General features: G+C 47.3%; 55 protein-coding genes (1 of these 55 only partly in view). 47 read left to right on the top strand and 8 right to left on the bottom strand.

Features of this window, described 5'->3' with window-relative positions:
* The first annotated feature begins 323 nt into the window (after positions 1-323).
* The 7 genes from hisS (at position 324) to KGF65_RS00280 (ending at position 8583) form a co-directional block, all read left to right on the top strand.
* The gene (hisS, locus tag KGF65_RS00250; protein ID WP_105920019.1) at positions 324-1604 is read left to right on the top strand and encodes a histidine--tRNA ligase; all 1281 of its coding nucleotides are present in this window, start codon (positions 324-326) and stop codon (positions 1602-1604) included.
* A gap of 46 nt (positions 1605-1650) precedes the next feature.
* On the top strand, positions 1651-3456 hold the full coding sequence (gene aspS / locus KGF65_RS00255) for an aspartate--tRNA ligase (RefSeq protein ID WP_105924280.1): 1806 nt from the start codon (positions 1651-1653) through the stop codon (positions 3454-3456).
* 83 nt (positions 3457-3539) lie between these two features.
* Entirely contained in the window at positions 3540-4070 is a 531-nt protein-coding gene (gene msrA / locus KGF65_RS00260) for a peptide-methionine (S)-S-oxide reductase MsrA (protein WP_101873392.1), read from the top strand.
* A 206-nt stretch (positions 4071-4276) separates the two neighbouring features.
* Positions 4277-5152 carry a YitT family protein gene (locus KGF65_RS00265; protein ID WP_216748022.1) on the top strand — a complete coding sequence of 292 codons (876 nt, stop codon included), beginning with the start codon at positions 4277-4279 and terminating at the stop codon, positions 5150-5152.
* Between the two features lie 469 nt (positions 5153-5621).
* Positions 5622-6776, top strand: a complete 1155-nt coding sequence (locus tag KGF65_RS00270; RefSeq protein WP_101873393.1) for a CDP-glycerol glycerophosphotransferase family protein — start codon at positions 5622-5624, stop codon at positions 6774-6776.
* 123 nt (positions 6777-6899) lie between these two features.
* A complete protein-coding gene (locus tag KGF65_RS00275) occupies positions 6900-7796 on the top strand; it encodes a deoxyribonuclease IV (RefSeq protein ID WP_101873394.1) in 897 nt (298 codons plus the stop codon).
* Between the two features lie 67 nt (positions 7797-7863).
* Positions 7864-8583: an SDR family oxidoreductase gene (locus KGF65_RS00280; RefSeq protein ID WP_101873395.1), complete on the top strand. Its 720-nt coding sequence runs from the start codon at positions 7864-7866 to the stop codon at positions 8581-8583.
* An 80-nt stretch (positions 8584-8663) separates the two neighbouring features.
* On the opposite strand, the gene KGF65_RS00285 is transcribed toward KGF65_RS00280, so the two are convergent.
* On the bottom strand, positions 8664-9482 hold the full coding sequence (locus tag KGF65_RS00285; RefSeq protein WP_050338523.1) for a pyruvate, water dikinase regulatory protein: 819 nt from the start codon (positions 9480-9482) through the stop codon (positions 8664-8666).
* Positions 9483-9715: 233 nt separating this feature from the next.
* Between KGF65_RS00285 and rpsU the strand changes: the two genes are divergently transcribed.
* From rpsU to KGF65_RS00365, 16 genes are all read left to right on the top strand, one after another.
* Complete coding sequence (gene rpsU, locus KGF65_RS00290; protein WP_003638914.1) at positions 9716-9904, top strand: 30S ribosomal protein S21; 189 nt, start codon at positions 9716-9718, stop codon at positions 9902-9904.
* A gap of 39 nt (positions 9905-9943) precedes the next feature.
* Positions 9944-10387, top strand: a complete 444-nt coding sequence (locus tag KGF65_RS00295; protein ID WP_003638913.1) for a GatB/YqeY domain-containing protein — start codon at positions 9944-9946, stop codon at positions 10385-10387.
* 418 nt (positions 10388-10805) lie between these two features.
* A complete protein-coding gene (locus KGF65_RS00300) occupies positions 10806-10979 on the top strand; it encodes a hypothetical protein (protein ID WP_158296984.1) in 174 nt (57 codons plus the stop codon).
* A 722-nt stretch (positions 10980-11701) separates the two neighbouring features.
* Positions 11702-12679 carry a PhoH family protein gene (locus KGF65_RS00305; RefSeq protein ID WP_033619327.1) on the top strand — a complete coding sequence of 326 codons (978 nt, stop codon included), beginning with the start codon at positions 11702-11704 and terminating at the stop codon, positions 12677-12679.
* Between the two features lie 9 nt (positions 12680-12688).
* Positions 12689-13168, top strand: a complete 480-nt coding sequence (gene ybeY / locus KGF65_RS00310; RefSeq protein ID WP_003638911.1) for an rRNA maturation RNase YbeY — start codon at positions 12689-12691, stop codon at positions 13166-13168.
* Positions 13152-13568: a diacylglycerol kinase family protein gene (locus tag KGF65_RS00315; protein WP_088771183.1), complete on the top strand. Its 417-nt coding sequence runs from the start codon at positions 13152-13154 to the stop codon at positions 13566-13568. Before ybeY ends, KGF65_RS00315 begins: the two co-directional genes overlap by 17 nt.
* Before the next feature lie 41 nt (positions 13569-13609).
* Positions 13610-14518 carry a GTPase Era gene (era, locus tag KGF65_RS00320; RefSeq protein ID WP_003638909.1) on the top strand — a complete coding sequence of 303 codons (909 nt, stop codon included), beginning with the start codon at positions 13610-13612 and terminating at the stop codon, positions 14516-14518.
* A 17-nt stretch (positions 14519-14535) separates the two neighbouring features.
* A complete protein-coding gene (recO, locus tag KGF65_RS00325) occupies positions 14536-15324 on the top strand; it encodes a DNA repair protein RecO (protein WP_050338527.1) in 789 nt (262 codons plus the stop codon).
* 321 nt (positions 15325-15645) lie between these two features.
* Positions 15646-16545, top strand: coding sequence for a glycine--tRNA ligase subunit alpha (gene glyQ, locus KGF65_RS00330; RefSeq protein ID WP_050338529.1), 900 nt, complete (start codon positions 15646-15648; stop codon positions 16543-16545).
* Positions 16545-18629, top strand: coding sequence for a glycine--tRNA ligase subunit beta (gene glyS / locus KGF65_RS00335; protein WP_216748021.1), 2085 nt, complete (start codon positions 16545-16547; stop codon positions 18627-18629). Before glyQ ends, glyS begins: the two co-directional genes overlap by 1 nt.
* 856 nt (positions 18630-19485) lie before the next feature.
* Positions 19486-21366: a DNA primase gene (gene dnaG / locus KGF65_RS00340; protein WP_101873398.1), complete on the top strand. Its 1881-nt coding sequence runs from the start codon at positions 19486-19488 to the stop codon at positions 21364-21366.
* Positions 21367-21445: 79 nt separating this feature from the next.
* Positions 21446-22552 (top strand): RNA polymerase sigma factor RpoD, encoded by a 1107-nt coding sequence (gene rpoD, locus KGF65_RS00345; protein ID WP_003638904.1) that lies wholly within the window; start codon positions 21446-21448, stop codon positions 22550-22552.
* Between the two features lie 349 nt (positions 22553-22901).
* Entirely contained in the window at positions 22902-23279 is a 378-nt protein-coding gene (locus KGF65_RS00350) for a GntR family transcriptional regulator (RefSeq protein ID WP_088771186.1), read from the top strand.
* Positions 23276-24169, top strand: coding sequence for an ABC transporter ATP-binding protein (locus tag KGF65_RS00355; protein ID WP_088771187.1), 894 nt, complete (start codon positions 23276-23278; stop codon positions 24167-24169). The genes KGF65_RS00350 and KGF65_RS00355 overlap by 4 nt, the downstream gene beginning before the upstream one ends.
* Entirely contained in the window at positions 24170-25240 is a 1071-nt protein-coding gene (locus tag KGF65_RS00360; protein WP_101873399.1) for an ABC transporter permease, read from the top strand.
* Complete coding sequence (locus tag KGF65_RS00365) at positions 25237-26295, top strand: ABC transporter permease (RefSeq protein ID WP_101873400.1); 1059 nt, start codon at positions 25237-25239, stop codon at positions 26293-26295. Before KGF65_RS00360 ends, KGF65_RS00365 begins: the two co-directional genes overlap by 4 nt.
* Before the next feature lie 977 nt (positions 26296-27272).
* Here the strand turns inward: KGF65_RS00365 and KGF65_RS00370 are convergent.
* Positions 27273-27947 carry a YitT family protein gene (locus KGF65_RS00370; RefSeq protein ID WP_216748020.1) on the bottom strand — a complete coding sequence of 225 codons (675 nt, stop codon included), beginning with the start codon at positions 27945-27947 and terminating at the stop codon, positions 27273-27275.
* 120 nt (positions 27948-28067) lie between these two features.
* Positions 28068-28391 carry a MarR family winged helix-turn-helix transcriptional regulator gene (locus KGF65_RS00375; RefSeq protein ID WP_231122354.1) on the bottom strand — a complete coding sequence of 108 codons (324 nt, stop codon included), beginning with the start codon at positions 28389-28391 and terminating at the stop codon, positions 28068-28070.
* 301 nt (positions 28392-28692) lie between these two features.
* Here KGF65_RS00375 and KGF65_RS00380 point away from each other — a divergent pair, with 301 nt between their 5' ends.
* The 13 genes from KGF65_RS00380 (at position 28693) to KGF65_RS00440 (ending at position 42282) form a co-directional block, all read left to right on the top strand.
* A complete protein-coding gene (locus KGF65_RS00380; protein WP_101874310.1) occupies positions 28693-29580 on the top strand; it encodes an ABC transporter ATP-binding protein in 888 nt (295 codons plus the stop codon).
* Positions 29577-30341, top strand: a complete 765-nt coding sequence (locus KGF65_RS00385; protein WP_216748019.1) for an ABC transporter permease — start codon at positions 29577-29579, stop codon at positions 30339-30341. Before KGF65_RS00380 ends, KGF65_RS00385 begins: the two co-directional genes overlap by 4 nt.
* The gene (locus KGF65_RS00390; protein ID WP_101873404.1) at positions 30322-31443 is read left to right on the top strand and encodes a sensor histidine kinase; all 1122 of its coding nucleotides are present in this window, start codon (positions 30322-30324) and stop codon (positions 31441-31443) included. Before KGF65_RS00385 ends, KGF65_RS00390 begins: the two co-directional genes overlap by 20 nt.
* A complete protein-coding gene (locus KGF65_RS00395; RefSeq protein ID WP_050338537.1) occupies positions 31440-32045 on the top strand; it encodes a response regulator transcription factor in 606 nt (201 codons plus the stop codon). Before KGF65_RS00390 ends, KGF65_RS00395 begins: the two co-directional genes overlap by 4 nt.
* Before the next feature lie 151 nt (positions 32046-32196).
* Positions 32197-33603, top strand: a complete 1407-nt coding sequence (locus KGF65_RS00400; protein ID WP_216748018.1) for an FAD-dependent oxidoreductase — start codon at positions 32197-32199, stop codon at positions 33601-33603.
* Between the two features lie 534 nt (positions 33604-34137).
* The gene (locus KGF65_RS00405; RefSeq protein ID WP_216748017.1) at positions 34138-34851 is read left to right on the top strand and encodes a MurR/RpiR family transcriptional regulator; all 714 of its coding nucleotides are present in this window, start codon (positions 34138-34140) and stop codon (positions 34849-34851) included.
* A gap of 74 nt (positions 34852-34925) precedes the next feature.
* Complete coding sequence (locus KGF65_RS00410) at positions 34926-35531, top strand: sugar O-acetyltransferase (protein ID WP_050338547.1); 606 nt, start codon at positions 34926-34928, stop codon at positions 35529-35531.
* A complete protein-coding gene (locus tag KGF65_RS00415; RefSeq protein ID WP_101873410.1) occupies positions 35524-36159 on the top strand; it encodes an HAD family hydrolase in 636 nt (211 codons plus the stop codon). The genes KGF65_RS00410 and KGF65_RS00415 overlap by 8 nt, the downstream gene beginning before the upstream one ends.
* Before the next feature lie 317 nt (positions 36160-36476).
* On the top strand, positions 36477-37028 hold the full coding sequence (locus KGF65_RS00420; RefSeq protein ID WP_216748016.1) for a cyclophilin-like fold protein: 552 nt from the start codon (positions 36477-36479) through the stop codon (positions 37026-37028).
* Positions 37025-37915, top strand: a complete 891-nt coding sequence (locus tag KGF65_RS00425) for a S9 family peptidase (protein ID WP_216748015.1) — start codon at positions 37025-37027, stop codon at positions 37913-37915. Before KGF65_RS00420 ends, KGF65_RS00425 begins: the two co-directional genes overlap by 4 nt.
* Positions 37916-37996: 81 nt before the next feature.
* On the top strand, positions 37997-38965 hold the full coding sequence (locus KGF65_RS00430) for an alpha/beta hydrolase (RefSeq protein WP_225083193.1): 969 nt from the start codon (positions 37997-37999) through the stop codon (positions 38963-38965).
* Positions 38966-39288: 323 nt separating this feature from the next.
* Positions 39289-39927, top strand: a complete 639-nt coding sequence (locus tag KGF65_RS00435; protein ID WP_225083192.1) for an NAD(P)H-binding protein — start codon at positions 39289-39291, stop codon at positions 39925-39927.
* A 471-nt stretch (positions 39928-40398) separates the two neighbouring features.
* Positions 40399-42282, top strand: a complete 1884-nt coding sequence (locus tag KGF65_RS00440; RefSeq protein ID WP_216748014.1) for a subtype A tannase — start codon at positions 40399-40401, stop codon at positions 42280-42282.
* Positions 42283-42485: 203 nt separating this feature from the next.
* Here KGF65_RS00440 and KGF65_RS00445 read toward each other — a convergent pair whose 3' ends face one another.
* Entirely contained in the window at positions 42486-42932 is a 447-nt protein-coding gene (locus KGF65_RS00445) for a MarR family winged helix-turn-helix transcriptional regulator (protein WP_056952280.1), read from the bottom strand.
* A gap of 165 nt (positions 42933-43097) precedes the next feature.
* Here KGF65_RS00445 and KGF65_RS00450 point away from each other — a divergent pair, with 165 nt between their 5' ends.
* Positions 43098-44498 (top strand): DHA2 family efflux MFS transporter permease subunit, encoded by a 1401-nt coding sequence (locus KGF65_RS00450; protein WP_216746458.1) that lies wholly within the window; start codon positions 43098-43100, stop codon positions 44496-44498.
* A 202-nt stretch (positions 44499-44700) separates the two neighbouring features.
* Here the strand turns inward: KGF65_RS00450 and KGF65_RS00455 are convergent, their stop codons facing one another.
* On the bottom strand, positions 44701-45075 hold the full coding sequence (locus tag KGF65_RS00455) for a helix-turn-helix domain-containing protein (RefSeq protein ID WP_216748013.1): 375 nt from the start codon (positions 45073-45075) through the stop codon (positions 44701-44703).
* Positions 45076-45269: 194 nt separating this feature from the next.
* On the opposite strand from KGF65_RS00455, the gene KGF65_RS00460 reads away from it, so the two are divergent.
* The 6 genes from KGF65_RS00460 to KGF65_RS00485 all read left to right on the top strand — a co-directional run bounded on the left by KGF65_RS00460 (position 45270) and on the right by KGF65_RS00485 (position 52303).
* Positions 45270-46220 carry an ABC transporter ATP-binding protein gene (locus KGF65_RS00460; RefSeq protein ID WP_101873415.1) on the top strand — a complete coding sequence of 317 codons (951 nt, stop codon included), beginning with the start codon at positions 45270-45272 and terminating at the stop codon, positions 46218-46220.
* Positions 46217-47737 carry an ABC transporter permease/substrate-binding protein gene (locus tag KGF65_RS00465; protein WP_213472256.1) on the top strand — a complete coding sequence of 507 codons (1521 nt, stop codon included), beginning with the start codon at positions 46217-46219 and terminating at the stop codon, positions 47735-47737. Before KGF65_RS00460 ends, KGF65_RS00465 begins: the two co-directional genes overlap by 4 nt.
* A 35-nt stretch (positions 47738-47772) precedes the next feature.
* Positions 47773-48750: a zinc-binding alcohol dehydrogenase family protein gene (locus tag KGF65_RS00470; RefSeq protein ID WP_101873417.1), complete on the top strand. Its 978-nt coding sequence runs from the start codon at positions 47773-47775 to the stop codon at positions 48748-48750.
* Between the two features lie 695 nt (positions 48751-49445).
* Entirely contained in the window at positions 49446-50183 is a 738-nt protein-coding gene (locus KGF65_RS00475) for an SDR family oxidoreductase (protein WP_191982634.1), read from the top strand.
* 94 nt (positions 50184-50277) lie between these two features.
* Positions 50278-50973 (top strand): matrixin family metalloprotease, encoded by a 696-nt coding sequence (locus KGF65_RS00480; protein ID WP_101873419.1) that lies wholly within the window; start codon positions 50278-50280, stop codon positions 50971-50973.
* Positions 50974-52120: 1147 nt separating this feature from the next.
* Positions 52121-52303 carry a hypothetical protein gene (locus KGF65_RS00485; RefSeq protein WP_101873420.1) on the top strand — a complete coding sequence of 61 codons (183 nt, stop codon included), beginning with the start codon at positions 52121-52123 and terminating at the stop codon, positions 52301-52303.
* 154 nt (positions 52304-52457) lie between these two features.
* On the opposite strand, the gene KGF65_RS00490 is transcribed toward KGF65_RS00485, so the two are convergent.
* From KGF65_RS00490 to KGF65_RS00495, 3 genes are all read right to left on the bottom strand, one after another.
* Positions 52458-53576 (bottom strand): acyltransferase family protein, encoded by a 1119-nt coding sequence (locus KGF65_RS00490; RefSeq protein ID WP_101873421.1) that lies wholly within the window; start codon positions 53574-53576, stop codon positions 52458-52460.
* A gap of 138 nt (positions 53577-53714) precedes the next feature.
* Entirely contained in the window at positions 53715-53975 is a 261-nt protein-coding gene (locus KGF65_RS16900) for a hypothetical protein (RefSeq protein WP_225083187.1), read from the bottom strand.
* 6 nt (positions 53976-53981) lie between these two features.
* Positions 53982-54584: a LysR family transcriptional regulator gene (locus tag KGF65_RS00495; protein ID WP_225083186.1), complete on the bottom strand. Its 603-nt coding sequence runs from the start codon at positions 54582-54584 to the stop codon at positions 53982-53984.
* Positions 54585-54707: 123 nt separating this feature from the next.
* Between KGF65_RS00495 and KGF65_RS00500 the strand changes: the two genes are divergently transcribed.
* The 4 genes in view from KGF65_RS00500 to mdcD are tightly spaced (at most 52 nt apart) and all read left to right on the top strand, a layout consistent with a single transcriptional unit that may run on beyond the window.
* Positions 54708-55625, top strand: a complete 918-nt coding sequence (locus KGF65_RS00500; protein WP_225368231.1) for an ACP S-malonyltransferase — start codon at positions 54708-54710, stop codon at positions 55623-55625.
* Positions 55626-57269 (top strand): malonate decarboxylase subunit alpha, encoded by a 1644-nt coding sequence (mdcA, locus tag KGF65_RS00505; RefSeq protein ID WP_105924266.1) that lies wholly within the window; start codon positions 55626-55628, stop codon positions 57267-57269.
* Between the two features lie 52 nt (positions 57270-57321).
* On the top strand, positions 57322-57621 hold the full coding sequence (locus tag KGF65_RS00510) for a malonate decarboxylase subunit delta (RefSeq protein WP_050338565.1): 300 nt from the start codon (positions 57322-57324) through the stop codon (positions 57619-57621).
* Positions 57611-57671: the start of a biotin-independent malonate decarboxylase subunit beta gene (mdcD, locus tag KGF65_RS00515; RefSeq protein ID WP_216748012.1), read on the top strand. The gene runs 1616 nt beyond the window's last position; 61 of the gene's 1677 nt are visible here — the first part of the coding sequence; its start codon is at positions 57611-57613; the stop codon falls past the right edge of the window. Before KGF65_RS00510 ends, mdcD begins: the two co-directional genes overlap by 11 nt.

The raw sequence follows: 57671 nt of genomic DNA on the forward strand, positions 1-57671 counted from the left end.
AGCACGCGACGAAAACTTGGCAGAAATTTAACGAGAGTCGTTGACTTTTAAGCGAATTTCGTGTAACTTTAACCATATATTAATCAATCGACCGCAGAGAAAGTAAGAGCATTGTGCCACACTTTAACCAGAGACCGGTAGTGCTGAGAATTCCGGATAGTGAGCAATGAGGAGACGCTTTTGAGGTGAACGGCAGCGTTCCGCCTGTGATTACAGACGTTATCAATTAGTACTCAATAAAGGTGGTACCGCGCAATTGCGCCCTTGGTAAATAATCAAGGGCGCTTTTTTTGTCGATTGCAATCAAAGGGAGGAACCAATTAATGAGATATCAACGGCCTAAAGGCACCGCCGACATTTTGCCTGGCGATAGTGAAAAATGGCAATACGTTGAAGCAACGGCCCGCGCCGTCTTCAAAACTTATCAGTTTAAAGAAATTCGCACACCAATGTTTGAAAACTTTGAAGTCTTCTCACGTTCAGCTGGCGACACATCAGATATCGTAACTAAGGAAATGTATGATTTTCACGATAAGGGTGATCGGCACATTACGTTACGGCCAGAAGGTACGGCCGGCGTGGTCCGTGCATTTGTCGAAAACAAATTATATGGGCCACAAGTTTTAAAACCTTATAAAGTCTATTATATGGGACCAATGTTCCGCTATGAACGGCCACAATCTGGTCGGTTACGTGAATTCCATCAACTCGGGGTCGAAGCCTTTGGGAGTGAAAGCGCCGCGCTAGACGTTGAAGTAATCGCAATGGGATTCAACTTGCTCAAGAAGTTTGGCCTCAACGACTTAAAATTAGTTATCAATACGCTGGGAGACCAACAGACGCGTGATGACTACCGCCAAGCACTGATCGATTACTTGGAACCACACTTTGACGAATTGAGTGATGATTCTAAGGAACGGCTCCACAAGAATCCATTGCGGGTACTGGATAGTAAGGCACCAGAAGATCAACAGTTCGTGGCCGATGCGCCATCGATCCTAGATTATTTAACGCCTGAAGCTCAGGAGCACTTTGATCAGACCAAGACGTACTTGGATGCGCTCGACATTCCATACGAAATTGACGCAACGATGGTCCGCGGGTTGGATTATTACAACCACACGATTTTTGAAATCATGACGCATTCCGAAGCACTCGGCAAAGGTTACACGACGATTTGTGCTGGTGGCCGGTACAACGGGTTAGTCAAGGAACTCGGTGGCCCTGAAGTCTCAGGTGTTGGCTTTGGTTTGGGTGTCGAACGCCTGTTAGTGTTGATGGACGCCGAAAACATTGAAGTCCCAACTGATGACCAACTTGATGTTTACGTCGTTGGTATCGGCGACGAAGCTAGCGCGACGACTTTGAAACTCGTTCAGGCGTTACGGGCCGCTGGCTACAAGGCTGAACGGGATTACTTGGACCGCAAGCCAAAAGCACAGTTTAAGAGTGCTGACCGCTTGAATGCCCGTTACACGATGACGGTTGGTGAAGCTGAATTAGCCGAACAAGCCGTTAATTTAAAGGCGATGGCAACTGGTGATGAGACAAAGGTTGCAATGGCCGATATTTATCAAGATGCTCACCAAGTTTTAGATAAGTAATAAGGGACGGCAAGTTTGCCGAAAGAGAAGAAGGAGGAAGCATGTTATGAAACGTACCACATATGCAGGCCTTATTAATGAAGATTATTTAGGCCAAACGGTCACCTTACAAGGTTGGGTCCAAAAGCGGCGTGACCTTGGTAATCTGATTTTTATTGATTTACGGGACCGTGAAGGCATTGTTCAATTAGTGTTCAGTCAGGAATTCTCAGCGGATGCATTAGCAGTTGCTGATGAATTACGGGGCGAATACGTGATCGAAGTCCAAGGAACGGTGGTTAATCGGGACGCCAAAGCTGTGACTGACCGGATGAAATCAGGTAAGGTGGAAGTTGAAGTCCACGACGCTAAGATTTTAAACAAGGCCAAGACACCGCCATTTTATATTCAAGATGACATCAATGTGTCGGATGAATTACGGTTGAAATATCGCTACTTAGACTTACGCCGGCCTGAAATGCAACGGAGCTTGAAGATTCGTAATGGCATTACCCAAGCGGTGCACAGTTACTTTGATGCCAATGGCTTTTACGACATTGAAACGCCATTCTTGACCAAGTCAACACCTGAAGGGGCCCGGGACTACTTAGTGCCATCACGGGTGCACCAAGGCCATTTCTACGCTTTACCACAATCACCCCAGTTATTTAAGCAATTATTGATGGGTGCCGGCTTTGACCGCTACTATCAAATTGCCCGTTGTTTCCGGGACGAAGACTTACGTGGTGACCGCCAACCAGAATTCACCCAGATCGATATGGAAACGTCCTTCTTGAGCGCTGAAGAGATCCAGTCATACACTGAAGGCTTGATCAAACAAGTCATGAAGCAGGTCAAAGGCATCGACATCAAGACGCCATTTACCCGCCTCACTTGGCAAGAAGCCATGGACCGGTTTGGTTCTGAAAAGCCAGACGTGCGGTTCGGTATGGAATTAAAAGACATGAGCACGGCAGTCGCTAAGGCTGGTTTCAAGGTCTTTGATAGCGCACTTGAAAATGGTGGGATGGTCAAGGCGATTGCCGTTCCTGGCGGGGCTGACCATTATTCACGTAAGCAGATCGATGCCTATACGGACTATGTCAAACGCTTTGGCGCAAAGGGCTTAGCCTGGATGAAGGTCACTGACGACGGCTTCAGCGGTCCAGTGGCGAAATTCTTTAAGAATGACGGGGACTTTGAAGCAATCACGACTGCTGCCGGGGCCAAAGCGGGCGACTTGTTGCTATTTGCTGCTGACAGTTTCAAAGTGGTTTCTGACACGCTCGGCTATCTCCGGAAGGCCATCGCCAAGGAACTGGACTTGATTGACGAAAATCAATACGCCTACTTGTGGGTCGTTGACTGGCCATTGTTCGAATATGATGAAGGCATCGAACGTTGGGTTCCAGCCCACCATCCATTCACGATGCCAAATGAAGAAGATGTGCACTACTTGGATGAGGGTGAAGATCCACACCAAGCCCACGCACAATCATATGACATCATTTTAAATGGTTATGAATTAGGTGGCGGTTCGATCCGTATCCATACTCGTGAACTTCAAGAAAAGATGTTCCGGGCATTGGACTTCACGCCAGAACGGGCCAAAGAACAATTTGGCTTCTTGCTAGATGCGCTTGACATGGGCTTCCCACCTCATGGCGGTTTGGCAATCGGCTTAGACCGGTTCGCCATGCTGCTGGCTGGTAAGGATAATATTCGTGAAGTGATCGCGTTCCCTAAGAACTCGAAAGCTTCCGAACCAATGACTAGCGCACCAGCACGAGTTGCTGATCAACAATTGACCGACTTGGATTTGACGATTACGCATCCTGTGACGGATGATGATGACGACGATCCAGTTGAATAATCATGATGGAAAGGACGTTCAGTAATGGACGTTCTTTTTGATTAGTGTTAGATTTATATTAATATTTAGTTGGAGGGATTCTCATGGAAACAGCAATTTTTGCGGGCGGATGTTTTTGGTGCATGGTCCAACCGTTCGATAGTCAGCCCGGCATTGAAAGTGTCGTCTCGGGTTATACCGGCGGACATACGAAAAATCCGACATACGAGCAAGTCAAATCACACACGACTGGGCATACTGAAGCAGTCAAAATTACCTTTGATCCGGAAGTTATCAGTTATGCGGACCTTGTGACCATTTATTGGCATCAAACGGACCCCACGGATGCAATGGGCCAGTTCCAAGACCGTGGTGATAATTATCGGCCAGTCATCTTCGTCAATAGTCCTGAACAGCGCGAAATCGCGGAAGCGTCTAAACGGGCATTACAAGCCAGTGAACGGTTCGATAAGCCAATCGTGACTAGTATTGAAGACGCCCAGCCATTTTATCCGGCTGAAGCTCGTCACCAGCGTTTTTACAAAAACAATCCGGTCGTGTATGCCGAACAAGAAGCTGGCGGCCGCGCTGATTTTATTGCCAAGCAATGGGCGGATGCACCAAAAGTGGATTAGTTACGGACAAAACGGGACTTTTGACGCGCAATGAGGCCCCCAGTCAGTGGACATGATCAGAAGTTGATTTAACGTGCGTCGACCTTGATAATGTGATTTCACTGAGAAACGTGAGACTTCTAGCAGAATACTGCAAAAGGCCGGTCGTCCGCGGTTAGGCGTGTTACAATAACTGAAGCAAAAACGTAAAGGAGCGCACACTATTCATGGATGATTTTCAGCAGTTATCCAAGCATCATCGCGACGTGGTCAAAGCGTCGACGGCTTTTATTTACGCCATTTTAGTTTCAATCGCCATGAACTATTTCTGGACGCCCGGGCATATTTATTCATCAGGGATTACCGGGTTGGCTCAATTAATCAATAGTTTAATGACTAAGTTTCTTCCGATTCAGGTCTCGACCGCGGCATTACTGTTTATCTTGAACGTGCCAATGTTCATTATTGCGTGGCGTTCAATTGGACATAAATTTACGCTATATACGTTCTTAGCCGTTACCTTGTCTAGTATTATGATTAAACTGATTGCCCCAGTTGGCTTAACCCATGACCCGATTATTTGTGCGATTTTCGGGGGTGCGGTCAACGGTTTTGGGACTGGGACGGCGCTCAAAAACGGGATTTCGACCGGTGGGCTAGATATTATTGGAATCGTGTTACGTCGCAAAACTGGGCGTAGCATCGGGACCATCAACATGGCCTTCAACTCGATTATCGTCATCGCGGCAGGCTTTGTTTACGGGTGGCCATACGCGTTCTACTCCGCATTGGGCTTGTTTGTCAACGGCCGCGTCATGGACATGACCTATACTCGTCAACAAAAGATGCAGGTGATGATTATTACCAGTCGACCGAAAACGGTGATCGATAGTGTTCAAAACCGCATTCGTCGCGGGGTGACCATCGTCCATAACGCTGAAGGGGCCTATCAACACGATGATAAGACGATTCTCTTTACGGTTATCACGCGTTATGAAATGGGTGAGCTGAAGGCGGCGATGTCGGAATCTGATCCGCACGCCTTTGTCAGCATTTCCGACACTGTCAAGATTTTGGGGCATTTTTACGAGCCAAAACCATAGTCATGGGTATCAACACGACTTATCAGCTATGATGAAGTTAAGCGCCGTGCATTTAGCAGTTATTACGGTCTAAATGCGCGGCTTTTTTATTGTAAATTTTTGTGCCAGCAGCCGGCTATCAATGGTTGTCAGGTGTTCGAACCGGCCCAAAGGACTAGCTTGGAAATAACAATTTGTTATATAATACACACGCATTGTGCTAGTTGTTATTTAGCACGAATCATGTTCAAAGCATGCCAATTTTTTAGTTCAAAGCAGCCAGCTTAGAAATGCTGGAAACAAAGCGAGTTAGCGTAAAACTGCAGTTGTAGGTTCGTCATACAGCGGCTTACAGGTATTCTGGGCAATGGCCGGTGAGGACACAGATTTAAGCTAACCTCCCACGTCTTAAATACTGGTCCTTCACGTGAGCTGCAATATGAATGAAACGTATCGTATGCATTGACATGGCAATGAAGGGAAGACAAGCGTGAAAAAAATAATTTATATTTGGTTAGTGCGGATCGTCTCATGGTTGGCACACTTCAAATCAACGGATCAGGTGATCTATCTGATGAGCTTTGCCGACAATTTAGACTTCATTCGACAGTTGGCTGACCGATTGCCACAGCGGGTGACGGTCTATTATTTACCGGGTGCGCAAGCCGGTGCTAAACAGCTGGCAGCGGAAGGCATCGCAACGCAGCCGTTTCAAGACTCGATCAGCTTTGCCTTGCACGGGGTACCCGTTTTGACCCGGGCAGCCGATATTTATCTGGATAACTACTATGCGTTTACCGCTGGTCTGACTAGACGGCCAAATCAGCGCATGATTCAGCTCTGGCATGCGGCTGGGGCGGTGAAGACCTTTGGGTGGGGCGACCCGCAGACGGTCAAACGTTCGGCTGGCGACCAACGGCGGTTTCAAGCCGTCTATAATCAGATTACCGATTACGTTGTCGGTGCGGACAAGATGGGGCAAGTCTTTGCGGACAGTTACCATGTCCCGATGGCACGGATGCGGGTGCTCGGGTATCCGCGTTCAGACCGTTATCGGCAGTCAAAATGGGTTCAGCAGACGGCTGCGGCTATTTATCAGCGTTACCCAGACTTTAAACACCAAGAAGTCATTTTGTATGCGCCAACTTATCGGGCGGGGGTGCAATTTGCATTGCCAACGGATTTTGACCAATTGCAGTTGCGGGCCAATCAACGGCTGATTATCAAATTGCATCCGCACCTCGCCAGTCAGGAGCGCGACTTGCAAGCCCGCTTTCCTGACCAGGTGACGTTGGTTCCAGAATTTAGTACGGATGAATTGTTGACGGTCGCAAGCACCCTTATTAGTGATTATTCATCGGTCGTTTTTGACTATGCGCTCTTACCAAATTGCCAAAAAATGATTTTTTATGTCTTTGATTGGCAACATTATGAACGAGAAGTCGGCTTACAAGCGGATTTCAAGGAGTGGGCGCCGGGGCCAATGGTGACGACGATGGCCGAGTTGAACCAAGTCTTGGCAGCGCCGGCACAGCCGATGCAGTTGACTAATTTTAACCAATTATGGAACACGCGCAATGACGGGCATGCCGGTGAGCGAACATTGGCTTATTTTTATCCGCAAACTAGGACGCACGAACAGTGAATCGATTTGGGCAATTAAGCGCAGATGCTCCTGCTTGTGGCGGAAAATGTGTATAATGATTGTATATGCGACGTTCAGGTGCAGACCAGTAACGTCAAACTAGCGTAAAGGATGGGACCGAAAATGTTGAGATTAGGGTCACACGTTTCGATGAAGGCACCCGACATGTTACTGGGGTCAGCCAACGAAGCAGTGAGTTATGGGGCCAACACGTTCATGATTTATACGGGTGCACCTCAAAACACCCGGCGTAAGCCGATTGAAGAGTTGAAGATTGACGAGGCACAGCCGGTGATTGCGGCCAATGATTTGCAGCAAATCGTGGTCCACGCGCCGTACATTGTTAATCTCGGTAACACGAAGAAGCCCGGCTATTTTGAATTTGCGACGGAATTTCTCTACCAAGAAATTCAACGGGCCGATGCGGTTGGCGCGACACAACTGACTTTGCATCCCGGAGCCCACATTGGCGCGGGACCGGACGCAGCCATCGCCCAAATCGTTAAGGGACTCAACACCGTGATTCGGCCAGAACAACACGTACAAATTGCGCTGGAAACAATGGCTGGTAAGGGAACCGAGGTTGGTCGGACGTTTGAAGAGTTGGCGCAAATGATCGATGGCGTGACTTATAATGAAAAATTATCGGTAACGTTTGATACTTGTCACACGAGTGATGCCGGCTATGCCATCAAGGCCGACTTTGACGGTGTCTTGAATGAATTTGATCACGTCATCGGGTTAGACCGGCTGGGCGTGGTCCATCTGAATGATTCCAAAAATCCCCAAGGGGCGCACAAAGACCGCCATACGAATATTGGGATGGGGACGATCGGATTTGATACGCTCAATTATGTCGCTCATCATCCACAACTGGAAGCAGTCAGCAAGATTTTGGAAACACCGTATGTCGGTGAAGATAAGAAACATCAGCTACCGCCGTATAAATATGAAATCGCGATGCTTCGGGCGGGCCAATTTAATGCCCATTTGATTGAAGATATTGAAGCACAACGTTAATTAATCAGAATTGAACGATAATCGATTGCGATTATCGTTTTTATTTTCATTTAGGAGGGAATTAATCATGACACTTAACAAACAACGCGTCTTAATCGTCGGCGGAACGTCTGGGTTTGGATTAGAAATCGCGCGGCAAGCGCTGCAAGCGGGTGCGCAAGTTCATCTGATTGGGCATACAGCTGAGCATGTTCAAGCTGCTTGTACGACGTTGGCAGCACCGGACCGCGTCACGGGAACTGCTTTGGATGCACAGGATCACGACCAATTGACGGCGTTCTTCACTGCACAATCACAGTTTGACCATATCGTTTCCATGCTTGGTGGGGCCATGGGTGGCGGCTTCTTAGATAATTCAGTCGCGGCAATTCGTAAAACGATTGAAGACAAGTTCTTCGCAAATTTACAACTGGCCCAGTTGGCTAGCAAGCACTTGGCGCTGCATGGCAGTCTCATCATGACTTCTGGGGCGGGTGGTCGACCGGATAACGCTTCTGGCGCCATTGTTGGGAATCAGGCCATCAATACGCTGGTGGCTGGGTTAGCCGTTGAGATGGGCCCAGTCCACCGCGTTAACGCCGTGGCACCAACATGGACGCCGACCGGGCTTTGGCGTGGATTATCGGCTGACCAGTTATCGGCTCAGACTGCCGCGGCTAGTCAGGGCAATCCTTTGAAACGGGTGGCCACGCCAGCTGAAGTCGCTTCCGCCTATGTGTATTTGATGCAGAACCAGTTTGTGACGGGCCAAGTCTTACATGTTGATGGTGGCGTCGACTTGCTTTAGCGTGGTGTGCCGCTTAATTGATGGCACGAAAAAACCGTTACCTTCAAATGATGAAGGCAACGGTTTTGTATTAACCAAGTCTAATTTTCACCAGTGCCATCAGTGTTTAGACTTTCAGTAATCAAGGTAGCGGTCTCTTCAATCGACTTGTTGGCAACGTTGATTACGAGGCAACCAATTTTTTTGAAGATTTTATCGGCGTAGTCCAATTCAGCTTTGATTTTATCGGTATTAGAATACATCGTATCGGGATTCAAGCCGTATTGAACCATACGCTGACGTCGAATATCATTTAATTTGTCCGGATCGTTAGTCAATCCGAAAATCTTCTTCGGATCCACTTTCCAGATTTCGTCGGGAATTTGGGCTTGTGGCACGAGTGGTAAGTTGGCAACTTTTAAGTTTCGGTTGGCCAAGTATAATGATAGTGGTGTCTTAGAAGTCCGTGAAACCCCTAACAAGACCACGTCGGCTTCCAGAAAGCCACTCGGATTCTTACCATCATCATAGGTCACGGCAAATTCAATCGCGTTGATCCGGTCAAAATAATTCGTGTTGAGCGCGTGGACCGTCCCAGGATGATTTGACGGCTGAACGTGTGTGATTTGTGAGAACGTGTCTAGCGCGGGCGTGATGACGTCATAGTAAGGCAAGTCATGTGCTTCGCAGTAGTGGTTAACGACTTGGCTCAAGCGCCGGTCCACGAAGGTGTGAAAGATAGCTGCATGTTCCTTGAGTGCTTGGGCGAGTACCGTTTGTAGTAGCGAGTCGGTCCGGACGAATGGGAAACGTTGATAACGAATTTCATAGTCTGAAAATTGGGCCGCTGCGGCGAGTGCCACGTTGTGCGCCGTCTCACCGATGGAATCTGATAAAATAAAGACTTTAATTGCTGACATATGATAACCTCATTTCGGTTCAATAATAACCTTAGTGTAGCATAGCACGTCAGTCTTGAAAACGATTTACTGTCCGGAGTATCGAGGCTGCTTCCGGATTTATTTTAAGGAAATTGTAAACTTTGGTTGACGGCCTTTTTCAATTTATGTATAATTTACTAGAACAGTTGCGTTATGTGTAAGTATGCATAATTTAACGGTTACTTTTTGAGCTCGGAGGGAGGGAATTTAACATGGCAAAAACAGTCGTTCGTAAAAACGAATCTCTTGATGATGCTCTTCGTCGCTTTAAACGTACCGTTTCAAAAAGTGGTACTTTACAAGAATACCGCAAACGGGAATTCTACGAGAAACCAAGTGTGAAGAAGAAGTTAAAATCTGAAGCAGCACGTAAGCGTAAGAACCGTCGTCGTTTCAAGTAATTAGTAGTTTACTAATTCACCCAACGAGGAGGGAAACCAATGAGTTTATTAGATACGCTCAATGGTGATCTGAAAGCTGCGATGAAGGCGCGCGATAAGCAAACCCTCAGCGTTATACGGATGCTTAAGTCAGCGGTAATGAATGAACAAATTAACGCTGGCCATGATTTAACGGCTGATGAAGAAGTGAGCGTGTTATCACGTGAACTGAAGCAACGGCGCGAATCATTAAGTGAATTCGAAAATGCGGGTCGTCAGGATTTAGCTGACGGCGTTAAAGCAGAAATTGCAATTGTTGAGAAGTATATGCCAAAACAATTGTCGGACGAAGAAGTTCAACAGATTGTAGCGGACACTATCAAGCAAGTCGGAGCAACCGGTAAAGGTGACTTCGGTAAGGTGATGGGGGCCGTTATGCCAAAGCTTAAAGGCCAGGCAGATGGCAAGCTGATCAACCAAACAGTTAAATCATTATTGAATTAACGGTTAGCCGGGGATTAATTCCTCGGCTTTTTTGGTGCGCTGAAAATTGTTGCGTTGGTCACTAAAAGGCGGTTTGAACCGTCACAATTTCAGTAACAACGACAACAGTCAGACTGTTGATAGCAGTATGTTTGAAGGCGTCCATTCTGTACGCGTTGTGCTAGTTGTTATTTAGTATTATAGATGATTAAAGCATGACAAGTTGGCGTCCTGTTCGTCAGCCGAGACGCGCCATATTCCGACCTCCGGGGCTGGCTGACAACGCTGGAACAGGGCGGACATCGATTTGAACTCACGCAGAGAACCACTGCGCAATTTCAAATACGAGTCTTCTTCTAGCTCGGGAACCCCACCCGGACAAGAAGAATTTCGCCCTTGAGCATTGTCAGCCAGCCCCTACAGTCGGGAACCCGCTCGAATGGCGGATGAACAGCCACCTATCTGGGTGCAATTGGTCACTGTATGTTTAGTGACTGGGACTTCAGGCAAAGCTTTAATCGGTATCGTTGATGCTTTATGGCATTTGAGTACTGAGAAGATTCCCGGAATATTATTCATTAATCTCAATACCACTAATTTCAACGGTAACTAACATTGAATTCAGTCTATAAAATGGCCGTCATTTAGAATTCAAAGTTTTGAAGTATCAGGCAACTAGAGAAGATGCTGACAAGTTCAGTGGTGTTGCTTGTCTGATACTATGATTAAGAAAGTTTAGCAATCATTAGACACCAGTCTGACAGTTCAATATCAAAATCCCCGTGGACCAAGGAACCAACGCCTAATCCAACAAGAAATCGGATCCGCATATGTACGCCTTTTGAATACTGTCCCGGCTGGAAGGTATTCTGGACAAGGCCCAGTGGTGAAATTTCACTTAGCAAGCGTCTTGTGCTTGGTTAGTGAAAGACCAGTATTTAAGACGTGGTTTGTCGGCTTAAATCTGTGTCCACCACGTTCCGGCCATTGCCCAGAATACCTGGAAGCCGGTGTAGGACGCGCCTACCACTGCATGTTTACGCGAACTCGCCTTGTTTTCACCGGTTCTCAGCTGGCAGCACTTGAACTTAAAAAACAGCATGATTTAATCATGATTCATGACAGATTCACTAGCGCAATGCGTCCTCGGTTACCATTCATGTTCGGAAGCGTGTGCCCCGTCGAATCCAATGGACGGTGGCCTTGCGCTGGTAGCAGGTGGGCTTTTATGCTATGATTAACTAACAAATACCTGCCGAAATCAGCGCGGTTATCACGCTAAACGCGGGTGCCATTACCAGCTAATGGTAATTAAATCTGTCAATAAAGGAGTCCATGTTTTTGACCGAAAACTCAAAATATGAACAAAAATTTCTCATTGCTGATCCAGCCCAATCAGTGGCACTGTTAGGACCTGAGGATGCCCACCTTGCATTACTAGAGGACGGGTTGCATGTCCAATTACACGTGTTCGGTGATCAGATGACGATTAGTAGTGATGATGAAGCAGCCGTTCATAACACACAAGCAGTCCTAGATAATTTAACGAGTTTAATTAAACAAGGCATTCAAATCGGTGCGCCGGATGTGATTAGTGCCATCAAGATGGTGAACCGCGGGACCTTAGATTATTTTAAAGACCTCTATTCAGAGACGTTGATTAAAGATAATCGGGGCCGACCGATTCGCGTGAAGAATTTTGGCCAACGGCAGTACGTGCAAGCGGTGGCCAAGAGCGATATCACCTTTGGCATTGGCCCAGCCGGGACCGGGAAGACTTACTTGGCGGTCGTCATGGCCATTGCTGCTTTAAAACGAGGCGACGTTGAGAAGTTGATTTTGACACGGCCAGCTGTTGAAGCGGGTGAAAGTCTGGGATTCTTACCTGGTGATCTGAAAGAAAAGGTCGATCCTTATTTACGGCCAATTTACGATGCGTTGTATGATATTTACGGTGCTGAGCATACCCAACGGTTGATGGATCGCGGTATTATCGAAATTGCACCGCTTGCTTACATGCGGGGGCGGACGCTGGATCATGCGTTTGTTATTTTGGACGAAGCGCAAAATACGACTAATGCGCAAATGAAGATGTTTTTGACCCGCTTAGGATTCGGGGCTAAGATGATCGTCAATGGCGACATTTCTCAAATCGACTTGCCACGTCACACCAAGAGTGGCTTGATTCAAGCTGAGCAAATTTTGAGTGGTATCAGTAATATTTCATTTGTGAAGTTTACGGCGGATGATGTGGTCAGAAATCCAGTCGTCGCTAAAATCATCACCGCATATGATAAGGTGGAACAACGGTAGGGGGCACTTATGGACTTAGAATTATATGATCAAACCTCAGCGGGCGCCCAGCCAGAACAATTACAACTCATTCGTGATTTAATTGATTTGGCCGGCAAAACGTTAAAATTACGGGACGATACGGAAGTTTCCGTGACGCTAATGAATAATGATGACATTCAAAAAATTAATGAACAGTATCGGGGCGTTGACCGCCCGACCGACGTCATTAGTTTTGCAATGCACGACGACGATGATGACGACTTGATCGTGATGGATCCGGAGCTGGCAGCAGAACTGCCGTTAAACCTGGGTGATATCATGATTTCCGTTGATAAGGTCAGTGAACAGGCCGCCTTTTTGCAACATTCCGAAGCCCGTGAATTAGGGTACTTAGTGGTTCACGGCTTTTTGCATTTAAATGGCTACGACCATCTACAGCCAGCGGATGAAACTGAAATGTTCACACTACAACGGCAGATTTTGGATGCTTATGGGCTCGAAAAATAGACCAGACCGGCTTCAGGTTGGGAAAAACCATTCATTTTGGCAATCGTGGTTACATGCTTGGAATGGGCTCAAAACGGTTGTGATTGAAGAACGGAATATGCGGACACACCTAGTATTGGGCGCTGTTGCGCTGATTGCTGGCTGGTGGGTTCACTTGACCGTCAACGAGTGGTTATGGCTGGCGCTCGCCATCTTTTTGGTGATGCTCTGTGAGATCAACAATACGATTGCTGAGAATCTCTCAGATATGATTACAGGCCCAAGGTTTAGTCCGCAAGCGAAAAAAATTAAAGATATCGCGGCTGGCGCAGTTGTCTTTGCGGCTGCGTTTGCCGTGCTCGTCGGTTTGATACTCTTTGCGCCCAAACTTTGGCTGGTGCTCAGTCACTGGCTCGGCTGATTGGGTGTAGCTCCTTCGGCAAATAGTGAAAGGAATTAATTATGGCAGAACAACAAGCATTTCATTCCGGTTTTGTGGCGATTATTGGTCGTCCGAATGTCGGTAAATCAACGTTACTTAACCGGGTCGTGGGCCAAAAGGTCGCAATCATGTCTGATAAGGCCCAAACAACGCGGAATCGGATTCAAGGCATCTACACCACTGCAGACACGCAGATGGTCTTTATTGACACGCCCGGCATTCACAAGCCACACAGTCGCTTAGGCGATTTCATGGTCAAGTCGGCGCTATCAACATTAGGTGAAGTCGACGCCGTGCTCTTCATGATCAACGCGGACGAACGCCGTGGTGCCGGTGATAACTTTATTATTGACCGTTTAAAAAATGTCAAACAGCCAATTTATTTGGTGATTAATAAAATCGACCAAGTCCATCCTGACCACTTACTAGAGATCATGGATCAGTACAAGGATGCGTTGCCGTGGAAAGAAGTTTATCCAATTTCGGCCTTGGAAGGTAACAATGTTGATGAACTGTTAGCGACCCTGAAAAAGCAGTTGCCAGAAGGTCCGCAATACTATCCTTCTGACCAAGTGACGGACCATCCCGAACGCTTCATTATTTCGGAGTTGATTCGTGAAAAAGTCCTAGAATTGACGCGCCAAGAAGTGCCACATTCAACTGCTGTCGTGATTGATTCGATCAAACGGCAGGACGAAGAAAAGATTCACGTTCAAGCGACGATCATTATCGAACGGTCCTCACAAAAAGGCATTATCATCGGTAAAGGTGGTAGCATGCTGAAGAAGATCGGCTCGATGGCGCGCCGTGATATCGAACACTTGCTTGGAGACAAGGTCTACCTTGAATTATGGGTGAAGGTCCAAGAGAATTGGAAGGACCGGCAAGACTTGCTGGCAAGCTACGGCTACCGGCAAGATGACTACTAGAATCGTTAGGTGATCGCATGGCCCAACAGATGGTCACAAATTTTAATGGTATTTTACTTTTTCGACGCGACTACCGCGAACGTGATATGCTCATCAAGTTTTTGACGGCCGAATATGGCAAGAAGATGTTCTTCATTCGTGGCGCCCGTCGTCGTGGGTTTAAAATGGCCGCAGAGCTCTTGCCCTTTACCATGGGTGAGTATGTCGGTGACTTGCGTGATCAGGGGCTGTCGTATATTAATAGCGTCAAGCACGTCCAGTATTTTGAGCATATTAGCCAAGATATTGCACTCAACGCTTATGCCACCTATGTCATGAACTTGATTGATGTTGCGTTTCCGGATAATGAACCGGTGGGGCGCTGGTACCAACAATTGACCAGTGCGCTACAATTGATTGACGCAGATGTCGCGCCAGCCTTGGTCGCCAATGTGATTGAAATCCAATTATTGGCGCCATTTGGAGTTGCTCCGGAACTACGCTGGTGCACGGTCTGTGGCCGTACCGACTTACCACTGGATTATTCTGAAAGTTATGGTGGCCTGTTATGTCAACAGCATTGGCATCTGGACCCGCACCGCTTACATGCGAGTGCGGCAGCCATTTTTTACTTGCGGAAGTTCTCGGTATTAGATTTAGCCAAAGTCCATTCAATTAAGGTCAAGCCACGGACGGCGGCAGAGTTGCGCCGAATTTTAGATGAAATTTATCAGAACTCAGTCGGTGTGCGGTTGAAGTCCAAACGTTTCATTGATCAGATGAGCAGTTGGTATCGACCACTCACGCCGCGCAAGAGTGAGGATTGACAAACGCGCAGTCATCGGCTATGATGATGAAGAACTGAATAGTTAAGTGTTGATGAGAGAAGGTTAACGGAATTTGATTTCAGTGAGGCCGTGGTGGTGCGAAACGGCTAATCAAAGACGTTAATTGGCGCTTTCGGAGCTTTAATACCGTATAATTAAGCTGCTGAGGTTACTCAGAAGTAGGGTGGAACCGCGAAACCAATCGTCCCTATGTCGTTATTGTTGACGACAGGGGACTTTTTTTGTGCCATCTTTGGTCGAAAATGGGACCACCATGCGAAGCCATCAGCCGTTCAGTCACTAATTTTTGGGAGGATTATAATGAGCAAAAAGTTATCAGTGCAAGAGATCATCTTGACCTTGCAGAAGTTTTGGTCAGATCAAGGCTGCATGTTAATGCAATCTTACGATACAGAAAAAGGGGCCGGAACGATGAGCCCGTATACGTTCTTACGTGCAATCGGTCCGGAACCATGGAACGCTGCTTACGTGGAACCATCCCGGCGGCCAGCTGATGGTCGTTACGGTGAAAACCCGAACCGTTTGTATCAACATCACCAATTCCAAGTGGTCATGAAGCCTTCACCAGAAAATATTCAGGACTTATATTTACAAAGTCTAGAACAATTGGGCATCAACCCGCTCGAACATGATATTCGTTTCGTGGAAGATAACTGGGAAAACCCATCCATGGGTTGTGCCGGTGTTGGTTGGGAAGTTTGGTTGGACGGAATGGAAATCAGCCAATTCACCTACTTCCAACAAGTCGGTGGCTTAGAAGTGGATCCGGTCACTTCTGAAATCACCTATGGTTTGGAACGGCTTTCTTCTTACATTCAAGACGTCAACTCCGTCTTCGATCTGGAATGGGGCGACGGCGTTAAGTATGGCGATATCTTCTTGGAACCAGAGTTTGAAAATTCCAAGTACGCCTTTGAAGAAAGCAATGAAGATTTATTGTTAATGTTATTTGATGAATATGAAAAGGAAGCCAAGCGCCAAATCAAAAATGGGTTGGTTCATCCAGCGTATGACTACTGTCTCAAGTGTAGCCACACCTTCAATTTGATGGATGCGCGTGGTATGGTTTCAGTGACGGAACGGGCTGGCTACTTGGACCGAATTCGGAACATGGCGAAGTCGATTGCCAAGGAATTTGTGGCGCAACGTGAAAAACGTGGCTTCCCATTATTAAAACACGCACAGGAGGAGACGAAATAATGGCGAAAACTTATTTATTAGAAATCGGTTTGGAAGAAATGCCGGCCCACGTCGTTACACCGAGTGTGTTACAACTTAAGGAACGCATGACCAAGTTTTTGACCGACGCACGGCTTGATTTTGAAGACATCAAAACTTTTTCAACCCCACGGCGCTTGACGGTTCAAGTGTTAGGATTGGCTGATAAGCAGGCGGATGTGAAAAAAGAAGTCCGCGGTCCGGCTAAAAAGATTGCCCAGGATGCAGATGGCAACTGGACCAAAGCTGCGATTGGTTTCTCTAAGGGTCAAGGTGCTTCGACGGACGATATCGTCTTCAAAGATGTTAAAGGCACCCCATATGTCTTCGTTCAAACTTTCAAGGCGGGCAAGACGGCCGCAGAAGTGCTGACTGCAGGCATCAAGGATGTCATCACTAAGATGAACTTCCCAACGATGATGAAGTGGTCGACGTTTAGTTTCAAATACATTCGGCCCATTCGTTGGATCGTCTCATTGTTAGATGATGCGATCGTGCCGGTTGAAATTTTGGATGTCACCGCTGACCGGGTCTCCCGTGGCCATCGTTTCTTGGACCACGACGTTGAAATCGCGACGGCGCTGGATTACGAAGATGACTTAGCGAGCGTACAAGTCATTGCGGATGCTGACAAGCGTAAGGCCAAGATTCGTGAACAAATTGCCGATTTGGCACAAGCCCACGATTGGCAGATCAAAGTTAACGAAGACTTGCTGGAAGAAGTTAACAACTTAGTTGAATTTCCAACGGCCTTCGCCGGTGATTTTGATACCAAGTACTTGACGATTCCAGATGAAGTCTTGATCACGTCAATGCGTGACCACCAACGCTTCTTCTACGTCACGGATGCGGACGATAACTTGTTACCACACTTCGTTTCGGTTCGAAATGGGAACACGGATCACCTTGAAAACGTGGCGTTAGGTAACCAAAAAGTCTTAACGGCGCGGCTGGAAGATGCAGCCTTCTTCTATCATGAAGACCAGCAACACTCGATTCAAGAATACGTGGAACGACTCAAGAAGGTCAGCTTCCATGACAAGATTGGGACGATGTATGAAAAGATGCAACGGGTCATGGTTATTAGTGCCTTCTTAGCTGACCGGTTTGGATTGACTGAAACTGAAAAGAACCAGTTGCATCGTGCTGCCCAGATTTACAAGTTTGACTTAGTGACTGGCATGGTCGGCGAATTCCCTGAATTGCAAGGGGTCATGGGCGATAAGTACGCCGTGCTCAAGGGCGAAGATCCAGTCGTTGGCCAAGCGATTCGCGAACATTACATGCCAATTAGTGCGGATGGCGACTTGCCAAAATCCAAGGTTGGGGCTGTGCTTGCGATTGCCGACAAGGTTGATTCAATTTCAAGTTTCTTCGCTGTTGGTTTAACCCCAAGTGGGTCAAATGATCCGTTTGCATTGCGTCGTCAGGCCTTTGGGATTGTTCGGATCGTTCGTGACCAAGGTTGGGACTTCCCAATTCGTCAAATCGAAACAGCTATTCAAAAAGAATTGGCTGCTAATGATGCGACCTATAATCTGGACTTTGCTAAGCAAACGGCACCGGTCGCTGATTTCTTAACGGACCGGGTCAAGCAATGGTTTAGTAATCACAAGTTGCGTTACGATATTGTGGATACGGTCATTAAGGGTAGTCGCCAAGACATTCGTGAAATGTTCAAGGCAGCTGACGTCTTAAATGCGCATCAAGATGATCCACAATTCAAGGATACGATTGAAGCCTTTACACGGTTGCTACGGATCACGGCTAAGGCGAAGTTGGATGCTGGCGATTTGACGGTCGATCCAAGCTTGTTTGAAAATGACGCGGAACAAAAGTTGTATGATGCCGTTGAAGACTTGAAACAAAAAGTAACTTCAACGATGTCCATGGAGGACCGGTTCACGGCATTAGCCAGCTTACGGCCGCTAATCGTGGATTACTTCGAACAAACGATGGTCATGAGCAAGGACGACCAAGTTCGTGACAATCACTTGAAACAACTCTTGACGATTGCACAAATGGTCAATGTCATGGGTGACTTGAACCAATTAGTTGTGAAATAATCGTTCACGAGGGATAATACTAGGAAGTTGTTGCTGAAAAGTGACGACTTCTTTTTTTAGTCGATTTTAGTGGCATAGTTGTCAGTTTTACGCCATGAAATATGATTAAAACGTGCCATCAGTTGGTTTACTGTTTGTCAGCAAATATTCGTCCTAGTCCGACTTACAGGGCCGGCTGACAACGCTGGAACAGGGCGGACATCGATTTGAACTCACGCAGAAAATCACTGCGCAATTTCAAATACGAGTCTTCTTCTAGCCCGGGAAACCCACAAGGACAAGAAGAACTTCGCCCTTGAGCATTGTCAGCCAGCCCTTCCAGTCGGGAAACCGCTCGAATGGCAGATGAACGACCACCTACTTTGGTGCAATTGACCAACGAGTATTAGGCGACTGGTCCTTTAAGCAACCTTTGAGTAGGCATCGATGATGATTCATGCACTTAAATACGTGAAAATGGTCTAAAGATTATTAACAGCTTCAATAGCAACCGGACTTTTAGTTAGGCGATAGAATAGCTTTCGTTTAGAATTCAAAGCTTTGTAATCTCAGTCGACTAGAGACAACTTGCAAAGTTCAGGGAAGCAACTGGCTGTTTTCGAACTTAAGAATCGGCACGTTTTAATCATATTTCATACTAATGAATTACACGACAACACGTATTTTAATAACAAATTTTAGAAATATGTCTAATAAGCAGGACTTATTATTGCACTGCTGTCAAACTTGTGGTACTATATATTCTGTAAAAGTTCGCACGTTCAAAAGTCGCATCTCGTTTTCATGATGCGACTTTTGATTGCGCAACGGTTTGGTTAGTTTGTCAGACAGGTGTGTGCAGAAATGGGGTGGCAAAGTGGCCAATCGAATTCCTGAAGAGAAGGTTGAACAAGTCCGTTCAGCCGTTAATATTGCGGATTTCATTGGACAATATGTTCAGTTAAAAAAATCAGGTAAGAACTTATTTGGACTCTGTCCGTTCCATGAAGAACGAACGCCATCGTTTTCGGTGAATGAACAGAAACAGATTTTTCACTGTTTCAGTTGTGGTCGCGGTGGGAATGTCTTCAGTTTTATTATGGAACTTGAAAATCTTTCCTTTCCAGAAGCAGTCGTCAAGGTCGCTGATTTTGGCCATATCGAGCTGCCAGCAACTTATACCGCGCAATCGCAACCGGCTGCACCTAAAGATCAGCAACAGGCGGATCTGCTCAAGTTGTATGCGGATAGCGCGAAAATGTATCAACACATCTTGGTCAATACCGAACTGGGGGAACCCGCACTCAAATATTTACACGAGCGGGGCCTAGATGATGAGACGATTCAAACTTTTGGAATTGGGTATGCGCCCGCCAATCAACTCTTACTGGATTTTTTCAAAGAACATCAGACGGATTACCAGCTGTTACGGCAATCGGGATTGTTCATTGAAAATCAGAACGGGGACTTACGCGACCGGTTTGTGGACCGCGTTTTATTTCCAATCAAGGATGCCAGCGGGCGCGTCATCGCATTTTCTGGTCGAATTTTAAAGCAGTCACCGAGTGAGCCTAAATATTTGAATAGTCCGGAAACGAAACTGTTCAATAAACGCTCGGTACTGTTCAACTTTGATTTGGCGCGTGGTCCGATTCGACAACAAAAATCCGTCATTTTATTTGAAGGATTTATGGATGTGATTGCGGCTTATCGTTCTGGAATTCAGAACGGCGTTGCGTCGATGGGGACCAGCCTGACAGACGAGCAAATTTATATGCTCGAACGAGTCACGGATACGCTCTACGTCTGTTACGACAGCGATATGCCCGGGCAAAAAGCGACCGATCGTGCCCTGAAATTATTAGGGGGCAATAGTCGCTTAACGCTGGGTGTGATCCAGATGCCGGATGGAATGGACCCGGATGAATACCTGCGTGCCAATGGTCGCGACAAATTCGTGCAGGTCTTTGAGGACGGTAAGCAAACGCCGACCGCCTTCGAGATGCAGTATTTAAAACACGATTTGAATTTACAAAATACGCCTGACCAACTGACGTACTTGCAGGCAGTCTTAGAACAGCTGGCCAAGTTATCGTCGAGTGTTGAGCAGGATTTATATTTAAACCAGCTGGTTGCTGAATTTGATTTAGACAAAAACGATTTAAAAGCGCAATTACGGTCGTTGGTCGGCAAGCAGGCCGTGCAACGCAGTGGTCGTGGTGCTCAAAACATAACGCCGCCACCTGAGACGGCGCCACTCACACCACCACCGGCAACGGTCGACGGTGGGACGAACAATAACGCGCCACTAAGTCGAGTTGAAAAGGCCGAGCGACTGTTGTTATACCGGTTGCTCAATGATCATGATGTCTGGCTGCGGGTCATGGCGATTGAAGGCTTCCATTTCATACATGACCCTTATCAGCAGATTTTCGTCTATGCCGAGGCCTATTTCAAAACGCACAATCAATTTGACTTAGGTAACTTTACGGATTTTATGGCCGACTCGGACTTACAACCGGTCGTGACCAGTCTGGAATTCATGGATGTTGCCAGTGAAACGTCGAAGGAAGAAATCGCAGACTTAGTCAACGTGATTATGACCCAACAACCATTGGTATTACAAATTAATCAGAAGAATGCTGAACTGACGGCTGCTAAGCAAATGGGCAACCGCGAGCTGGTTCAGCAATTAACCTTAGCGCTCATTGAACTCTACCGAAAACAGCAACAGGCACAACAAGCTGATTACTTTTAGCTTGCGTGTTATAATTAAGGTTGGCTCGGTATTTTCACTAGGGTGCTAGTAGATGCATACGAAACTAGGAGGCTACTACATGGCAAAGGCAAAAGCAACGACAGAATACGACAAGGCTGTTAAAGCATTAATCAAGGACTACAAGAAGTCCGGTAGTATTCAGTATGATGAATTATCCGATAAAATCGCAGCGCCTTATAAGTTAGACGCGAGCGGAATCGACAAATTATTGCAAAAAGTTGAAGATGCTGGGATCAGTGTCGTTGACGAAAAGGGTGATCCGGATGCACGGGCGGTCAAGAGTGTGAAGACCGTTTCGAAGAAGGAATTGAGTGATGCAGGCTCTGCTTCTGGTATTAAGATCAATGACCCAGTTCGGATGTATCTCAAGGAAATCGGTCGGGTCGACTTGTTGACCGCCGATGAAGAAGTTGCCTTAGCCTTACGAATCGAACAAGGTGACGAATCAGCCAAGCAAGAATTAGCGGAAGCTAACTTACGGTTGGTGGTTTCAATTGCTAAGCGGTATGTTGGTCGGGGGATGCAATTCCTCGATTTGATTCAAGAAGGTAACATGGGCTTGATGAAGGCCGTTGAAAAGTTCGATTATCGCAAAGGGTTCAAGTTCTCGACTTATGCCACTTGGTGGATTCGTCAAGCGATTACGCGGGCAATCGCTGACCAAGCGCGGACGATTCGGATTCCAGTTCACATGGTTGAAACGATCAACAAATTGATTCGGATTCAACGGCAACTTCTCCAAGACCTCGGGCGTGAACCAACGCCTGAAGAAATTGGAGCCGAAATGGACATGCCAACTGAAAAGGTTCGTGAAATCTTGAAGATTGCCCAAGAACCCGTTTCGTTGGAAACCCCAATTGGTGAAGAGGATGATTCACACCTTGGTGACTTCATTGAAGACCAAGATGCAACTTCACCAGCGGATGCTGCGGCATACGAACTCTTGAAGGAACAATTGGAAGGCGTCCTCGATACGTTGACTGACCGGGAAGAAAACGTCTTACGGTTACGGTTTGGTCTTGATGATGGCCGGACCCGCACGTTGGAAGAAGTCGGTAAAGTCTTCGGTGTGACCCGTGAACGGATTCGCCAAATCGAAGCCAAAGCATTGCGGAAGTTACGCCACCCATCACGTAGCAAACAATTGAAAGATTTCTTGGAATAACAACTAGATATTTGCGCCTGACTGTCAGCTGAGCTGGTGGTCAGGCGCTTTTTTTCGGGTTCTTGGTCAAGTGGCGTTGATAGAATCTCTGCTGGAGGCCGGATAATGTGGATTTTCGCTAAATGAAGTGGACGGGATTATGCTGAAATTTACGACAACATTGCGACAATATTGTGTCGCAGAAAAACAGCCGTTAACGCTAACTATTATTTACGCTGAAATTAACTACACAAGCATATCGGACTTGTTCGTTTGACCTGATGTTTTTAATGGGCTTGTCAAAGGCAAATTAGTATGATAGTGTACTAGTTGTAATAATACACGTAGTTCACAGGACCGAGGTGAGAGAATGACGTTTGCAACTAATGGCGCACCGTATTATGAACAGTTGGTCATGCAAATCAAGCAACAGATTGTTCAGGGCAGGTTGCAACCAGGGGACAAACTACCTTCCATTCGGGCAATGGCAGTTGAAATGCATCTTAATCCGAACACAGTCAGTAAGGCTTATCAGATTCTGGAGCGACAGCGAGCCGTTTATACCGTAAAGGGCAGGGGGACATTTGTGAGTGAATCAAGTCAGACAATCGCTGATTTACGGGCGGTTGATGACCTTCAGGAACGCTTACGATCACTATTGACGGAAGCGCAGTTCTTAGGAATTAGTGCGCAACAAGTTCAAACGTGGGTGACCGCGGCTTATCAAAAGGAGGACTCACGGGGATGAGTATTGAAGTAAAAGCATTAAGTAAGCAGATTGACAGGCGTGAAATTTTAACTGACATCACTTTTACTTGGCAACCGGGTCGAATTGTCGGATTAGTTGGACGTAATGGGGTTGGTAAAACGACACTTTTTCGGACAATGGCCGATCACTACTTGGCCGATGGGGGTGAATTAGTGATTGATGGCCAGCCCGCCTTGCAACAACCACAGTGTCGACAAAAGTTGTTTTATATTGATACCCAGCATAATTTTTTTGGGAGTCAACGTTTACGCCAAATTATAACAACATACGCGCTAGGGTACGACGATTTTGATCAACTACGGCTAGAACAGTTACTGAAGGTTGAACATTTATCGGTTAAAAGTCATTATCAGCAATTGTCAAAAGGACAGCAAATGTTGTTTCAAATTTTGTTGGCATTAGCGAGCAACGTGCCATACATCATTTTAGACGAGCCGTTTGATGGGTTAGATCTCTTGGTGCGTGAGCGCATCGTCACACATATTATTGATGAAGTCGCTGAGCGTGGTACAAGTTTTTTGATTTCATCGCATAATCTTGATGAACTCGATGGGCTGTGTGACCAAGTCCTGTTCTTGGAGCAGCACGAATTAATTGCCAATTATGATCTCGAAGCCTTACGATCCAAGGCCCGCAAATTTCAACTAGTTTTTGCGGATAAACACATGCCGGATGTTGTCAAACAACAGGGTCAGTTAATCAAGGTATACGGCCGAGTACTCGAAGTTTATTTTCCGGACTTCACACCGGCAATTGAGACAGCGCTTCACCAAGCACAACCACTAATGATGGCCGAGCAGCCACTAACGATTGCGGATGTGTTTCGAGTTAAATTAGGTGATCGTCAAGCTGTTTTGGGTGGTGAGTAAATGACAACTTCAAAGTTAGGTCGGTTATGGATGCAACAGAATTGGCCTTGGCTGCGACTGGTGATGGCAACTTGCTTGTTAGTTAGCTTGTTGATGGCTGGTCATTCAACGTATAATTGGCAAGAAAACCATGCTCGGAGTGAACGTGGTGAGCGAATCAATGCTGCAGATTTTGTGAAGCACCCGGAAAGCTTTCAAATTGCTGGCCAGCCTGCAGCTAGTTTGCAGGCCTACTATGACCATCTGGACCAGTATTTTTGGCCGGGCGAATATACGTCGACGAATCCCAAACAAGCGGTGCGTGCTCACCAACCTAATCGCTTCTATTATGTCTTGGCGCTTATTGGCGGCCTGTTACTCGCCTTTTATGGGAGACGAACGCATCGTTTTGAGTTCATGACCGCGTTAGGCGCGACGCGCTGGCAAATATGGTGGCAGCAAGTCCGACTGGCATTGGCCTTAATGGCAACCATTTTTGTGAGCCAGTTGATTTATTATGGTTGGATTATTGCCGTAATTCCCCAAACTTATCAGCACTATCGTAATTTACCGGCAATGTTTGGAAGTAGTGTGGCAGTGACACTGGTCAGTGGTTGTTTGTTAATGCTTGGTTGGCTGGTTGGAAATCTTAATCACCGGTTATGGCTAGCAATTCTCATTAGTGGGTTGACTTGGCGATGGGCATCGGGCATGTTAACGCGGACGAATATCTGGTTGCGGTGGTTCAATATTCAGACATTGCCGGACATTTGGTTACATGTGCATTATGGTGTCTCAGCGACCATGGCATTGGTGGGATTACTAATCTTACTGGGACTGACCTGGATTAGCTTTCGACACTGGTCGGCAGATATTGTGACGCTGCACCAGCAATCACGATTCAACGCGTTCACGGCGATTGTTTTGTTCAGTTTAGGTATTGGCTCAACGTTTGGCGATATGTTGCTACTGCCATTGATGAAAACGATTGCTCCCTGGTATGAATTGGTAGGTATCAGTTTGGTACTGTTCGGGTTGTTAGTTTATTATGGCAGCCACCGTTATCAAGGCATTGGGGGATTGACACGATGAATAAAAAATTAGGTTGGTTGATTATTCGACAACATGCGCCACTACTCGTTGGCATTTTGATCCTATTTATGACCCTTGGCGCGTGGAGCGGTTGGGAAATGAATCAGCACTGGCAAATGCTGGACCAGAATCATGACATGGTGACTTCACGCCTTGAGTACGATTCACAGCGACATCAGTATCAGGATGCGGATGGGTTAAAGGCACAGAGCAAGCAGCGATATTTTACTCAATATTTACAGGTTTACCAGGATAATCGTCGCGGATTATTAGCAAATTCGCAGGTGGGGAGTCACCTTGAGTCGAATGGTTTTGTGTGGACAATTAGTCTTTTGATCGGTATTGCGCTGGTCGCTGTTCCTCGGCATCGATATTGGAATGAGTGGCTACAAGGGCTTGGCTTCCGGCGCACACAGATTTTCAGCAGGACGTTTTTGATTTATAGTTTAACGACAAGTATTGCAACGATTCTGGCAAAACTGATGATTCTATCGGTACTCGTCAACAATATTCCAGGGACATATTTTAGCCAATTTAATTGGTGGATATGGAGTAGCAACCTGATTAGTACCGTGTTAGTCGCACTAATTTTGATGACAATATCAGTGTTAGTCATGCTAGTGACCCCAAACATTGTGATTGCGTTAATTGTTGGCTATGCCGCTTCTCGAACAATCAGTCGGTTTGTGCTACTTCAGTCGTTCGGACAGATCAACAATCATTTTCTAAACTTTCTTAATCAACATTGGTGGTTAGGTGTCAGTGTTGCGAGTGTCGTTTTGTGCCTAGGTTGGTTGTTAGGACGATATTTGAGTTCGCAGTTAACGAGTGATTGCATTCATCAAGCGATTTTACGGCCTGCTTGGCGGTTACCTGTGCTGCTCGGATTGAGTATGATATTGACCTATTTGATGACAAATGTTGTGCTACCGCCACAGACAAGCTGGCAAGTTGGCGTCGTAGTTGAATTAATGATACTGGTTATCCTCATTGCTTGGATTTATCAACCACGCTGGAGTCGTCACGTCTGGCGATTAGTGCGTGAGTTACGGTAGTCTTTGAAACTCAGTATTCATGAATATAAAATTAATCCGCTATTCATCATCAAGTTGTCTTGATTGTGAGTAGCGGATTTTTATAACGGTAACCACGGAATTTATTTGATTATGGGAACTGACTACTAAATCGGCGTACTCCTGTGAAATGTCTGTACGCCTGATCAAGTTACGCGTTGTGCTAGCTATTATTCAGCCTGAAGATGATTAAATCATACCTATTGTTTGACTTGCTGGTCGGCAGACCGGTGCACTTCCAACTAAGAATGATTCGACTACTGAGCATCGCCCGGCAGTCCGGTTAGTCAGTAAGTCACTCGAATGGCGGATGAGGGACCTATCTGGGTACAATTGACCACTCAATATTGGCTGACTGGTCCTTCGGGCAAACGCTTAATGGGCATTTATGATAACTGATGGCATTTGGTTACTGAGAAGATTATCTGAATATTATTCACTCATCTCAATGCCACTAATTTCAATGGTAACTAGTCTTGAAATTAGTTGATAAAATTGACTTCGCTCAGAATTAAAGACTTTGTGATCACAGGCTGCTAGAGAAAATTCTGATAAAATCCGTGAAGCTGTTTGTCAGAAATCTTAAAGCATGGGTAAGCGTTCAGAATCAGTCTGATGGTTGAATGTCAAATTGGCTCTGTACCGTGGAACCAACGACTAATCTAACAAAAAGTTGAGTTCGCACATATCCGCCTTTCGAATACCATCCAGGCTGGAAGGTGTTTCTGACAATGCTCAGTGGTGAAATTTCACTTAGCAAGCGTCCTTTGCTTGGTTAGTGAAAGACCAGCATTTAAGACGGGGGTTGTCGGCTTAAATCTGTGTCCACCACGTTCCAGCGTTGTCAGAAATACCTGTAAGCCGGTATAGGACGATTCTATCACTGAATGTTTGCGGTAACTCGCATTGTTTCCAGCGGGTCTCAGCTGGCAGTTCTTGAACTTGAAAATTGGTACGTTTTAATCATAATCTGAGCCGAAAGCACTTAATGCACAGCCGGTTGCATCCAATTCCACAAAGTTAGGCGCGTGTTCAGTGAAGAAGTTGACGAAGCGGCCAGTCAAGAAGGCTGCGATCAACGTCCCTTCACGAACGCCGGCGAGTGAGTGCGTTAAGGTCAGTGCTAAAATCAATGAAATGGCAATCAAGGTAAAGTCATTGTAAACTTTGACTTTGGCGAATTTCAGTTGGTGAATCAACGCAATTGCATTTGGGAGTCCTTCGCCGGGCATGATGATAGCGTGTGAATTGACTTCCAGGAAAACGCCAAATGCCAGTAAAATCGTACCAATGAAGACGAGAATCAGTTGCGCGATATAGGTTTGGTTGGGCAAGTGCTGGAAAAGGGTGACAAAGTTGTCAATAAACCAGCCAAATAGGCAACCCGGAATTAACTGCAGCAAGTTCCGCCATGAAAATTCACGACGCAGGACGACTGCTTCCAAGAAGACCAACACGAACATAAAGATAATGGTAATCTGGCCAATTGAGGCGCCGGTGATGTTACTCAAAACATTTGGAATGCTGGAAATTGGCGAAGTACCGAGCAGGGACAGCTTTGAGAGCGCCACACCGGCAGACATACATAAAATGCCCGCAATTAATACCGCAAATTGTTTGATGACTTGTTTCAAAAGGTTTCAATCTCTTTTCTCTTTGTGCTTAATTTGACTGGAATCGTTCAGTACCTAATGAAATGCTCAGGTACGGTGAGTGATTCCAGCCTATTTGAGGTCATTCTCAGGTGTCGACAATCAGTCACGTTCGCCGTGAGTGGTCAGGCCTGAGTAGACAAGTTGTAATTGTTCAGTAAAGGTCGTCTCATCAACTTCTGGATGAGCGACGAAAAAGTCATGCCACCAGTCTTTTAAAGTCTGCTTGATACTGAGGGCGATTTTTTCACCGGCGGGGGTCAACCGAATTCGAATCTGGCGTTGATCGTTTTGATCATGTGAACGGGTCACGAGTTGCCGATTCTCAAGATGACGAACAGTGCGTGCGAGTAGACTGGGGTCAAGCCGTAAGTTGGCTGCAAGCATCTTTTGAGTCTGATCTGGGTAATCATAGACGACCAACAAGAGGTCACTTTCGGTCGCCCGAATGTCTAGGGCTGATAGCAGGTCGTTGATGCTATTCTTTGACTCACGATAAATTCCGGCGATAAATTTGGTTAAGCTGAAAGTTTCGATGATAATACCTCCTTTCGAAAATTAGTGGACTTGTCCATTATTCGTGAAACTAATTAATTTGTCAAGCCAACACCCTATCAAGCAACTACCGACAATATGACATTTGTCACCTAATACTCATGACAAACGCGACTACCGGATGACCGGTGATGGCCGTAAACTTGAGTCATTAAAAAGGAGGCGGTCAATGATGACACCGTTAATTGAAGCAACCGATGTGACGTTTAGCTACGGTCAGCAGTCAGTTTTAAGTGGGATTAACATGACGATTGCAACGGGCGAAATCATTGGATTAATTGGTGAAAATGGGGCGGGGAAAACAACGTTACTCAATCTGTTATTAGGCGTCAATCACGCGCAACAGGGACAGCTGACAGTCTTGGGACAGGCGCCAGGAAGCCTAGAAGCGCGGTGCAAAATTGGATCGATGTTACAAGGTGATATGCCGATTCAAGGGGTGACGGTCCGAGAGATGCTCACTTTGACGAATGCCGAGCGTCAAGGCACGACTGACCCGCAGCGGTTGTTGATTGAATTAGGGCTTGAAGATTTAGCCAAACGTCGGTTGACGACCTTATCTGGCGGCCAGTTACGGCGCGTCACCTTTGCGCTCGCGATAATTGGCAATCCGGAGTTGTTGTTCTTAGACGAACCAACTGTCGGGATGGATACGACGGCTCAACAGGCGTTTTGGCAACGAATCCGGCAGTTGAAGGCCAGTGGCAAGACAATTATTATCACCAGCCACTATTTACCGGAAATCGAAGCAGTCGCGGACCGTATCATGTTACTCAAAGACGGACACTTCGCCTTTGAAGGGACATTGGCGGCTTTACAAAAGCAGTACCAACAAGTCGAATTTATCTGTCAAACGGCGCTGCCGACTGCCGCTTTCATGGATTTGGCAGCCGTGACGGCGGTCGCAAAACAGGGTGACCAGCTACGTTTGAGTAGTGAAGACGGTGATGTGACGTTAGCGGCACTGGTACCATTGCTGAGTGAATGTCATCAACTCACGATTAGTCGTGAATCGTTAACGGATATTTTTGTTCATCTGACGAAGGGGGTTCCAGCATGAACGTCTTGATTGCACAACTCAGTTTTGATTGTCGGCGACTAATTTTACGAAACGTCGCGTTTCAATTTTTTGCGCTCATGATGCCAGCGGGCTTTTATCTCTTATTTACCAAGGCCATGACTGGCGGCACTGCGGCACAGATGGCTGCTTTTAATGTTGCCTATATGGACAGTATGACGGTCTACAGCATTGCCATCAATGGGTTGTTTAGCATTGCGCAGATCTTGATGCATGACCGTGAAAAAGGACTGGTTCGGTGGTTGCAACTGACGCCCCATGGACTCGTGCCTTACTATGTCTCAATTGGGATCCTCGGCTTACTGATGAATCTCCTGTCAGTTGCCGTGTTGGGGACGATTGCGGTGCTGGTGAACCACGTCAGTTTGACTCTGGGCCAGTGGTTCGGCGTGCTCGGCATCGCAATCATCGGACAAGTGCCGATTATGTTGATTGGCGTTGCGTTATCCTTCCTCAATCGCGCGGAGACCTTGAGTGTTGCCAGTAATTTAGTTACCTTTCCAATGGCCATCATGAGTGGCTTGTGGTGGCCAATCCGCATGTTACCGGACTGGGTCCAAGTGATTGGTCAACACCTGCCGACTTTTTACATGAACGATTTGTTGGGAACTTGGATGATGCATGGTACACTTGATAAAACGAATCTATTCGGAATTGGTGCATGGACGCTGGGATTATTAGTCGTGATTAGCTGGGGGACTCGGCGCTTGCTTAAACGGGGGAATGGGATTGTTCGAGCATAAGCACAAACGCTTTAAAAACTTAGAATGGACGAGCTACGTGTGGCTCGTCTATTTGCCGTATACCATTGCCACCTATCTCCCGGTCAAATCCTGGCGCGATTGGTTGTGGCTGATGCTGGTCGGTTGTTTTCTGGCGCTGTATATCCTCGTGGTTGAGAAGCCCCGGTGGCGTTTTGTGACTATGCCAGCTGAACTAGCGGTAGCAGGTCTATTTGCCTTGTTTGCGGCGAACAATTTTGTGATTATCTTTCCAGGATGGCAAGTGAGCTTTTTGCTTGCACGCCGCCCTAAACGAGAATTTTACTGGTTTGCGATGGCGTACTATGCATTTTTGATTGTGGGGTGTGTGCTGGATTATTTGCAATTTCCGGGCACATTTACGTGGCAAAATGGCAACTTGATGGGGCTGGTGTTTCCATTTGCCTCACCAATTTTAGCTTATACTTTTTCGCGGTCGATCGAACGGCAACGGCAACTCAATCAAACCAATCGGCGCCTGAAGACAATTGTTGAACGTCACGAACGAGAGCGCATCGCTCGTGATTTGCATGACACGCTGGGCCAGAGTTTTTCCATGATTACGCTCAAAGCAGAACTCGCTAGCAAGTTACTGGTCAAAGCCCCTGACAAGGTGGCGCCGGAATTGACCGAAATCGCACAGACCAGTCGCCAAAATTTACAACTGGTTCGTGAAATCGTCAATAACTTGCATGAGCAATCGTTGACTGAAATGCTATTGGACCAAACGCACAATTTGGCGGTGGCCGGGGTGTGGGTCACCACGACTGGAGAGGCCCAAGCAACCAAGTGGCCGACGACGGTTCAGAGCTGTTTTGCGGCGGTGTTGGTCGAAGCCATCACCAATGTGATTCGCCACGCCCATGCACAGACTGTTACCATTGATTTTACGGAGACGACGACTAGTTATCAAATCGTGTTTCAAGATGATGGTAAGGGCGGCACATTAAGGCGTCAGGGCGCCAACGGTCTCACGGGTATGCAGTCGCGGTTACAAGCTAATCGGGGAACCTTTGCAATTACCAGTTCGCGGCGTGGCACCTGGTTGACGTTAAAACTACCAAAGGAGCGTGAGAACGCATGATAATGGTCTATTTAGCCGAAGATCAAAGTATGTTGAATTCAGCTTTGACGCAATTATTGGAATTAGAAGATGATTTACACGTGGTCGGCAGTGCCACTGATGGAACCGCGGCCTGGCAGGACTTGCAACGGTTACAGCCAAATGTGGCGATTTTAGATATTGAGATGCCCGGTATGACCGGACTGGATGTGGCGGATTGCTTACACACGCGGCAACCCGCCACAAAGGTGATCATCTTGACCACTTTTGCCCAACAACGGTACTTTGAGCGTGCAGTCAATGCCCAGGTCGCCGGTTATTTACTTAAGGACAGTCCAAGTGACGAGTTGATTGCGGCCACTCGATCCGTGATGACCGGTCAGACCATCTACGCCCCGGAACTCGTGACTAATATGCTATCTGCTGACAAAAATCCGCTGACGGAGCGGGAACTAGCGGTGCTTACTGAAGCGGAAAAGGGGTTACCGACGAAGACGATTGCGGCTAATCTGTACTTATCACCCGGAACGACCCGCAATTATTTGTCAGCGATTTTTAGCAAACTAGGCGTGCATAATCGATTAGAAGCGATTCGGGTGGCCAAGACCAATCAGTGGCTGTGATCAAGGGCAGGCCAGTTTGGCACGATCTAGGTTTATTTTCATCGACACATATACAAATGATGGGGGTCGCGATATAATAATTGAATAGTGGTTAATGTTAAGCACGCTGACTAATGCGTGACAAATCTGGCAGAATGGAAGATCCGGTAAGATGAAAGTAATTATCGTTGGTAGCACCCATGCGGGGACCGTAGCGGCACGCGAAATTTTAACACGTCATTCAGAGACGGCAGTGACGATTTATGAACGAAATGATAACGTTTCGTTCGTTTCGAGTGGAATCTATTTGTACTTAACGGGGGTCATCCAACACCTCGAGGACATGTTTTACGCGTCACCGGCAGATTTAACAGCGCTGGGTGCGAAAGTCAGGACCCAACATAACGTGTTGCGAATCGATACGGCGCACAAGACCGTGCAGGTGGCAAATATGCAGACGGGCGCGGTCTTTGTCGACACCTATGACAAGCTCATCATGGCGACGGGTTCCTCAGTCATCGTGCCGCCCATTATGGGAATCGACCATGAAAAAGTCCTGCTCTGTAAAAATTACCAACAGGCCGAACAGCTCTATCAGTCACTACGACCCAATCAGCAGGTCGCCATTGTTGGGGCTGGTTACATGGGGACCGAACTAGCTGAAAGTTACGCTAGCATGGGGCATCGAGTCAAATTGTTTCATTCCCATTCGCAAATTTTAAATAATTATCTTGGCCCCGAGATGGCCGGTGCAGCGGCACAACTGTTACGTGACCACCAAGTCGACGTGCATTTGGATGAGCGGGTCACGGGCTTCACTAGTGGGCCAGATGATCAGCTCGTCGTTGAAACGGCGCAGGGCGATTATCCAGTTGATTTAGCCATCGTTTGTGCCGGTTTTATGCCCAATACGGAATTATTGCGCGGACAAGTCGCGATGGACCGTCATGGGGCGATTCTGATCAACAAATATGTGCAAACGTCCAACCCGGATATTTATGCGGCTGGGGATGCCTGCGTGGTCAATTACAATCCCACCGGTCAGCCGGCGTATACACCACTGGCAACTAACGCCCTACGTCAAGGCGCGCTCGCAGGCATCAACGTATTTGGTGACCTGCAACCCTACATGGGGACGCAAGCGACCTCGGCCATGCAACTCTTTGACCACACGATGGCGACGACTGGGCTAACTTATCCAGCGGCAAAAAAACGCGAATTGCCGGTCCGCCACGTCGTTTATCAGGGCGATTGGCGGCCCGCTTACATGCCCAGTACGGCCAAAGTTACGATCGACTTGGTCTACGATTATCAAAGTCGGCAAATTCTGGGAGCACAATTCTGGAGCCAACACGACGTTGCGCAAGCGGCCAATACGATTTCAGTGATGATTCAAAATCAGAATACGATCGATGATTTGGCCTATGTAGACATGTTCTTTCAACCGAACTTCAATCAACCGTTCAACTATTTGAACCTGGTTGGGCAATTAGCGGTCAAACAAGAGTATCAACGTGGCAATCAAGCGCCGCACATCACAGCACCGGGTAACTGGCCGACGCCGCCTGAACAGGGCTAATCAGATTGCTGGATTTATAATCGAAACATGAAAGTGAGCGCAGTTGTCGCAAGAACATGGCTGCAGCTAATCAATTGTTATAAAAAGATGCATTCAGAATTCAACGTCGAATTCTGAATGCATCTTTTTAGTCTTGAATCAGCTTGTTAAATTTGATACTAAAAATTGATCAACCGCTTGACCGTATTTGCATGGTTAAGCGGTTTTTACACAAAAAATGTGGCAATGATGTTAGGTACCGGGTGAGCCCGTATCATCACGGTATTAATTAGCGCCGACTGTGCATCGTGACGATGGCCGACCAGTTCGCGGTGGTCTAGGAATCGGGGAGTTCCACATTAACGGCTTGTATTTACATTGCGAAAGCGCTTAAATAGATGAGGATGCTTGACCTTGGCTGAAGCGGCAATGTGAGCATTGATCAATGTAAGACCGTGCCTTAAGCAATGAATAATCTAGGTCTGCTAAGTCGGCAATGGCAGTCACGGTGGTAGTTATCGAAGCAACTAAAATGAATGGGAAATGGGGCAAGTCATGTTTAGTTACGAACAGCTTGAAAAGTATAATGAAACGGATGTGGCGATTTATCGGTATATCGTCAAGAATCTGGATAAAGTGGCGTACATGAGTATCCGTGAATTAGCGCATGAATTGCATGTATCGACTTCCACGATTTTGCGATTCTGTGTCAAAAATGGCTTTGCCGGTTATCGGGATTTTAAGCAGGCATTGAAAAATGAGCAGCAACAATTGACGACCTATGAGCCGCAAAGTGACGTCAGCGAATTGGCTAACTTCTTTGCCAAAACCAATTCAGCCGCTTATGAACAAAAACTCTTGCCAGCGATTGTCGCTTTACGGCACGCGTCGCTGATTATCTTTGTCGGTATCGGCTCATCAGGTAGCTTGGCCCGCTACGCTGCGCGGTGTTTTACCAATGCCGGTAAGATGGCGTTTGGCCTCAAGGATAGTAAGTATCCCGTCAGTGCGTTTGAGCAGCAGCACCCGGTGATTTTCGCGCTATCAGAGAGTGGTGAGACCCCCGAACTCGTGACCCTGATTCAACACTTTCAGCAGCAACAGTGCCCAATTTTAAGCATCACCAATCAGTCCCAGTCCACGGTCGGCAAGCTTTCCGATTGGAACTTTGCCTACCAGTTGACGCATCAGCGGATTAATGGAAACTATAATCTGACAACACAGGTGCCAGTCGTCTATGTTATTGAGACCTTGTCCAAACGGTTATAACGAAAAGGAACGATCCGTGACTTGAAGCGTAACGGTTCGTTTTTTAAGCTGGATAGTGAAAGGGGCGCTTAGGGATGGATGAACTTGAAAAGAGCTTGAGTGGTCAGAACTATGATGCACATGCACCGGTTTTTTTGGAGATGAAACGGCATACACGGGAACTTTTGAGCCAGTACAATCAACTTGCTTATGATCAAAAGGATGAGAAAAAGACATTGTTACGGGCGATGTTTGCGGCAGTCGGCCAGAATGTGTCGGTTGGTAGCCCGTTTATTTGCGATTATGGCCGCAATATTTCAATTGGCAATAATGTTTCAATCAATATGAATTGTACGTTTGTGGATTGTAATCGAATCGTGATTGGCAACAACGTGCTGATTGCCTCGAACGTTCAGATCTACACGGCGACGCATCCGGTCGAATTGCGAGATCGGTTACGGGCTGATTGGCAGCCGGATAGTGGGCAGTACTTCTGTCAGACATATGCGAAACCAGTGACGATTGGGGATGGTTGCTGGATTGGGGGTGGCGTCATTATTATTCCCGGCGTCACGATTGGTGCAGGTTCAGTGATTGGTGCCGGCAGCGTCGTGGTGAAGGATATTCCTGCGAATACAGTGGCGGTCGGTAACCCGTGTCGAGTGATTCGGCAGATCAATCAGGAGGAGCGGCATGCTTAAAATGGTGGCGTTTGATTTCGATGGCACCTTAGCGCCGACGATTCCGATGGTGATCAAAGCCTTTCGCAGTAGCGTCGCACCTTACGTCGAGCATGAATTGACGACTCAAGCAATCGTGCACACCTTTGGCTTAAACGAAATTGGGATGGTCAAATCAGTTGCTGGGCCACGCTGGCGAGAAGCGTTAGCCGCATTTTATGAAGCGTATATCCAGGCGCATCGAGAAGTGACTGTGCCGTATCCGGGGATGGTTGAACTACTAACACGACTTCGTGAGCAAGGGATTGTATTAGCGTTAGTGACGGGCAAGGCAGCTAAGAGTTGTCGAATTTCACTGACAATGACTGGTTTGACAACTTTCTTTCCCATTAAATTGTACGGGTCGGAATTTGCGCCAAATAAAGCGGCCAACTTGCGACAATTATTAAGTTCGCAGGATTTAAGTCCGGCAGCGGTCTGCTACGTCGGTGATACGCGCTCAGATTTTGAGGCTGCGGCCCAAGCAGGGATTCAGTGCTTGACCGCAGCTTGGGACCCCGACCAGCAGACTGATGCAAAGGCAGATCAGCTCGTGTTTCGGTCTGTCAATCAGTTGGCGGCTTATTTGCAGGTACGGATTACGCGATAGGTCAGTGGTGGTGGCAGCATTGCCTGAGATAATTGTTCATGTAGCAAATTAGTGAATCGTGATTAACAGAGAATCAAAAAGCGGCAACTGGTCCGGCTTCGAAATTTCGAAGTCGGACCAGTTTTTAGTAATGGACTTGATGAAGTCTATCAGATGACGTTGAAGCTGGAATTATCAATGGTTTGCTACGGCGCTGCGTGGCGTACTTGATAATCAATGCTTTTATGCTATAGTACATCATACTAAATAGATATTTAACATAGCAATGCTGGGCCAGTATACTAATAACCAAGCTAGACGAGACAAGGAGGATTCGAATGAAATGGTTATTAGTTATTTTAAGTTTATTGATTGGAATGATTGGACTGTCTGCATGCCAGCAACAAACACAGCGGACAACGTCAACCAATCGCCACTCGTCGCAATCACAATCGACAAAAACCAAGTCAAAAAAAGCCGAGTCAAATAAAACACAGTCGAGTACAGACAATCAACAGGTTGGTCAACGGATCACGGTTACGATCAACGGCCACCAACTGTCCGCTCATCTGAATCGTTCCAGTGCAGCGAAGGCCTTTGCGCGGGAGCTCCCAACGACACTCAGTTTTCGCGACTATGCTGATTTTCCTGAGAAGATTGCGGATTTGCATCATGCGTTACCGACGACTGGAATGCCGAGTGGTCATGCTGGTAATCAAGGGGCAATCGGCTACTGGTCTCCTGACCAACGCATTGTCTTCTATTGGGGAACTGAGTCGTATTATGAAGGCATTCATATCATTGGTCACTTTGATAGTCAAAATTATCGCCAAGTTATTAAAAACATGGGCAATCATGTTCGGATTAGAATTGCGAGGAGTCAATCATGAGACGTCATTTGTTGGTTAGTTTGATTATCGGTATTAGTTCTGTGTTACTGATTCTGGCTGGTTGCCAGCGTCGCACGAGTACTGAGACAAAGGGGCCTTCTGCTGGAAAAGTGACGACTGGCGATCGCCGATTAGCAATCAATGACCAGGTGGTACACGTTAAGTTCAGCGGTGAGGACATCTATGGGCATCTGTATACGCCTAAAAAACATGGCAAGCAGATGCCCGTTGCCATCGTTGCGCATGGATTAGGTGGTACTTACCAGGAGCTAGGCGGGCCGGCGCGCCATTTAGCCAGCCGTGGTTACATGACCTATGCGTTCGATTTTCCAGGCGGCAGTTCTGGTGGTCAAAGTACTGGTGTTCGGCAGACACAGATGTCGATTGAGACCGAGGCCCATGACTTGACGGCGGTCATTAAAGCCATCACAGCGCGTTCAGCTGCAGCTTCCGGGCGCACATTGCTCGTCGGTGGTAGTCAGGGCGGCGTGGTTGCCGGACTAGTTGCCAGTCGTCATCCTAAGTTGGTTGACCGGTTGGCCTTAATGTATCCCGCATTTTCGATGACGCACGATGCGCGGAGTCAGTATCAGACCATCGGCGCAGTACCACGGACGACGGACGTTTTCGGGTTTACAGTCGGTCGGGCGTATTATCGAGCGCTGCTACGCCAAGATGTCACCAAAACGGCGACGACTTATCGGGGCCCAGTGTTGATCGTCCACGGCGATGCGGATGACATCGTCCCAATCAAGTATGTGCGCCAAGCCGCAGCCAACTATCAGCATGGACAACTGCATGTTTTGTCTGGCGCGGGGCACGATTTTGAAGGCCACAATCAACGTCAAGCTTTAAAGTTACTGGATAAGTTCATTAACACAAAATAGCCACTGACAGGATGATTTGACGACATTGATTAAGTTAATGAAAGACCTTAATTGGCAGTACAACATAAGGAGATGCTTTTTATGAAAATTGAACCTACGATGGCCGCAACGCGGGTGACCGCAGATGAAGATCAGTATATTTTTGAGTTGAGCGATAATGTCACGCGTGAAAAAGTCTATTACCCAACTCGTTTTGGGGTGGAAATCGCCGCTGACTTATACTATGCCAAGGATGGTGGTAATCAGGGACAACAACCTGCAATTGTTGTCGGCCCACCATTTGGCGGCGTTAAGGAACAAGGACCAGGTGTGTACGCGAACCAATTAGCACAACGCGGTTTTGTCGTACTGGCTTTTGACCCGGCCTACCATGGTTATTCAGGTGGACAGCCGCGTTATAGTGGCTCTCCTGACACGTATGTCGAAGACTTTTCTGCGGGCGTTGATTATTTAGGAACATTACCATTTGTTGATCGTCAGCGGATTGGTGCCCTGGGTATTTGTGCTTCTGGTGGATTTTCGTTAGCTGCGGCAGCTCAGGATGCCCGTATCAAGGCCGTTGCTACCAGTGTGATGTATGATATTCCACATTTAGCTAATCTGGCCACAGGTGAGACCCGGCAACAGCAGCTAGCGACATTGAGTGAACAACGCTGGTCAGCGCTTGACGCAGCTGAGAGGACATTTCCAGATCATCCCGTAACCACGATTCCGGAAGGGCTAGATCCCGTTAGTCAAGAGTTCTTCAGCTTTTACGGCTTCAAACGGGGCTGGCACCCAAATGCAACGCATAACATTACGTCAGTCTCAAATTTGAGTTTCATGAACTTTGAAGCGACGCGCCGTATCAATGAGATCGCACCACGTCCAGTAATGCTAGTGACCAGTGATGAAGCGCATTCAAAGGCATTCTCGGAAGAAACGTATGCGCGTCTGAACGATCCCAAGCAACTGGTTGTCGAACCGCATGGGCAACATGTGGATTTCTACGACAATGTCAATGTGATCCCGTTTGATAAATTTGCCGACTTCTTCAATCAAAATTTGTAAGTCGGTCGTTAGAAAAAAAGTATAAATGGCGTTCTTTCATGATGGTTCAATGGTCGTGATGGGACGCCATTATTATTTTCAACTCACGACTCATAATAGTGGTCGTTATTATCACTGATATGAAAAAGTCCGACCGGTATCAATGGCTACAGACAATGATCGCTGATTATCCTCGTAAATTCCGGCATATGAGGCTGGAAAATGCGTATAATGGGAGCATAAGGGCGGTCGGAATCAAGGCGCAAGGTAACCGAACACGATTGTGTGTCATGATTAGCTTTCATAACAGCGTTGGCCGCCTAAATTGGATGGGGATGTGGTTAATGATGAATGTGTTAATTATTGGTACGGGTAAGTTGGGGTATGAAGTCTATCGACGCGTGGCGGTGATGCCTGAGTGTCACGTGACTTTGTTGGACCATCATCGGCATGACCATGATGTTTCGCTGGCGACACAATTGATTGGTGATGCGACCAGTGTTGAAGATTTAAAACGGGCGCTGGTCGGTATTGACGTCGTCTTTTCGACGGTTGGGATTACGCAAGCGGAAACGTTCGCAACGGCACTAGTGCAGGCGATGGATGAAGTGGGCGTCAAGCGGCTGTTATGGACGACACAGTTCCAAATCAATGCGGATCAGATCTCGGAAGCAATGTACGACTTGGCTAACCGTGAATTTGGCTTTAGTCGGGAAGTGGAAACCAATTATGTGGTCGGACAAAAAGCGGGTGCGGCGGTGATTAAAGCCAGTGATTTGGCATACACGCTCTTAGAATGCCACTTCTTCAAATATACGGATGAAGCTGATAAGCTGATTGTGGAATCCGCTGAAAATGCGGTTAGTGGCGGCCCGTTAAGCATCTTCTCACTGGCAACACTGATTGCTGATATGGTGCTTCACAACCAAGATTATCCACAACGTGAGCTGATGATTTCCGCCCGTCCGAAAGCGTCAATCTGAGACCCACATACAGCGATTGCAGACGGCAGTTTTGCGTGCATCTAAGACCAATCAATCGCGAACAAAATATCAGCCCGGCCTCTCGCTTTTGCGACGAGGCCGTTTTTGGGGTGCAGAGTAATCAACAAAAAAATATTCAATACCGAAAAACTAATGTCATCCAGTGTCTCGATTAGAATTAATACTGATCGGATAGATTGGCAAATTGAGCTGGTACAGGAGCATTTTGAAATGGCTTCGGGTTGCTATGGCAAGAGGTTTGTCCAGTTGAAAGTTAAAGGTGTGCTCCGTTGTGGCTGCAATTCGCCTGATGGTAAAATGAGTTTACCAGCAAGATTCGCACTGGCACGGTGATTGTCAGTCATGATTGCTGAATCAAAGTCGTTCTTTTGCACTGATTTTTTAGCGCTGAAAGGGAGGAAAATAGGTCCACCCACTAATAAAGTCAGAACCTGTAGAGGAGATAGTACCATGCAATTCAAAAAATTAGCGCCTTTGATGGGCGGATTGCTCGTTATGAGCGTTGGTTTAGCTGCTTGTGGTCAAACGAAGACCAAGACTAAGCAGACGACCAGCACGGCCACTAAGGTTGCAAAAGCCACCAAGCAGACGGTGACGACCGCAGATGTCAAGAATGCCAAGAAATTATTGATTAATCAAAAGAAGTGGCGCTACAACGCCAAAAATAAAGTCTATTATCAAGTTGGCGTCAAGTATGGCACCAAAACAAGTAGTAGCACTTATGAATCGATGGGGATCTTTATTCCGGCCAAGTATGTCACGGCAAAGGCTAGTGGTCAGAAGACGTATACCATCACTTTTAATAATAAGGCCAAGGTTAAAGGGTATACCGCCAAGACGGCGCCAATCGTGATGCCGGTTAATACACCTGGGTACGCGGCACAAACGGCACCGACCAGCTATGATAGTAATGCAAACAAATATACCAAGGCGGGCTTTATTTACGTTGCTGCTGGGTGTCGGGGTCTGAATCAAACGGATAAGTCGAATGGGTCGTCGCCTTGGGGTGTGACCGACTTGAAAGCAGCGGTCCGGACTCTGCGTTTGAACAGCAAACGGATTGCAGGCGATACCAATCGGGTCTTCACCTTTGGTCACAGTGGTGGTGGTGCTCAGAGTGCCTTGATGGGTGCGACTGGTGACAGCAAGAAATACACCACTTACCTGAAAACCATTGGCGCACCAATGGCGACAACGAGTGGTAAGTCGACGAGTGACGCGGTTGCTGGTGCAATGGCTTGGTGTCCGATCACTAGCCTGGATACAGCTAATGAAGCGTATGAATGGAATATGGGACAATACTCAAATTCTGGTACGCGTAAGCAAGGCACTTGGACCAAGGCGCTATCTAATGACATGGCTACCAGTTACGCGCAATATATCAATAAGTTGGGGTTAAAAGATGCTGATGGCAAGACCTTAACGCTTAAAAAATCGACTAACGGTATTTATACGTCTGGTAGTTACGCCACTTATTTGAAAAAAGAGGTCGAACAGTCACTGAATAACTTCTTGAAAGACACGACGTTCCCATACAAGGCAACTAGTAATGAAGGTCCGAGTGGTGCCGCAGCCCAAACCGGCACGACAACTGGAAAAATGCCAAGCGGCAGCAAGCCATCAGGGACAGCCAAGTCAGGAAGTCAACCTTCTGGTGGTGCGCCTTCAGGTGGAACCACCAGTGCTTCATCGACGAGTGGCAAGACTTACAAGACCGCCACGGCCTATATCAAGGCGCTCAATAAGAATGGCAAATGGATTACTTATAATGCCAAAAAGAACACGGCCACGATTACCAGTATGAAAGCCTTTGTTAAGCACTGTAAGACGGCTTCCAAAGATGTGGGTGCTTTTGATGGACTGACCCGGCAACAGATTGAGAACAAGCTATTTGCGACGAGTGGCAGCAGTGCTAACCACTTTGACTCGACGATCAGTAAGTTATTAACGGCCAATCACGCCAAGTATGCCAAGCTAAAGAATTATAAGGCCAGTTATGCGAAAGCCTACCAGTCAGATTTGAAGAAGACCAATGCTCAGGGCAAGTCAATTCAATCACGGATGAATCTGTATAATCCACTGTATTATCTGACAAGTTATTATGATGGCTATAATACCAGTAAAGTTGCCAAGTATTGGCGGATTCGGACTGGAATTGACCAGACGGATACGGCTTTGACGGTTGAAACTAATCTGGCCCTGACATTGAAACAAAATCCGCAAGTGAAAAATGTTAATTTTGCTACCGTTTGGGGACAGGGACACACTGAAGCTGAGCGGACTGGTAATTATGAAACGAACTTCATTAAGTGGGTCAATAAGAGTTTGAAGTAAGTACAATCAAATTGCGCTCGAACTTTAAGATTCGGGGTGCTAAAAAAGCGTGGCCAATCGGATTCATTTTCCGGTTGGCCACGCTTTTAAAATTGACTAGTTGTGCACACGGATCTGGCGGGTATATAGCTTAGCTTTTGCTGAGCCGGCTTCACGGTTCAATCGAGCCACCGAACAATATCGCACAGATTCCAGAAAAGATACTACCAACTTTCCGGTGCCCGTGTCGGCGTTGTGAACGCTACGGCGATTTGGCGCAAACCTTCATAAGTCAGGTGGGTCTCTGCGCCTAAAATGGTGGCCATCCGTTGCTCACTAGCTTCAAAAAAGGCTTCAATTTGAGTCGCAAGTTGGCGTGCTTTGGGCGTTAATAGTAGTCGCTTGTAACGGCCGTCGTCTTTCACGGGCGCCCGGACGAGTAGATCGTCGGCGACCATTTTACTGACGAGACTGGAACAAGTTGCTTTACGGATGTTGAATTCCAATTCCAGATCACGTTGAAAAAGATCGTGATGTTGTTCATTGTTGGCGATGAAATTAATGACGCTGATTTGCATGCCAGTCAGCCCGAGTGTTTTGGCGTAGTGGTCTGAGTCGCGTGAGAGGGCGTTATGGGCTTTTTTGATCATGACACCTAAAGAATCTTCCATACGAGATTGCTCCTTATTGTGTGTATCGTTCGTATTAGAACTAATTTGCATTATATGGACTATCAGCTGTGATGTCAATTGATTTATCACTAGACACTTCAATTCAGTGTGTTAGAATGGTGAATAGTTCGAAACCGAACTATAAGCTAAGGAGTTGAATTATGCATGTCAAAGCGAGTTGATTTGAAGCTGATTTTGGCAATCATTGCTGCGGGACTCTTGTCCTTTTGCGGGGTGATTGTCGAAACGGCGATGAATATCACGTTTCCCAAATTAATGCGGACGTTTGCCATTAATACTGCCACCGTCCAATGGATGACGACGGCGTATCTGCTGATTGTGGCGACGATTGTGCCGATTTCGGCGTTTTTGAAACGGCGGTTCAAGACAAAAACGCTGTTCGTAACGGCCAATCTATTGTTTATTGCCGGTCTGGTCGTGGATGCCGTCGCGACTAATTTTCCACTACTAGTGATTGGCCGCATCATTCAAGGTTGTGGCACAGGGATTGCGTTACCATTGATGTTCAATATTATCATCGATTGGGCACCTGCCAATCAGAAGGGCACGTTGATGGGGATTGGGACGCTGATTACGGCGATTGCACCGGCGTTAGGACCGACCTTTGGTGGCATCATTGTCAACAGTATGGACTGGCACTGGATTTTTATTTTCTTGATTCCAGTCCTCATTCTGTCTTTAATCCTAGGAATCTACGCGATTCGCCAGGCAGAGCCAACCACTAAGGCCCGGTTTGATGTCCTCGGGTGGTTGATGATCGTGCTACTGTTCGTCGGGTTTACGATTGGATTTAGCAAACTTTCAACGGTGACAACGCAACCGTGGTCGTTTGTGGCCTGGCTCATCGTTGGACTGGTCGGGTTAGTGGGCTTCATCATGCGCACCCAGCACACTAACCAACCATTAATTAGCCTTAAAATTTTTCAGTCATCATCTTATGACGGGCATTTACTGGCCTATTTCTTAGTTCAAATTTGTGCGTTGGGCTTAGCCTTTATTTTACCGAACTACATCCAATTGGTGAATGGTCAGAGTGCACTGTTGGCGGGGTTATTTGTCTTACCAGGTGCCGCCATTGGGGCAATTTTTGCGCCTTTAGGTGGTCAAATTCTCGACCACTTTGGTGCGGCCAAACCGGTGCTGACGGGGTCGACCATTCTCGTAATTGCGATGGCACTATTTACGATCTTAGGCATGCGACTCAGCGGTGGGTTGATCTTGGGGATTTATATCCTCCTGATGGTCGGTATCGGCCTAACGATGGGTAATACAATGACTAGTGGTCTTCAGCAGCTGGACCTATCACAGCAGGCGGATGGCAATGCCGTGTTCAATACGATGCAACAGTTTGCTGGCGCCATTGGGACTTCCGTAGTTTCAGCGGTGATTACCTTAGTTCAAGCACAGGCAACTGGAACGACTGCCCACCGGACGGCACTCGGGTCAACGATGGCTTTGGGCATCTTGTTTGTACTCGTGCTGATTGAATTAGTGGTGATTGCCAGAGCGATGAAGGCCCGGCGGCACCAGACGGCTCAAAATTAGTTGGTTCCTGCGCTGTGTGATTAGAGGCTGAATCACTGGGTCAGCCAGTTATTTGGCAGTCATTCAATTGCTACGGACTGACTGCGACACAATTGCGAAAATCAGAAGTCACGCCAAGTAACAGCTATTCTAGAGCCCTTAAAAAGACGAACGCAGCTAGCTTAGAACTAGCACCGTTCGTCTTTTTGCGTCCAACGGATTTTTATTGCGCCGGAGTGGGTTGCATGGTGACTCGTCGTTTCTCGGGATGGTGGTCCAAATAGTCGCTGCCCCAATCGGCCATTGAATTAATGATTGGGCGCATGCTTTCACCTAATTTGGAGAGGTGATACTCGACTTTGGGTGGGATGACGGGGAACGCTTTTCGAATGACCAAGCCGTCATCGGTCATCTCCCGTAAACTTTGCGTGAGCATTTTTTGACTGATTCCAGCAACGCTTGTCCGTAATTCGGAATAGCGCCGAGTTCCCTTCAGTAAATCTCGCATGATGAGCACTTTCCACTTGCTACTGAGTAAATCAATCGTTGTGGCAACCGGACAGATTCCATTTTGTTCTAATAATTTTCTTGAAGACATTGGTCGTGATCCCTTTCATTGATTAATTCTTACTAAAAGTATGTGTCGAACTTAAAAGCGCCTACTTACTTTTTGTGCGTATTGCTATTATAGTGATTATTGTTCAAAAAGACAACTGATACCACGCACGGAAACAAGCGTTGAGCTCGAATGCGAGGGCACTTGTCGGCAAAGACAGAAGGTAGGGAGAATTCATGATTACGTTTAAGCAAGTCACTAAGACCTATGCACAATCCGTTGCACTGCAGCGGGTTAATTTGACCATTAATAGTCGGGAGCTATTTGTGTTAGTCGGCCCTTCAGGATCAGGTAAGACGACCTTATTAAAGATGATCAATCGATTAAACGAGCCAACAAGTGGAGAGGTACGTATTGATGATCAAAAAGTCAATGATGTTGAGGTTAAGACACTGAGACGGACGATTGGTTATGTTTTACAATCTGGAGCACTCTTTCCAAATATGACAGTCTTTGAGAATGCGGCCATCTCGTTGGCCGTTCTCGGCTGGCCAATCAAAAAACAACATGAACGGGTGAACGCATTATTACAATTGGTTGGACTGGCCCCACAAAAGTTTGCAGAACGCCATCCTAGTGAGCTATCAGGTGGTGAAGCACAGCGGGTTGGAATTGTTCGGGCCTTGGCAGCTGACCCATTGATCGTATTAATGGATGAACCGTTTAGTGCGCTTGACCCGATTTCTAAGCGCCAGTTACAGGAATTGGTATTGACGCTCCATCAACGGCTTGAAACGACGTTTGTATTTGTGACCCATGATATGCAGGAAGCCATTAAGCTAGCTGATCGAATGGCCGTGATTCATAATGGTGAGTTGCAGCAAGTGGGCACGCCCGCTGAGATTTTAACGATGCCGAAAAATAAATTTGTGACTAATTTTTTTGCCGGTGAGGTGAATACCAAGCTTTATCTGCAGGCCGTTTTAACTGCCCACCTTGGGACAGTCTCCTCAAGCGAAACGTCAAATGAGGCGATTGAATTGAAACGGACAGACACGCTTTCAACGTGGGCGGCAATTTTAGCGAAAAAGCCACGCGCCTTGATTCGCGTTGACGGCAAAGTTTTGGCGCCACAAGATTTGATGCAATACATGGCAACCATCCAGTCGGGAGGCCAAAGGAAATGAGTGCTTTAATGAGCTATTTGACCAAAAATCAATCTGCAATTGTGAGTGCGCTAGGCCAACATATCGAATTGTCAGTGATTGCAATATTAATCACCGTTGTTATTGCGATTCCGCTGGCTGCAGTCTCGCTAAATCATCGTAAGCTGGGAGAATTGATGTTACAAGTGACTGGTGTCATTCAAACAATTCCCAGTCTGGCGATTTTAGGTATTCTAATTCCGTTTGTTGGGATTGGAACCGTACCAGCGATTATTGCCCTAGTGTTATACGCCATTATGCCGGTGTTCCAGAATACTTATGCCGGACTGACCAATATCGATCCGTTATTGATCGAAGCGGCGGATGCTTTTGGGGTTTCAAAACGATTTAAATTATTTAAAGTTCAATTTCCCTTGGCCATGCCAATGATTATTTCCGGCATCCGGATTGCAGTTGTGATGGTCATTGGGACCGCGACTTTGGCTGCTTTAATTGGTGGTGGAGGACTGGGAACGTACATTATCCTAGGTATTCAGACCAACAATAATAATGCATTAATTGTGGGTGCCGTCCTATCTGCGGTACTGGCGTTGGTTGCGAGTGCGTTGATTCGAATTTTGGTCCGAGTTCCAGTGAAACATATGATTATTGGTATTATGGCGTTGGCCATGATCATCGCTGGTGGTGTCGGTGTTGAAAAGCTGATGACGCCAAAAGTAGAAAATGTGGTGATTGCTGGTAAAATGGGTGGTGAGCCTGAGATTCTAATCAATATGTACAAGGATTTAATCGAGCAAGATAATCCGAACGTCAAGGTGACGCTCAAACCAAATTTCGGTGGGACCAGCTTTTTGTTTAAGGCATTGCAGAGCCATAAAATCGATATTTATCCAGAATTCACCGGTACGGTGCTCCAGTCCTTGGTCCAAGGACACACTAAGTTGAATGCTGATCCAAGTGTGACTTATCAGACCGCTAAGCAGGCATTAGTAAAACAGTATCAAATGGCTTATTTAAAGCCGATGCGTTATCAAAATGGCTACGGGATTACCGTGACGCAGGCCACTGCTAGAAAATATCATTTGCGGACTTATGCGGACTTAAAGCGCTACCCACAATTGAGGGCCGCGTTTGACCCCGATTTCTATCAACAATCTGATGGGTATCCGGGACTACAAAAGACATACGGTCTTAACTTTAAATCGGTTCGAACAATGGAGCCAGCCTTGCGCTACGAAGCACTTGCCAAGGGTAAAGTTGACGTGACGGATGCCTATACGACTGATCCTCAAATTAAGAAGTATCAACTGGTATTACTGACGGATAACAAGCATTTCTTCCCACCATATCAAGGTGCACCATTGATGACCAAGCGCTTTATGACCCAGCACCCGCAAATCGTTCGATCATTGAAAAAATTAGCGGGCAGGATATCGACAACTGATATGCAAACGATGAATTATCAAGTAACGGTCCAACATCAGAAAGCAGCAACAGTTGCCAAACACTATCTTAAAGCGCACCATTTATTAAAATAGTAGTGAGTAGAATAACGAAAAGGAGTAATCTTATCATGCAAGCATACGTTGTTAATCATCCGGGTGGTCCCGAAGCGCTTGAACTGACGACCGTTCCGAAGCCAGTTGTTAAACCAGGGTGGACCCGGGTCAAAGTATTAGGTTTTGGCATTAATCATTCTGAAATTTTTACACGCGAGGGCAAGTCACCCAGTGTGCAGTTGCCGCGGATTTTAGGTATCGAAGTCGTGGGTGTCGTGGATGAGACCAGTGCGCCCGACCAGTTGACGCCAGGGCAGCGCGTCGTCTCTATTATGGGTGAGATGGGGCGTGCGTACGATGGCAGTTACGCCGAATACGTCTTACTCCCCAACAGTCAGGTTTATCCGATTCAAACGGATTTGCCGTTACCATCATTAGTGGCGACGCCGGAAACGTATTACACGGCTTTTGGTATTTTCAATAGTTTACGCTTACAAGCAACTGATTCCGTTTTGATTCGGGCGGCAACCAGCGGGGTCGGAATTGCGGCGCTTAAGTTGATCAAGGCATTCAATCCGAAACTGACCGTGACTGGCACGACGCGACGGGCTGCCAAAGAGTCGGCGTTACTAGCTGCAGGGTTTGATGCTGTCATCGTGGCACCGGATTCAGCTAAACTACCAGCTGCCACGGGAAATTTTGACAAGATTATCGATCTGATTGGGCCACTTAGCGCCAAAGATTCGTTGCAACATCTGAATGATGGCGGAATCGTCAACGTCACGGGTGAGTTAGGTGGTGTCTGGACGATCCCGGACTTTGATCCAATCAGTGATATTCCAAACAATGGCTATTTGACCGGCTTCTCGTCCGGTGATGTTTCCGAGGCCAAACTTCAGGCGTTGTTCGATTTTATTCACGATTACCACGTCGATGTACAACCCGCCCGAGTCTTTGCGTTCAAGGATGTGCCAGCCGCGCACGCCTACCTACAAGCGACTGAGAGCTTTGGTAAGGTGATCGTGTTGATGGACGATGCGGCGACGGCCTAAATAAATTCCCATTTGTTGATCGGTTTCAGTGGTTGTCAATTAGCACAGCTGAAGTAGACGGGTAGAATTAAAATAATCTTGATGGATATGTGCATCATGCTAAAAGTCCCACGCCAAAGCTTAGCTTGACGTGGGACTTTTAGTCTGGCCAGATAAGTGGCGGAGTACTTTGTGCCTTATTTGACCGTGGTGTTCAACACGATGTTAACCATACCCAAAAGTAATGTAAGACCATGTTAAAAAGGTATTTCACATTTTTGTGTACAACCGTTATGATGGTTATTACAAAATGAGTTTTGGGTGAGTCTTTGATTAGAAAATACGTGATAATCAATATCTTCGGGCTTAGGTGTCGTGATGCCGGGCAAAAAATGAATCACAGGTGGTTGTTCATAAAACGCTGATGAGTCTTGGTCATAATTAGGGCGCTTGATTGTCTGCGGTTGGCGCTAAACCATGCAAAAAGGTGGCAGCGACTAGCATTAAGTATAGCCAAAAGTATGGTAATTCCATATTCAATAAGTATTTAACATTATTCAGACCGGCAGTTATGATAATAAGCAATCAGTGAGTTAAACATTGGGCTTTGATGAGCAATCATCAGAGCGGACAACTAACCTGGCGTCATGAGACGTCGTTTAAGTTTAGGACAATTTATCAGTCAATGTTTGCTTCACAGACAAGAGAGGATGAAAGTGATGAGTATAAGCGAGAAAGTGATTATTATTACTGGTGCTTCCAGTGGTATCGGTGCCGCAACCGTTAAAGTTTTGGCGCAACAGCACGCCAAATTAGTCATTGGTGCGCGCCGATTAGCACGATTGACCGCACTCAAACAGGCATTACCAAATGCCACGATCGTGCCACAACAAGTGGATGTGACCAACTATGAGGATGTCCAAGCGTTAGTTCAAACTGCCCTCGATCGCTTCGGGCGGGTCGACGCATTTTATAATAACGCCGGGATTATGCCGGTAAATGCAATGAGTGTGGGTGCTCGTGATGAATGGCAACAAATCTTAGATGTCAACGTTACTGGTGTGCTGAATGGGATTGCGGCGGTCCTCCCAACCATGATCAAACAGCAGCATGGTCATATCTTGGCGACTGATTCCGTTGCGGGGCACATCGCTGTTCCAGACCACGTCGTTTACAGTGGGTCAAAATTTGCGGTGCGCGCCATTATGGAAGGCTTACGACAAGAACAGTATCAGAATAACATTCGAACGACACTGATTTCTCCAGGGAGCGTGGCAACTGAGCTGTATCAGTCCATCGCTGACAAAACACATCAGCAAGCAGAAATCGATATAGAAAAACAATTGGGAATTGACCCAGTCAATATCGCACAAGCAGTGGCTTTTGCTATTAATGCACCAGAATCCGTCGCTGTTAACGAAATGGTCATTCGACCAACGAAACAAGCCATTTAATATTGGAAACAGTCTGCAATGCTGTCGACGAGATTGAGTTAGAAATTGCGGTCACGACAATATTGCGGATGCCAAGCATACAAGGAGGTTTTTCATGAAGCACTGGCGAGTCCTAGTCGTCATTGGGGCGCTAGTTATCGGCGGTTGGAGTCTTAACCATGACAATTTGGTGCGCTCGCAACGGGCGGCGTTACTACGACCGCAGTCGGTCCGAAAGTTGCCAGCGACCGTCATCAATGAGTTACAGCGGATGATCCAGCCATTGCGGTCACTCGTTGAGGCCCCCAAAACGGCCTCAAACGTGACGATTAGTCGGGGAACCACCCCGGTTAATTCGTTGGTTGCCCGGCAGCGATTATCATCAAAGTATGTCTATCATTTTGAACAAGCAACACCTAAGCCGGTCAAACGGGTCTTTCATACGGCAATTCAGACCTATAACCAGACAGGATTAGTCCAGTTACGACCCGGCAAACCGAGCTTGACGCGTAATTCATTAACCTTGGGAACGTATCAGCAACAACAATCGCATGCAAACGGCAGTATTGAACTTGGTCAGGGTGGTCCGACCGTCACGTATGCGGTCGTTAAGACGCTCAATCATGGCCAGGCACGACTGAATACGGCTTATCCGGAGGCGGTCGCCACCTCAGTTGCCGTTCATGAAGTTGGCCATGCGCTGGGATTAGACCATAGTCGCCAACTTGACTCGGTGATGTACCCATTTGATCAAGGCCAAACGACTTTATCGCAGGCCGATATATCGGCACTCAAGACGATTTATGGTTAGTGCGGGGCAGACATTGAAAATATGCATTGTGCTAGTTAATTTGTCATGAATCCTGATTAAATCATGCCAATTTCCAAGTTCAAAAGCTGTCAGCTGAGGCCCGCTGAAAACAGTGCGAGTTACCGGAAACGTGCAGTGATTGGATCGTCCTACGCCGGCTTCCAGGCATTCTGGGCAATCGCCGTAACGTGGTGGACACAGATTTAAGCCGACAACCCACGTCTTAAATACTGGTCTTTCACGCTGGCTGCATTATTGACGAAACATGTTCGGGTCAGACTGGGACTTCCGGTTAGCTACGCCAGAACGCCAAGCGGAAATGCACCGCTTAACGCTCTAGCTAGGCTAATCCTCAGTCCCAACCCGTCTGAACCTCACACTCTGCAAAACACTTGGCCTTGCCCAAAATACCTTCCAGCCGGGATGGTATTCGAAAGGCGGACATGTGTGAGCTCAACTTTTTGTTGAATTAGTCGTTGGTTCCTTGATACAGGGTCATTTTGACAATCCCTGTCAGAGTGATTCTAAAAACAGCTAAGCTTTTTTACCTAATGCTTTAAAGCTTCTGATAAGCAGCTTCACTAAACTTGTCAGAATTTTCTCCAATCGTATGAGATAGCAAAGTCTCAAATTATAAACGAAGATAATTGTATCGACTAAATTCAAGACTAATGTCCGTTGAATCTTGCAAATAAAATTCAACTGATTTTTTCAGTGATTGAGTGTGATAAAGCATTATTGAGACCAATTAAAAGTTTACCTGAAGGACCAGTCACTTAATATTCAGTGGTCAGTTGCACCCAGATAGGTGGCCGTTCATCTGCCATTCGAGCGGGTTCCCGACTGTAGGGGCTGGCGGACAATGCTCAAGGGCGAGATTCTTCTTGTCCGGGTGGGGTTCCCGGACTAGAAGAAGACTCGTATTTGAAATTGCACAGTGGGTTTCTGCGTGAGTTCAAATCGATGTCCGCCCTGTTCCAGCGTTGTCAGCCGGCCCCGGAGGTCGGAATATGGCGCGCCTCGGCTGACGAACAGGAATCTAAACTGGCATGATTTAATCAGCTTTAATACTAAAGAATAACTAGCACAAATGGAAAGTGGAAATAAAAAAGATTATGGCAAACATTGAGAAGGGAATCGTGAAGTAATGAAACAATTTGGATTAGCACTAATTGCGGCGGGGTCGATGATGTTAGCGGGTATCTGGTTGGTGATGCTAACGGATCATCGCTCACAGAATTTGACGAACCAGCACAGTGTGGTGGCACTGGCACCGAAGACTAATTCATCGTCATCAATCACCTCGATAGTTGATTGGTGTGATCAGTAAGTGAGCGATTGTGCGGAATTCAGTATCAGGTCGTAAATGGGACATAGCCTCAATTCCGCTGGTGCTCATCAGAATTTTAGGTGAAACATAAAAGGAACGATTGACGCGTGATCAAGTGGCGTCAATCGTTCCTTTTTGTCGATCGGTAATCATTTTAAACCGTTTCACGAACACGTTGGCTGCGCTGTTTGACGGCCGTCCACAGGCAGTGTAACCCAAAGGCCGAGCCGAATGACAATGGCCAGGTCAGCAGATAGACGACCACGATGCCAAGCAAGGGTGACCAAGTCGTCAGTTGGCGGCCAAAACTCAGCCAGAGCAGCGTTGACCAACAGACGTTCGAGAGATACGCCTTGTAGGCCATGCCAGCGAAGCGGTGGACAAATCTTGTAAATGGGCGGTGCCGCTTGACTTGCGCCAGGCACAGCGCTGCCAGCAGGCCAATCACGGCAAACGCATATAGGGTCATCGAGGGTTTGTAGTACGGTGCGTTCCCCAGCTTGACCGGGAAACCATAGCTGAATAATTCCCGGTTGATCCACCAGAAGCAAAGCAGCAATAAGCCGACTAAGCTCGGCCACCAGCGCATGATCAAGTGGTCAAAACGGGACCGAAAGACCCACGCCAGCACACCGCAGACCCCGAAGATGAGAAAGCTGACAAAGAACCGGTCGAATAAGTACCAGTGTTGCATTTGTGGGCCATGGAAAATTTGTGTGTCATAGAACCACAGCCATAAACCGGTGATGAGGATGGTCACCGTCAGCACTAGTTCACCGCGGTGTGGGTGATATTGACACCAGCGGCCAATCGCCCAGAAGAGTGGCATCAAGATGATGAATTGAAGCATCATGGTGTTATACCACAGGTGCGGCGCTGCGTTACCATTGACAAAACGCCAGAGAAAGCCCTTCCAATTCTGAAAAGGAGAACCCTGTTGTAATTGGGGCATCAAAACCAAGTAAATTAATGTCCACCAAATCGTTGGGACAAACAAGGCGTGCCACTGTTGCCGTAAATAAGTCCCATAAGTTAGCTCACGCCGTGCCAACGTCGTCCGGGTCGTCGTGTACAGGATGCCAAAGATGAAGGCGGGGGCCGTATACTTGACCAAATTATAAAGGACCCCGATGCCAACTTGCGCGGCCACAGTTGGGTGTACTGTTAACGCGTCCGCCAAGATTGGTTGTGCCATGACTGCCGTACAAGCGCCTAATTTCAGGTAATCCCCGATATCAGCTTGCTGGGCAGGTTGAGTTGAAGGTTCGTTCATTGTTCGTCGCCACCTTTCGAATAGTGTGAGATCGAATGGTGGATAATCTTAGATTCAGTTTAGCGGAATTTTTCAGATTTGCAAGGCTCATTTTTACAAGCCACGTTTTTACTAAGCCAGATTTTATAAGATTCGATTTTATAAGGATTGCGCGCGAGTGTCGACGAATAATTTCACGAGGGCGTTTGCTAAACGGCGATTTTGCGGCGTTTCTTTGCTCTGTCCCTCCGTCAAATAAATCGTTCGTAACGGCGGGTTCGGATTTAAGCGCGTCAAGTGCAACTGTGAGCCGGTCGCGTGCCAAGTGATGGCGGGAATAAAGCCGATTCCAATGCCGTGTAGCAGTAGCGCACGGATGCTGGCGGGGTCGTCTGATTCGTATTGATAATCGACAGGCACCCGTTGCTACTTAAAGTAGGCGTCCATCGTTCGGCGTAGCGGTGTCTGGCGACCAAGCGTGACTAAGGCGTGGGATGCAAGTTCGGCAGGGGTGATCACTGACGTTTGGAAGACTGGCTCGAGGCTGCCAACTAAAATTTCTTCCGTCAGCAGTGGTACCGACCGCAAATTAGTCGCGGGTTGGCGCGTTGAAATCGTGAAATCAAAGTTCTCAGTGTCATTGACGGTACTGATCCGTTGCGTTAATTGCACGGGCGCAGCCGGAAAAATCTGGTGGATCTGTGTAATGATTTCTGGAATCAGCGCAGAAGCGACTTCTACTAGCAGACGGATGGGCCGCTGCCGTGTGGAAACGGGTGATGAGACTGCGTCAATGCCCTGATTTAACTGCTGGAGGGTTGCTTCCACATAGTTCAAAAAAGTTCGCCCTTTAGCATTGATCTGAATCCCGCGGCCAACGCGGTCAAACAAGGGCGTTCCTAGTTCTTTTTCCAAGTCCTGAATTAATTTGGTCATTGCTGGCTGACTGATAAACGCCTTCTTAGCCCCAGCAGTGATACTGCCGGTTTGGGCGGTGTACATAAAACCTTCCAGTTGTGAGATATTCATAAACGTCCCTCGATTCATAACTAACGGTTATTAATATAACTTTAATTCATTATACAACAGAATCAATTCGGCATACACTAAGCTTGTGAGATCGATTTGAATGGGTATCTGAAAGGAGGCTGCATGGTGAAAGCGTTATGGATTTTTCCTGGCCAAGGTGGGCAGCGTGCTGGGATGCTTACGCACGTTCCAGGTCCGTTACGACAGCATGTTGAACAATTACTCGGACTGAAATTATTGGATACAGCACAGGGTTATCAAGATTCGGTACAACTGCAAGTCAGCATTACACTCCTGCAAGTGAGTCAAGTGGACCAGCTGATTGCGGCCGGCGAACGGCCTAGTCTTGTTGCAGGGCACTCATTAGGCGTGTTTGCGGCAGCCTATGCGGTTGGCAGTCTGACACGTGATGATTGTTTTCGATTGGTCAAACGGCGCGCGGAATTGATGCAGACGGCTTATCCCCATGGTTACGGGATGGGCGTGATTGTTGGCTTGACCCGTACGGCGGTGACGACCTTGGTCGAACAGGTTCATACGGCGACACATCCAGTGTATGTCTCCAATCAAAATGCCAGCGACCAAACGGCAATTGCGGGTGAACTCATCGCGATTGACCAAGTGTTGACGCTGGCTAAGCAGGCTGGAGCAGCCAAGGCACTGCGATTAAAGGTGCCGGTACCGTCGCATTCGCCGTTAATGGCCGCTGTTGCCGAGCAATTGGCATCAGCGGCTCAAGCGACGCCGATTCAGCGACCGACTGGCGTGTATCTGGCGAATTATTCAGGCCATGCAGCCCGGCAAGCGGCCAAGGTCAGACAAGACTTGGTCAGTAACTTGGTACATCCGGTCTATTTTGAAGCAATGTGTCAGGTCGCGCTGAACTACCAGCCGGATGCGATTCTCAATTTTGCGCCCGGCAGCCCATTTCGCCACGTCTTACAACAAGACTTTGGCGATCTTCGGCAGATCGATTTAAATCAAACGTCGCTAGATGACGCACAGTACTTATTGAATAAATGGAAGCGAGGGACTAATTAAATGAGTGAAGAACATAATTGGGCATCACGACGGACGGCCAAGCAGGCCAAGCTGACGGCGATGCAATCTTGGTTGAACGGCAAGTTTGGACAAACGAAAGATGCTAAAACCATTCTAGAAGGTTTGATCCAAAGTGGTGACCGCGTCGTTTTGGAAGGTGATAATCAGAAGCAAGCGAGCTTTTTGTCTCAAACCTTAGCCCAAGTCGACTCGGAAAAGGTCAATCATTTGCACATGATTATGAGCAGTATTTCTCGACCAGAACACCTCGATATTTTCGAAGACGGCATCGCCAGCAAGCTCGACTTCTCGTTTGCGGGTCCACAGAGTACGCGGGTCTCGCAAATGATTGCGGATGGCAGTTTGGTGATTGGCGATATTCACACCTACTTAGAATTATATGCGCGCCTCTACGTCGATTTAATTCCAAACGTCGTATTAGTGGCTGCGGATCAAGTCGATAAGGACGGTAACTTGTATACCGGCAACAACACTGAAGAAACGCCGGTCATCGTTGAAGCAGCTGCGTTCCATGACGGCATCGTCATCGTTCAGGCCAATCAAGTCGTGGATCGCGTGCCACGAGTCGATATTCCGGGAGACTGGGTCGATGTGGTCATTCCGGCCGACCAGCCATACCAGTTGGAACCATTGTTTACGCGTGACCCGCAGAATATCACTGAACTGCAAATCTTGATGGCGATGATGGCCATCAAGGGAATCTATGGCAAACACCATGTTCAGTCGGTCAATCACGGGGTCGGCTTTAACACCGCCGCAATCGAGCTCCTGCTCCCGACTTATGGGGAACAGTTAGGGTTGAAGGGCAAGATCGTGCCAAACTGGGAAGTTAACCCGACACCAACCTTGATTCCTGCGATTGAATCTGGCTGGATCCAATCGATTCACTCATTCGGTGGCGAAGTCGGCATGGGCGATTACATTTCAGCGCGACCCGACATCTTCTTTGTGGGACCAGACGGGACGATGCGTTCTAACCGGGCCTTCGGGCAAATGGCCGGGCAGTACGCCTTAGACATGTTCGTCGGCTCGACCTTACAAATCGACCAGTATGGGAATTCATCGACCGTCACACACGGGCGGCTCTCTGGTTTTGGCGGTGCGCCAAATATGGGGTCCAATCCAAGTGGTCGGCGGCACTCGACGCCCGCTTGGCAGAGTTTACGTCCGGACAATGACCCGTTAGGCAAAGGCCAAAAACTGGTCGTTCAAATGGTTGAGACCTATGGCGCTAATAAACGCCCAGTCTTTGTGGATTCATTAGACGCGGTCGCTGTGCAAAAGGAAGCTAAACTGAAGAACGTCCCAATCATGATTTATTCGGAAGACACGACCCACATCGTGACTGAAGAAGGAATCGCTTACCTTTACAAGACCGATAGTATGGCGGAGCGCCAAGCGGCAATTGAAGCGATTGCCGGTGTGACGCCGGTTGGCCTTCGTAGTGATCCCGCAGTCGTCCAAGATTTGCGGGCACGCGGCATTGTCGCCTTACCAGAAGATTTAGGTGTGCGGCGGACCCAGGCGACACGTTCGCTACTGGCCGCGCAAAATATGGCCGACTTAGTCCAGTGGTCACACGGCCTCTACAATCCGCCGGCTAAGTTCCGTAGCTGGTCGTAACGTTGAATTAGATTGAAAGTTGAATCAGATTGAAAGATGAGGAATAACGATTATGGAAAAATTACACTTTAACTTTCCGGCTTCCAAACCAATCGACCACCCGGTTCATATCGGGGTCGTTGCTTCTGGCGATTTAGAGGTCATCATGCGCCCCACAACGGCCGATGAAGCCCAATTATCGATTGTAACGGGGAGTGATGGCTTTAAAACGGTCTGGCAAAATGTGTTGAAACGCTATTTTGACCGCTACCCACTCCTGGCCGAGTTTGAAATTAACGACTTCGGGGCGACGCCTGGCGTTGTCAATTTGCGACTGACTCAAGCAATGGAGGCGTTGAACGATGAGCAATAGTTTTGTAGAATTACACGCCCGACAGCGGGCCGAAGCCTTATTAGATGCTG

Origin of the sequence: Lactiplantibacillus sp. 30.2.29 (assembly GCF_018991255.1) — a bacterium.
Taxonomy (GTDB): Bacteria; Bacillota; Bacilli; order Lactobacillales; family Lactobacillaceae; genus Lactiplantibacillus; species Lactiplantibacillus pentosus.

Bases quoted from the DNA above. Each gene is read 5' to 3' on its own strand.
- KGF65_RS00490 (WP_101873421.1), bottom strand. From the start codon at position 53,576: ATGAACGAACCTTCAACTCAACCTGCCCAGCAAGCTGATATCGGGGAT.
- KGF65_RS00380 (WP_101874310.1), top strand. From the start codon at position 28,693: ATGACACCGTTAATTGAAGCAACCGATGTGACGTTTAGCTACGGTCAG.
- KGF65_RS00265 (WP_216748022.1), top strand. From the start codon at position 4,277: ATGGATGATTTTCAGCAGTTATCCAAGCATCATCGCGACGTGGTCAAA.
- KGF65_RS00275 (WP_101873394.1), top strand. From the start codon at position 6,900: ATGTTGAGATTAGGGTCACACGTTTCGATGAAGGCACCCGACATGTTA.
- KGF65_RS00420 (WP_216748016.1), top strand. From the start codon at position 36,477: ATGAAATGGTTATTAGTTATTTTAAGTTTATTGATTGGAATGATTGGA.
- KGF65_RS00410 (WP_050338547.1), top strand. From the start codon at position 34,926: ATGGATGAACTTGAAAAGAGCTTGAGTGGTCAGAACTATGATGCACAT.
- KGF65_RS00280 (WP_101873395.1), top strand. From the start codon at position 7,864: ATGACACTTAACAAACAACGCGTCTTAATCGTCGGCGGAACGTCTGGG.
- KGF65_RS00295 (WP_003638913.1), top strand. From the start codon at position 9,944: ATGAGTTTATTAGATACGCTCAATGGTGATCTGAAAGCTGCGATGAAG.
- KGF65_RS00285 (WP_050338523.1), bottom strand. From the start codon at position 9,482: ATGTCAGCAATTAAAGTCTTTATTTTATCAGATTCCATCGGTGAGACG.
- KGF65_RS00465 (WP_213472256.1), top strand. From the start codon at position 46,217: ATGAGTGCTTTAATGAGCTATTTGACCAAAAATCAATCTGCAATTGTG.
- mdcA (WP_105924266.1), top strand. From the start codon at position 55,626: ATGAGTGAAGAACATAATTGGGCATCACGACGGACGGCCAAGCAGGCC.
- KGF65_RS00395 (WP_050338537.1), top strand. From the start codon at position 31,440: ATGATAATGGTCTATTTAGCCGAAGATCAAAGTATGTTGAATTCAGCT.
- KGF65_RS00300 (WP_158296984.1), top strand. From the start codon at position 10,806: ATGGCGGATGAACAGCCACCTATCTGGGTGCAATTGGTCACTGTATGT.
- recO (WP_050338527.1), top strand. From the start codon at position 14,536: ATGGCCCAACAGATGGTCACAAATTTTAATGGTATTTTACTTTTTCGA.
- KGF65_RS00305 (WP_033619327.1), top strand. From the start codon at position 11,702: ATGTTTTTGACCGAAAACTCAAAATATGAACAAAAATTTCTCATTGCT.
- KGF65_RS00405 (WP_216748017.1), top strand. From the start codon at position 34,138: ATGTTTAGTTACGAACAGCTTGAAAAGTATAATGAAACGGATGTGGCG.
- KGF65_RS00460 (WP_101873415.1), top strand. From the start codon at position 45,270: ATGATTACGTTTAAGCAAGTCACTAAGACCTATGCACAATCCGTTGCA.
- KGF65_RS00425 (WP_216748015.1), top strand. From the start codon at position 37,025: ATGAGACGTCATTTGTTGGTTAGTTTGATTATCGGTATTAGTTCTGTG.
- KGF65_RS00350 (WP_088771186.1), top strand. From the start codon at position 22,902: ATGACGTTTGCAACTAATGGCGCACCGTATTATGAACAGTTGGTCATG.
- KGF65_RS00470 (WP_101873417.1), top strand. From the start codon at position 47,773: ATGCAAGCATACGTTGTTAATCATCCGGGTGGTCCCGAAGCGCTTGAA.
- KGF65_RS00360 (WP_101873399.1), top strand. From the start codon at position 24,170: ATGACAACTTCAAAGTTAGGTCGGTTATGGATGCAACAGAATTGGCCT.
- glyQ (WP_050338529.1), top strand. From the start codon at position 15,646: ATGAGCAAAAAGTTATCAGTGCAAGAGATCATCTTGACCTTGCAGAAG.
- glyS (WP_216748021.1), top strand. From the start codon at position 16,545: ATGGCGAAAACTTATTTATTAGAAATCGGTTTGGAAGAAATGCCGGCC.
- KGF65_RS00365 (WP_101873400.1), top strand. From the start codon at position 25,237: ATGAATAAAAAATTAGGTTGGTTGATTATTCGACAACATGCGCCACTA.
- ybeY (WP_003638911.1), top strand. From the start codon at position 12,689: ATGGACTTAGAATTATATGATCAAACCTCAGCGGGCGCCCAGCCAGAA.
- KGF65_RS00415 (WP_101873410.1), top strand. From the start codon at position 35,524: ATGCTTAAAATGGTGGCGTTTGATTTCGATGGCACCTTAGCGCCGACG.
- KGF65_RS00440 (WP_216748014.1), top strand. From the start codon at position 40,399: ATGCAATTCAAAAAATTAGCGCCTTTGATGGGCGGATTGCTCGTTATG.
- KGF65_RS00315 (WP_088771183.1), top strand. From the start codon at position 13,152: ATGGGCTCGAAAAATAGACCAGACCGGCTTCAGGTTGGGAAAAACCAT.
- KGF65_RS00390 (WP_101873404.1), top strand. From the start codon at position 30,322: ATGGGATTGTTCGAGCATAAGCACAAACGCTTTAAAAACTTAGAATGG.
- KGF65_RS00430 (WP_225083193.1), top strand. From the start codon at position 37,997: ATGAAAATTGAACCTACGATGGCCGCAACGCGGGTGACCGCAGATGAA.
- msrA (WP_101873392.1), top strand. From the start codon at position 3,540: ATGGAAACAGCAATTTTTGCGGGCGGATGTTTTTGGTGCATGGTCCAA.
- era (WP_003638909.1), top strand. From the start codon at position 13,610: ATGGCAGAACAACAAGCATTTCATTCCGGTTTTGTGGCGATTATTGGT.
- KGF65_RS00445 (WP_056952280.1), bottom strand. From the start codon at position 42,932: ATGGAAGATTCTTTAGGTGTCATGATCAAAAAAGCCCATAACGCCCTC.
- KGF65_RS00450 (WP_216746458.1), top strand. From the start codon at position 43,098: ATGTCAAAGCGAGTTGATTTGAAGCTGATTTTGGCAATCATTGCTGCG.
- KGF65_RS00480 (WP_101873419.1), top strand. From the start codon at position 50,278: ATGAAGCACTGGCGAGTCCTAGTCGTCATTGGGGCGCTAGTTATCGGC.
- KGF65_RS00455 (WP_216748013.1), bottom strand. From the start codon at position 45,075: ATGTCTTCAAGAAAATTATTAGAACAAAATGGAATCTGTCCGGTTGCC.
- KGF65_RS00400 (WP_216748018.1), top strand. From the start codon at position 32,197: ATGAAAGTAATTATCGTTGGTAGCACCCATGCGGGGACCGTAGCGGCA.
- KGF65_RS00485 (WP_101873420.1), top strand. From the start codon at position 52,121: ATGAAACAATTTGGATTAGCACTAATTGCGGCGGGGTCGATGATGTTA.
- hisS (WP_105920019.1), top strand. From the start codon at position 324: ATGAGATATCAACGGCCTAAAGGCACCGCCGACATTTTGCCTGGCGAT.
- KGF65_RS00355 (WP_088771187.1), top strand. From the start codon at position 23,276: ATGAGTATTGAAGTAAAAGCATTAAGTAAGCAGATTGACAGGCGTGAA.
- KGF65_RS00510 (WP_050338565.1), top strand. From the start codon at position 57,322: ATGGAAAAATTACACTTTAACTTTCCGGCTTCCAAACCAATCGACCAC.
- KGF65_RS00435 (WP_225083192.1), top strand. From the start codon at position 39,289: ATGATGAATGTGTTAATTATTGGTACGGGTAAGTTGGGGTATGAAGTC.
- KGF65_RS00500 (WP_225368231.1), top strand. From the start codon at position 54,708: ATGGTGAAAGCGTTATGGATTTTTCCTGGCCAAGGTGGGCAGCGTGCT.
- aspS (WP_105924280.1), top strand. From the start codon at position 1,651: ATGAAACGTACCACATATGCAGGCCTTATTAATGAAGATTATTTAGGC.
- rpsU (WP_003638914.1), top strand. From the start codon at position 9,716: ATGGCAAAAACAGTCGTTCGTAAAAACGAATCTCTTGATGATGCTCTT.
- KGF65_RS00385 (WP_216748019.1), top strand. From the start codon at position 29,577: ATGAACGTCTTGATTGCACAACTCAGTTTTGATTGTCGGCGACTAATT.
- rpoD (WP_003638904.1), top strand. From the start codon at position 21,446: ATGGCAAAGGCAAAAGCAACGACAGAATACGACAAGGCTGTTAAAGCA.
- KGF65_RS00495 (WP_225083186.1), bottom strand. From the start codon at position 54,584: ATGAATATCTCACAACTGGAAGGTTTTATGTACACCGCCCAAACCGGC.